The following is a 57,671-nucleotide window of genomic DNA, read 5'->3' as shown; positions in this document are numbered from 1 at the left end:
CCATTGCAGGGTGATCCGGCGCACACCGGCCGGTCACAGGAGGACAGTGATGTTGAAACGTGAGACCATGCCCGCCGATGGCGGCGCCCGCGCCATGGCGGCACCCACCGAACAGCGGCCGGAGCGTCGCATTCCCACGCGCTATCTGGTGCTCGGGCTGTTGTTCATCATCACCGCCGTCAATTACGCCGATCGCAGCAGCCTGTCGATCACTGGCAGCGCGGTCCGGTCGGATCTCGGATTTTCCACCGTCCAGCTCGGCTACATCTTCTCGGCATTCAGCTGGGCCTATGTCGTCGCGCAATTACCCGGCGGGATGCTGCTGGACAAGTTCGGTGCACGGCGCGTCTACGCGGCGAGCCTGGCATTGTGGACACTGGTCACCGCGGCCACCAGCCTCGTCGGTCTGATCACCACCCCGGTGCTGGTCGCATTGTCGATCGTATTCGGGTTGCGATTGCTGCTCGGCGTATTCGAATCCCCGGCATTTCCGGGCAATGCGCGGGTGTCGACCATGTGGTTCCCGACCGCTGAACGTGGCCGGGCGACAGCGGTTTTCAATTCGGCGCAGTATTTCGCGACTGTGATGTTCGCCCCGGTGATGGCCTGGGTCACCAATCAATTCGGCTGGCGCTGGGTATTCGTACTGCTCGGCGTGCTCGGCTTCGGTTTGGCGGTGTTCTGGTGGCGCTGGCTGTATACGCCGCGCGCACACCGCCGCGTCACCCCGGCCGAACTCGATGCGATCGTCGCCGGTGGCGCGCTGGTCGACCTCGATACGACCAAGGGCGAGAACGCGACTCAGCGCAAGCGACTCGATCGGCGCATGCTCGTGCGCGTCTTCTCCACCCGGCCGCTGTGGGGCGTCTATGTCTTCCAGTATGCGGTCAACGCGCTGACCTATTTCTTCATCACCTGGTTCCCGATCTATCTGAACAAGGGCCGCGGCCTGTCGCTGGTGCACGTTGGATTCGTCGCCGCACTGCCGGCATTGGCGGCCTTCATCGGCGGCCTGGTGGGCGGGATTCTGTCCGATGCCCTGTTGCGTCGCGGACGATCGCTGACGGCGGCGCGCAAAATCCCGGCGGCCGCGGGCATGTTGCTCGCCACACTTATCGCGCTGTCCAACTTCAGCGACAGCACCACCGTGATCGTGGCGATCTTGACTGTGGCATTCTTCGGCAAGGGCATCGGTTCCCTCGGCTGGGCGATAACCACCGATATCGCGCCGACGCAGGCGGTCAGCTTCGTGAGTTCCACCATGAATGCCTTCGGCAATATCGCGGGCATTGTCACCCCGATCGTCATCGGCTATCTGGTTTCTTCGACCGGTTCGTTCAATACCGCGCTGTGGTTCGTATCGGCACACGGGTTGCTCGCCGTCGTCGCCCTGATCGGTATGGGCACCATCCGACGTATCGAATTCGACGCCTGATCCGAAATCGGAAGTGTCCCATGACCATCAGATATGGCAGCGCATTCGGTAGCGCCGGAATCCTGCTCGCGGCGGCGCTTGCCGGATGCACCGCGGACCGTCCCGCCGCTCCCACGACGATCGTGTACGTATCGAATGCCGACAGTGCCGAGATTTCCGTGCTCCGGCTCGACAATGTCACCGGTGCGATTACTCCAGTGGATACGGTTTCGGTGTCGGGTAAGGTAATGCCGCTGACAACAAGCCGCGACCACCGCATTCTGTACGCATCGCTGCGATCGGCCCCGTATTCGGTTGCCACATTCGGAATCGACTCCGCGACAGGGAAATTGCGACCAACACCGACGGTTGCTCTCCCGGACAATATGGCCTATCTCTCGACGGACCGAACCGGACGCTACTTGCTCGCTGCCTCCTATACCGGGGACAAGATCTCCGTGAACGCGATAGATCCATCGGGTCGGATTTCGGCGGAGCCGCTGCAGGTGATCGCGACACCGCCGCATGCCCATTCGATCGTCGCCGATCCGTCCAATCGGTATGTGCTCGCGGCCGCACTCGGCGGTGATGTCATTCTGCAGTACCGCTTCGACGAGAGCACCGGACGATTGACGCCGAACGAACCGGCTTCCGTCGCAACCGAACCGGGCGCGGGTCCACGGCACTTGCTCTTCCATCCGAACGGCCGCTATGTCTACGCCACCAACGAACTGGACGGGACGGTCAACACCTACCGTTTCGACCCCGACTACGGCACACTGACCCTGCAGCACTCCGATTCGGTGCTGCCAGCCGATTTCGCGGGCGGCGCACCCGCCACCTCGGATCTGCACATCACGCCCGACGGGCGCTATCTCTATGTCGCCGAGCGAACCTCCAGCACAATCAAGGGATTCCGGGTGGCCGACACCACCGGCGCATTGACGCCGATCGGGTCCACGCCGACCGAGACCCAACCCCGTGGGTTCGCCATCGATCCCCGAGGCCGCTATCTGATAGTGGCGGGCGAGAAGTCCAATGCGATAACCCGCTACACGATCGACGCGAGTACCGGCGTGCTGGCCGCTGGCGACCACCTCGGCATCGGTCGTGATCCCAACTGGGTCGAGATCATCGATATGCCCTGAGCAGCAGCACCTTCCCGCGACACCGTCGTCCGCGACACGCGGAATGTATTGGGACACCATCCATCCGGGTCTCGGCACCGAATAACAGTTGATCGACGCCGCTGCTGGTCGCCCTCGGTGAGCAGCAGCGGCGCAGATCTGGTCGGTGTGTTTCGGGAGGTGCGTCGCCATATGCTGTTGATATTCATCGTGCCCGTCCTTGCGGCGATCATCGCGGTGGCCATCTTCGTGATCGGAGATCGACTGCGGCCGGATTCGTGGGTGTCGACCGAGGAGGAAGCCTCCGGGTCCCTCGTACTGGAATTGATCAACACGCTGTTTCTGGCGGTGGTCGCCTTCGTGGTGGTGATCTGCTGGCAGGAGTACGACAACGCGCACAATCACACCGTTGCCGAGGCCAAGGCCCTGGTGGACACATATTGGACCGCACATTCGATGCCGGATCGGGAACATCGCCAGATCCAGGGCCTGGTGCGGGATTACACCGATCAGGTCCTCACCCGGGAGTGGCCGGTTATGCAGGCGGACCGGCGGCTGAGTCAGCCAACGCAGGACACCTTCGACAGTCTGCGAGATGCCGTGGAGTCGATCAATAGCACCGATCCGGACGTCATGGATCTGCGCACGAGCGCGATGGCCAGCCTCGACGCGGCTGCCGAGGCGCGCCAGGACCGGGCCATGGACGCGAGTTACCAGATGCCCGTATTCCTTTACGCGGCTTTGTGGTTCGGCACTGTACTGCTGTTGTGTTCCGCAGTGCTGTCGGGGGTGGAGGTCACCAGGCGCAGTCTGCTGATGACCGCGCTGCTCGGCATCGTCGTCGGCACGACGGTGCTGGCGATCTACAACCTCGACCGACCGTTCTCCGGTGGAAACAGTGTCTCGAAGGACGCATTCGAATACGCCATGTCCCGCTACGAGCACATCACCTGACGGGTCGGCTCGAGACCTGCGGAGCTGCGACGGATGGGATATCGGCGACATGGCGTTTGTTGTGCAAAGACGAAGGGCCGCGGTGGCGGTGGCGGCAGCGGTGCCGTTATTCGTGGGAGGGCCCGCGACCGCCGATCCGACTGGGCCCGAGTGGTCGGTCATCGGTGATATCGCCACCGGGAGTGCTGCCCTCGACGCGACCGGGACCGGAAGTGCCGCAGCGGATTCCGGGAGTAGCGTCTACGGCGGCGTCTTGGCTCTGGAACCCAGGGGTGTCGCCACCGGCAGTGCGGCTCCGGGGACAGCGATGTCGAGCAATGTGAAGCAGGGCAGCACGACGACCGGCACAGCGGCCGTCGATATCGGAGCCGATGCCCTACCCGCTGGCGGGCGCGCGTATGCGACGGCCGGAGCGGGTGAGACGCTCGGCCTCGACCCCGGCAGCGTCCAATCCGCCTGCACGGGCAGTGCCGTAATCGGCAGCGCGACAATACTGCTCGGTCTGATGTCGGGCAGCGGCATAACCGGCTCCGGTTTGATCGGCACCGGTTCGCTCGGTTCGAGCGGATCCGGGCTCGGTAGTGTCGTGGTCGGCAGCGCGACGACCGGCAGTGCACTGCTGACCTGTCTGCTCCTACTTCCGGCCCCCGAACCAGCCGTACCCGGCATCCCCCTCCAGCTCGGCCCGCCGCCCGCGCCACCGGTACCCGCTTCGCCCGCACCAGCGCCCCCACCGGAATTCACCGCCGCCGCACCGGCACTCGCGACCGCTCCGGAAACGCCGATCCGCACCACCCCGCATCGACCACTGCCCGCGGCGGCCGAATCCGCTCCGGAGAATCCGATTGCCTGGAACCTGCTGGAGCTGGTGACGATCATGGTGGTCACCGTCCTGACCGTGGTCCGCAAGGTTGCTGTACGTCGCAACCGGCGAGCCGAATGACGCGCGCGGGCGTGGCCCCGATCTGCTGAGCCCGGGCGAATGATTGCTCGAACCGACGTTGGGGCTGCGCGTCTCATGGGCGGTGGCTATCATGACGGCGGACACTCAAGAACTGGTCTGGGGCAACGGATTTGGATCATGGGCACCGGCAGGTAACCATGACCCGCACCACACGGGCTGCCCAACGTGGGGCAGATCGGCACGACTGAAGCCGTGCGAGCAGTTTGTTCGTCATTCCGTTGTCATCAACCTGCCGAAGCTCGCTGCTCTGACATAACTGAGGCCAGTGCTGGGTCTGCTCGATTGTCAAGGTTCTTTAGTTTTCAAAAGTTCGGAGTTCATCTGTGGCAACGCACACGCATAACCCACCGGAATCACGCTCCTCGGTCGGTGGCTCACCGGGATTCGGTGCCGGGCCGCGCATCGTGATCTACACCCCTGAATTCGCCGCCGACCCGCACCGGGCCTACGGACAGATGCGCAAGAAGTTCGGTTCGCTCGTGCCCGTGGATCTCGCCCCGGGCGTACCGGCCACGCTGGTGATCGGCTACTACACCGCGGTCCGCATTCTGACCGATCCCGACCACTTCCCGGCGGATCCGCGGACTTGGGAGCGAAACATCCCGGCCGACTGCCCGGTACTGGGCATGATGAAGCGGCGGGAGAACGCCCTGCGCACCGACGGGCAGGAACACAAGCGCTATCGCGAGTCCACCAGCGCGGCGATCAATGACGTCGATCTGCTCGGCATGCACGCTGTGATCGAGCAGATCGCGATCCCGCTGATCAACAAATTCTGTGCCGACGGACACGCTGATGTGTTGCAACGCTATGTTCTTCCGCTGGTATTCACCGCGGTGAACACCATGCTGGGAGTCGACTCCGATATCGGCGCGCGGATCGCGGCGGCAATGGATGCCATGTTCGATGCCGGGGTCGAGGTCGGTGCGGGGGAGCGCATGCTGCACGAGGCGCTGCGGCTGCACGTCGATCGCAAGCGGGAGGAGCCCGGTGACGACATCACGACCCGGTTGATGCGTCACCCGAGCGGTTTGACCGATGAAGAGGTAGTCCAGCAGTTGGTGACGCATTACGCGATCGGGGTCGAACCGCTGGTCCATCTCATCGGCAATGCGTTGCGACTGATGTTGACCGACGATCGATTCGCCGCGGGCATGCACAGCGGTAGTCTGTCGACCCGCGATGCGCTGGACGAAGTGCTGTTCACCGACCCGCCGTTGGCGAACTACTGCATTTCCTATCCCCGTCAACCGATTCTGCTCAATGGCGTGTGGTTGCCCGCTCACCAGCCGGTCGTCATCAGCATGGCCGCCTGCAACAGCGATCCCACCATCAATGCGGTCGACGGGGTCGAACGTGACGGCAATCGCTCACATCTGGCCTTCAGTGCCGGACCACACATGTGCCCGGCACAGGATGCCGCCTATCTGATCGCCCAGGATGCGATCGACCAACTGCTCGATGCCCTGCCCGAAATCGAGTTGGCCGGCCCGGCCGCCGAACTCGGCTGGCGCACCGGGCCGTTCCACCGCGCGTTGACCGCGCTGCCGGTCGTCTTCCCGAAGTCCGCTCCGTTCCCGGAGTTTCCGCCTGCCTGAGATCCCGGGCCAGGGGCCGAGATCGCCGACCATCGACGATCTCGGCCCGCTGTCGGCCGACATCTACATGAGTTTCATCGGCGCGGACGGTGTGAAAACGACGGGGAATGCCGCCATCGCGCGATGGAAGGGGCCGGGCCGCCAGATCAGCTGATCCGCGGGCACCCCGAGCTGGATATCGGGCAGTGCGTCGAAGAGCTGATCGATGGCGTACTGAACCGTCAGGTACGCAACGCCTTTGGCCGGACAGGCGTGGGGGCCGGCGCTCCACGCCAGGTGTGAGCGGTTGCCGAGGCGTCGTCCGTCGGCGTCGTCGTCGCCGCGGATCGCCGGGTCGTTATTGCAGCCGGTGAGGCTGATGACGACCGGTTGGTCCGCGGGCAACCAGATATCGTCGACCATGATCGGCTGGCGCGGATAGGTCGTGCAGAAGTTCGCCATGGGCGGGTCGTTGAACAGAACCTCGTCGATCGCGGTGATCGTGGACAGGTTCCGTCCGAGGACATCCGCGCACTTGAACCGGTCGTCGGTGATCATCAGCAGCAGCGCGTTGGTGATCAGATTGCGCTGCGCTTCGAATCCCGCGCCGTAGAAGCTCATCAGCTGCGCGAAGATTTCCATGTCATCCAGGGCGACGGGGTGGTGTGTCAGCCGTGAGGTGACGTCGTCGCCGGGGTGTTCGCGTTTGAGCTGGATCAGCTCCAGTAGTGCCTCTTTGAGCATGACCATGCCCTGAGCGCTGCGGACCGTGTCGAAGCGCGCTGCCATGCCGTTCGCGACACGCTGCCCGATATCGGGTGGGCAGCCGACTATTTGGTTCAGGACACCGAGAACGAGCGGAAACGCGTACTGGGTCACCAAATTGGCGTTTCCAGCCTTGCAGAAGGTATTGATCAGCGGGATCGCGATCTGCTCGATGATCGCGGGCAGTCCGTGCACATCGATTCCGTCGATGCTCGCGATGGAGGGTTCCCGATAGCGGATGTGGGTAGGCCCGTCGTTGTTCCGTGCGGCCGGGAGCCAGGCCATCATCGGCCGTACCGGGCAGTCCTCGGGGACGGTCTTCTGCCAGATGCGCGGGTCGGCGGGGAAGTGGGTGGGGTCGTTGAGGATTCGCACCGCGGTCGCGTAGCCGATCACGAGGGTGGCCGGCACTCCGGGGGCCAACTCGATCGGAACCAGCGTGCCGTACTTGCGCCGCATCTCCTCGTAGGCGTGGTGCGGATCGGCGACGAACTCCGGGGTGTACAGCGGAATCCGCTCGCCGGTTATGGTCGATGATCCGTGCTGAACTGGGCAAACTCCGGTCGTGCCGGTGTGCGGATCGGACGTGGGGGTGTGCGGTGTGGTCAAAGACGTTACTCCAAACGGTGGAACAGAATTCGACAAAGACTGAATCAATGAGCGCGGGCAGGTTCCTCGAGTAAGGGTCAGCGGTGCGTCGTCGAGCGTTCGAAACGACACACCCTTCCTAGGACCTTTCCGGAACCTGGCGACTCGCCCACGCTAGCAACATAGCAACGCGCAGTCCGCGACGCCCGGGGAACCTGCTTGCGACCCGGTTGGCTCGAGCGTGTCGTCGACGACTATTCAACCGCACCGCCCACGGGCAACCGGTTGACCGACGCGGCTGAATCGCCCCGTGACGTTTCGTGGACACCGATCAGCCGCAGTAGTGGCGCCGTCATCGCCGTTGTCACCAACGCCATTACGACCAGTATCGAATACAATTGTGGGCCAATGAGTCCGGTGCTGAGGCCGACATTGAGTATGACGAGTTCGGTCAAGCCACGAGTGTTGAGCAACGCTGCCAATGCCGCTGCCGATCGCGATGTCAGACCGGTCAGTCGCCCGGCCAAATAAACACTGCCGAGCTTCCCCGCGACGGCCACCACCATGATCACGACCAACTCGCCGATGGCGGCCCGATCGATCGCCCCGAGGTCGACCGCGAGTCCGGCCACGACGAAGAATCCGGGCAGCAGCACCAAGCTCAGAATCCGGGCACCGGATTCGACTGCTTCGCGTCGAGCGCGCGGGAACACCACGCCGAAGGCGAACGCGCCGAATATCAAATGCAGTCCGATCCATTCGGTTATCGCGCCGAGCAACAGCGCGCCGCCGACACCGATCACGATCATTGTCTGCTCAGTGCCCGCGGCGGCGATTCGCGCCAATGTCGGGCGCACGATCCACCACGTCACCACCACAACCGGCACCAGCAGCGCCAGTCGCCACTGACTGCCCATGCCAGGGTGCGCGACGGCCAGCACGACGGCCAGTGCCGTCCAGGCGAAGATATCGACCAGCGCCGCACAGGCGAGGCTGAGCTGACCGATTCCGGTGCGTGTCAGCCCACGGTCCTGCAGGATCCGGGCGAGTACCGGGAAGGCGGTCACCGCGAGCGCACAGCCGATGAACAGCGTGAAGCTGGGTAGGTCGCCGCTGCGGTGGCGCGCGAGCGCGGTCGCGGCGATGCCGCAGCCCAAGATGAATGGCACGGCGTAGGCGGCCACCGATACCGCCGGGATAGACCGTCGGCTGCCCGCGAATACGCCGCGGTCGAGTTCGAGCCCGGCGACGAACATGAATACGGCGACGCCGACATTGGCGAGCAGGGTCAGATACGAGCGGACCTCGTGCGGGAACAACATGTCCGACAAATGCGGCCCCAGCACCGTCGGGCCCGCGAGTATTCCGGCGGTGATCTCCCCGATGACCGCGGGCTGGCCGACGCGTTCGGCCAGCCATCCCAAGATCCGAGCCGCCGCCATGATGAGGGCGAGATCCATGAGGACCACGACGATTTGACTACTTGGCACTTACTTCTCCCTGGCGGTTCGACGGGCTGCCTGCGATCAACTTGCCCACATCGCGCTCAGTGTGGTGATGACACAGTGCAATGCCCGTCCGGCATCGAGCCCGGTGTCGAGGTGACTTCGGGGTTCAGTGTCGACGTGCAGCCCAGCCGGTGCGGTGCCGGTGGTCCGGCAGGCGTTGACGTAGGCGTGGATCGCAGCGGCCGGATCGTCGGCATGCATCGGATCGCACATCCAGCCCACCGGGGTAGCGCACCGGGTAGCCGCCTCGAACAACGCGGGAAGCGCGGCGGCGGTCCGGGTGCCGGATAGCGCCGGGATAAGCGTGAGCCGACCGGGCCGACGCGTGGGATTCAGGTACCGGCACAGGAATTCGACATCGTCCGGCGTCGCGGTCGGTGCGAGGGTTACCGCCAGCGGGTTGCGTACCTGAGCGGCGAAAGACAAGTGTTGGGAGGTGAATTCGTGGCTTCGGTCGCCGATCCACAGCAGCTGGGTCGAACGGTCCCACTCTTGCCGGGGCTGCTGAGGCCGAGTCGCATCCGCCTCGCATGACCGGACCGTGCGCGAGATATGCAGGGGTGCAATAGAACTGTACAGTTCGCGGGAGCCTGAGGGTGCGCTTGCCGCGATCGGGAGCATCGAGGCGACCTCGACCAGCAGATCGCGTACCACCGACGGCGGGTAGCGGTCCGCGGCGCCGCGCAGCATCTGCGCGCAGAGTGCGATAGGCGGGTTCGCGAGGCGCCAATATTCGAGCTGTGCCGCGGCCCAACGGTATTTCCGGTCAGCGGCCATGGTGTCGAAATCGGTGGGTATTCGGCATGTTTCGCTGTCATATCGCAATTGGCCGATGGTCACGATCGGCAAATCGAGGCCGTGGTTCAGCACGGCGGCAGCACTGATCGCCAGCGCACGGCGGGCGGGCAATGCCGCGATATCGAGGGCACCGTGGGCTCGGGCGCCGAGATGTACAGCGAAGGCGCGTCCGCGCGCCGCAGCGGCCAAATCAGCAGTGAGCGAGTCACATTCGCGTGGATGGATCAGTTCCGGCAGCGCTCGCGAACACGGCCCGTCGGTGTGCGGCGATTCGGTATCGCAGCCACTCGGGCCTGCCGTCGAGGGCTCGGTCGCTCGTGATCGGGGGTATTCCGGCTCATCGGCCCAACTCAGATCCTCATCCGAGATGGGAGCATGTTCCGGTGGCACGACGCTGGGATTGAATACCTCGCGGATATAGCACAGCGGTCTCTGATCTCCGAGCATGATGACATACGCCTTCGCCGCGCAGAGGCGACCATCGGGCCATCGCGTGAGGCCCGCCCGGAGCACATGCCGTCGCTGGGACACACCCCGCGAGATCAAGCCGCGCCCGATCGGCACGTGCACATCGTCGGCGCCGGCCGCGGCCGCGGGGCCGCTCACCGCGACGACATAGTTGACCGATGCGGTCACCATATCGGCATTGATCAGACATGAGCGCCGGACGATGACACGGTCGGGGCCGGCCAACCGCAGTGCCTCGGCGACGGCAGGGGGCAACTGCTCGGCAGCGAGTTCATCCTGACGCAGCACCCGTATCTGGAGATCCGTGCCGAGTATGGCCTCGAGTCTTGGCTGGGTGAAGCCGTCGCTGGCCAGCAGCATCCGGGTGACTGGATGACCGAATTGCGCGATCTGCTGTGTGGCTGTCCGGGAACCCGAACCGCCGACCGGGAAATCGCCCGGCGGCTCGGGGTCGGAGCGCGTGATAGTCATAGTGTCCGACTTCGCGCTGTGGTTTTCACGAAGGCCGGAACTAGAGCACGGGGACGTCCGCCACATTCGGTGGCAGCACCGGACGTGCGATGGCCGCGACCTCCGCAGCGTCGCGGGGCCGCGTGGTCAGGCCGAGTACCGGTTCGGTGGTAATTCGCACATCGTCGAGCACCGTATCCGCCAGCGGGTCACGCCAGTGGTCCCAGACGACCGACATATCCAAGTGACCCATGTACTCGAGGTTGGCCGATTCCGCGTGCAGTTTTTCGGTCTCGCTGAGTTCGGAGGCGATTGTGTCGGTTGGCGTGCGCCCTTGCTGTCCCGAGGATTCGTCCACATCGGTGAGCCCGGCCATGATCCGGGTGAACGACACCTCCGGAGTGTCACCGTCGTGCGTCTCGGTGAGTTTGTCCGCGTGCGAGAAGTATTCGTCGGAACCGATGTACTGCTCGTACATGCGCGAGACCAGTACGAGGAACCGTGAGTAGGCCCGTCGGGCAGTGTGCTCGTAGAAGGCCATCGCGTCGGCCTCGCTCATTTCGCCACGCAGGGTGGTCGCGATCGCGGCCGCGGCGACGAGCCCGCCGTAGGTCGCCAGATGCACGCCGGTGGACAGCAGCGGATCGAGGAAGGCCGCGGAGTCACCGACAAGGGCGTAGCCCGGACCGGAGAACCGGTCCGACACATAGGAATAGTCCTGCTCGGCTTTGACTTCGGCGACCTGCTTCGCGCCTTCGAGCAATGCGCTCATGGCCTTGCTGTCACGAATCGTATTGAGGTAGTAGTCATCTCGACCCTGCTCGCGTAGTCGCTCGCCCGCCTTTCGGGCCGAAACGACGTAGCCGACGCTGAACCGGTCATTGGACAGCGGGATGTGCCAGAACCAGCCGCCCTCGGGTGTGGACACGACGTTGATCGCGCCTTCCGGGCTGTCCGGGTGCAGGTGCGCGCCTTCCCAATACGACCAGACCGCGACATTGCGGAAGGCGGGATGCTGCCGACGCATGTTGAAGCGTCGCTTGGCCAGCAGGCCGTATCGTCCCGATGCGTCGACGAGAAAATCGAACTCGGTGGTCTGGGTGCCGTTGGCGCCGGGGCCGGTCCATTCCACGGCTACCGGGCGGTCACCATCGAAAATCACGTTCTCGACATTGGCGTTCTCGATCACCAACGCGCCTTGGTCGGCGGCATTGCGCAACAGGATATCGTCGAATGCGTCGCGCTCGACCTGGTAGGACCAGGCTTCGGCATCGACGAGCTGGGACCAGTCCAACAGCCAGTTATCATTCTGCCACTGGAAATAGCCGCCCCGTTTGATCTGGAAGCCATGCGCCGCGACCTTGTCGAACGCGCCGGAAAGGCGCAGGGTCGACAGGCACGATGCGAGCATCGACTCGCCAATGTGATACCGCGGGAACGTATCTCGTTCCAGAAGCGTCACGCGGATTCCTGCTCGAGCCAGCAGAGCTGCGGTTGTCGACCCCGCTGGGCCGCCACCGACAACGAGGACATGCGGATCGTTCGCCATTGCACACTCCTTGGAACAGCGGACACCGACACGGACTGTGCGTCCACATCGGCAACCGAACCAACTCCGGTCCCACGGTGGTGGATCAACCCGGACCGAGGCGTCGCCGTCCGTTAGCCATCCGTGGCGACGCCCTCGTCAGATTGTAGCGGCAACAGTCGAATCATCAACCGCCGGAGTCGATTTGGAGTTCCCAGACAATCGGTGGTAACCGGTGTCTGAAGGGTAGCCGATACCCCGAATCGGACCTTTGTGCCGGCCCGCCCTCACAGAGCACGCCTGGGCGGGTATCGGATGCGGCCGCGCGGTGTCCGCGAATGCATATCAGCGCAGCGCTTTTCGTCGAGACCGTGCGCCGCGATCGGAGGGAATCGCCTGGGCGTGACAGGCGAGGCTGTTCGCTGTCGCTTGGCATCACCCCGCTCTGTCGGCAAATTCAGAGTAAAGCCCAAATCAGGTCCGCGCGAGGCGTTCGCAAAGTTGACTTCTGCGGTTGGCGAGCTCCGAGCGGCGAGCAATATCCGGATTGCGCTGGGGTGGAAGCCATTTGCCGACGGCAGGTGCCAGCAACGCGGGTGCGAACTGTCAAGTGGGCACCCGCGTCAGCTGATCGACGTGCCTCAGTCGGGTGTCTGCTCGTCGTCGCGTGCCACCGCGACCGTGGCCTCGGCGGCGATTCGGGCGACCTCGGGGGTGCATCGTCCGAGACCGCATGCGGTGGCCACGCCGAAGGCATGACGACCCAACGCCTGCTCGAAAAGCGCACGCGCTCGGTCGCTGTTCTCGACAGAATCCGCCGAAACCACGCCTGCGATCACTGGCCAGTCGGTCGCCAGTGATCGCAAGGGAGCGTAGAAGCGCGGCTCGAGTGGTGCGGGCTCGGCGCCGTACGCACACGGAATATGGACCGGGGGCAGTGGCGTGCCCTGCCTATCCAGTAGTCGCGCAGTGCGATTGAGCAAACCGACCGCGGGAGCCAGACTGCGTGGGGCCAGCAGGCTCTTGTGCTGATAGTCGCCGTAGCACAGGTGCACGGTGGTTTCCGCACCGATCTCGTGCAGCCGTCCGAGGACGCTGGCGAGCTGACGCGCCACCAGCGGGGCCAGCGCCCACCGCGAACCCAGTTGTGTCGCTTTGACCATGCTCAACAGTGCGAGCGGGGACTCCAGCTGCCAGCTGATCCGGTCGCCGTGACGAGCGACTACCTCCGATACCTCCTGCACCATCGCTTCGGCGAACACGGGCAGCTGCCGCAACGCGGCAACCGTGAGATCGGAGTGCCGCAATGCCTTTCCGACCGGCAGTCCACCGGATACGGCTGCGCCCGCGAATGTAAACATTGCGAGATCGAGTGGATTCGGCAGGCTTATCTGAACTCTTGTCTCGGCCAATTCCGGTCGTTCGCGCTGCAATGACTCGAAGGCCGCCACTACCGCATCGATGCGCTCGACCCGGTCCATCGAAACATGCTGTGTTTCCAGCTTGCGGCCTGACCGGAGGCCGTAGCTGGGGAAGTCGCTGTAGTCGGCGAACCCGCCTTCCTCGACGATCTCGAAGACATCGGAATGCTGCTTGCGTGTCCGCAGGTAGTCGATGATCCAGTCGGGGTCGAGATCGCATGGCAAAGCGGTAACCGGCGAGCCTGCCGTGCGATCGGCAAACCATTGCAGGACAGCTTGATCGCCTGTCATCAGGTCCGCTGGAAGACTGCCGACATAGTGTGCGTACCTGGTCATGGATGGTTCCTTAAGGTTCGAAATACATGCGAGCGGTCAGCCAATAGTGGCGCAGGTGCGCGGAGCCGACAACTTCGACGTTTTCCGTTGTCGCACTTGGCGAATTCGGAAATCGGGACGGGCTGTCAGGATGCTGAGCAGAGCTCAGGGTGAACCCTGATCTTCACCCGGATATTGGTGCTGAGCTGGTGATTTATCAGCGCCCGGCTGTCAGCATCGAGGTGTCGGATCGTCGGATGACGGTTCGCCCGAGATCTTCTGGAGGCTGGCATGTTGTGGAAAATCATCGGTGTCGTAGCGGTCGTGTGGATCGCGCTCGCCATCATCGGTGCGTTGATCAAGGGGCTGTTTCCGATTCTGGTGATCAGCGCGGTCGTCTTCGGGTTGTACCTGCTGTACAAGGCGGTCGCGGGGTCGGACAACTCCTCCGTGAGCAAGCTGTAGCGGCCAACTGCGGGGCCCGCCGGGACTCGGGCGTCGCGGTTTCGCCAGAGGTGGGCCGTGCGGAGCGCACGGCCCACCCGCGTTCGAACATCTGCTTGAATGACCTGTGTGGAGCAGGTTCCCGAGGATTGGCAGCGCGGTCTCGTCATCGTGGCGCATCCGGACGATATCGAATACGGTGCGGCCGCCGCGGTGGCGCGCTGGACGGGACAGGGCAAGGACATTCGCTACGTCCTGGTGACCTCCGGCGAGGCCGGGATCGCGGGCATGGCCCCCACCGAGGCAGGACCGCTGCGCGAGTCCGAGGAGATCGCCGCCGCCAAAGTGGTCGGGGTACACGAGGTGGAATTCCTCGGTTATCCGGACGGCCGCGTCGAGCAAACCTTGGCGCTGCGCCGAGACCTGGCCGCCGCGATTCGCCGTCATCGTCCGGAATTCGTGGTGCTGTTCAATTTCGGCGACAGCTGGGCTCCGGGCTACGTCAACAGCGCCGACCATCGCGCGGTCGGCCGCGCCGCCCTCGATGCCATATCCGATGCGGGCAACGAGTGGATCTTTCCGGAGCTCACCGAAACTCCGTGGTCGCCCCGGCTGGCCGCGGTGGTCGGGCCGAGCGCCACGCACGCCGTCGACGTCACCGACACCATCGAACAAGCCGCCGCGTCATTGGCCGAGCACCGCCGCTACCTCGAGGTGCTCAGCTCCGAGCCGGTCGCGGACCAGGTGCGCGCGGTCGTCGACATGGCGACCGCCCCGAAGCCCGGATTTCCGGCCGCGCGCGCGGTCGGCTTCGAGCTCTACCACTTCGGCTGACCGCTGTGATCGAAGTCACCTCTACTGTCGTAGCCGAGTCCGCTTTCGCGAAAATGTCGCGCAGATCACGCCCACTGGTTCTGGCTGGATCGATCGCAGGTGGTCGGGGCTATTGCTGTGATAGCGAGCGACTACTGATTCGGGGGTTGCGATCTGGTGCGGAAACGTGGTGGCCGACCGTCACCTAGGCTGTTGGAGGCCGTGTTGTGAAGTCGATCGCGCTTCTCGGGCGAATGTCGTAACAGATTCCCGCGCATGGGGATATGGGACGAGTTCGCTCTTGTAAACTCGAACGCTTGACTCGCGGCAGCAGAGCGGTCCGTTAGTGAAGTACGTGCGTTCCATTATGCGGGTGTGGTCTTTAGGCGCGCAATAGGTGAGAGGTGTAATACCGGAAATGGCAAGGGATCGTCGTTCCGCACGCGGTAGTCGTCGCCGAGTCGGTCTGCTGTTCGGGAATTTGCTCGCAGCCGCTGTGGAGTCCGCCGCCGACGCCGTCGCCATCCGGTTCAACCCTTCGGGCGATCCGTCCGACGGCAAGCAACTGACCTATCGCGAACTCGACGAGTTGTCCTCGCGCTTGGCGCGCGAACTCATCGAACACGGGGTCGGCGCGGGCGATGTGGTGGCCATCGGTATCACGCGCAGCATCGAATCCGTGCTGGCCGTGTGGGCGATCGCGAAAACCGGCGCCGCGTACGTGCCAGTGGACCCCGGCTATCCGGCTGACCGGATCGCGCACATCCTCTCCGATTCCGGTGCCGTCCTCGGGCTTACCACTGCGGCACACCGGCCGGTGCTCGGCACGACTGTGGACTGGATCGACCTCGACGATCCGGTACACGCTGGGCGCATCGCCGAACGCCCGGCTCATCCGATCTCCTACACCGACCGGGTCCGTCGACTCGACGAACGCCACCCCGCCTATGTCATCTACACCTCGGGATCGACCGGACGGCCCAAGGGCGTCGTTGTCACGCACGGCGGCTTGGCCGGACTGGTCGCCGCGCAGCGCGAACAGTATGCGGTTACCGGGGAGTCGCGGGTCCTGCATGTCTGCTCGCCCAACTTCGACGTTTCGGTGCTCGAACTCCTGCTGACCTTTTCCTCCGGTGCGACATTGGTGATCGCGCCGCCGTCGGTATTCGGTGGCGCCGAACTCTCGGATCTGCTGCGCCGCGAGCGCGTCACCCACATGCTCATCACCCCGGCCGCCTTGGAATCGGTGGACCCGGACGGCCTGGACGAGCTGCGAGTTGTCGTGGTGGCCGGTGACAAGTTCGGACCGGAGCTGGTCGGCCGCTGGGCTGGCGAGCGTGCGTTCCACAACGGCTACGGGCCCACCGAAGCGACGATTCTCGCCACCAGCACACCGCCGCTGGCACCGGGTGAGCCGATCACAATCGGTACGGCCATCGCGGGTATCGGTGCCTTCATCCTGGATGCCCGGTTGCGCCCGGTGCCCGCCGGGGTGATCGGCGAACTGTATCTGTCGGGTCCCGCCTTGGCGCAGGGCTATCTCGGTCGGCCGGGCCTGTCCGCCGAGCGCTTCGTGGCCAGCCCATTCGGCGCCGATATCGGCACGCCGGGCGCGCGGCTGTATCGCACCGGCGATCTGGTGCGGCGCACCGAAGAGAGCGGCGTCATCGAGTACCTGGGTCGCTCCGACTTCCAGGTGAAGATTCGCGGCTTCCGCATTGAACTCGGCGAGATCGACAACGCGCTCACCGGTCACCCGGATATCGACTTCGCGGCGACCCTCGGCAAGACGCTGCCCTCGGGTGCGACCGCGCTGGTGGCCTATGTGCTGCCGAAGGCGGGGGCCGCGGTGGACACCGAGGCGCTCGGCGAATTCCTCGGCGAGTCACTGCCCGCATACATGATTCCGGCCGCCTTCGTGGTGCTGGACGAGATCCCGTTGACCCCGGTCGGCAAGCTGGACCGGGCGGCACTGCCCGAGCCGGTCTTCGCTCCCCGCGAGTTCCGTGCGGCGGAGACGCCGGTCGAGGAGATCATCGCCGAGGTATTCGCCGAACTGCTCGGGGTCGAGCGCATCGGTCGCGACGACTCGTTCTTCGCATTGGGCGGCGATTCGATCCTGTCGATCCAATTGGTCTCGCGCGCCAAGGCACGCGGTGTGGTCTTCACCGCCGCGGAGGTTTTCGAACATCGCACGGTCGCGGCCTTGGCCGAGATCGCCACCTCGGCCGACGCGGTGGAGCAGCAGCTGCTGGCGGAACTGCCCGGTGGCGGGGTCGGCGAACTGCCGTTGCTGCCGATCATGGCGGCGATGCTCCCCAGCGACTCGTCGTATCAGCGGTTCTCGCAGACGATGGCGCTGCGGCTGCCCGACGATATCGACCGGGAGACCCTGGCCGCGACCCTCGGCGCCGTCTTCGACCACCACGACATGCTGCGCGCTCGGTTGCGCGAAGCGACCTCGGACAACCCTCGGACCTTCGAAGTCTTGGAGCCGGGCGCGATCGACGTCGACGCGCTGGTGCATCGGGTAGAGGTGCCCGACGATATCGACGATGCGGAGTTGTCGCGGCGGGCGAGTGTCGAGTACGACGCGGCGCTGGGCCGACTCGATCCGGCGAATGCGGTGATGGCGCAGTTCGTCTGGTTCGCCTTCCCACAGGGCGGCCGCCGTCGTGATGTCTTGCTGGTCGTCGCGCACCACATCGTGGTCGACGGAGTGTCCTGGCGGATTCTGATTCCGGATCTCGCGATGGCCTGGTCGCAGCTGGTGGCGGGGCAGCCGGTGGCGCTGCCCGCCAACGGAACCTCGATGCGGCGCTGGGCGCACGCCTTGCGCGATGCGGCGCAGGATCCGGTCCGAGTCGCGGAACTGCCGTTCTGGCAACAGGTTTCCGATACCGAGGATCCGCTGTTCGGTGCCCGCGCGTTCGATCCCGCGGTGGACACCTTCGGCACCGTCGATCGCGTCGAGGTGACGGTGCCCGCCGAGGTGACCGATGCGCTGCTGACCGCGATCCCGGGCCGGTATCACGGTGGTGTCAACGACGGCCTGCTCTCGGCGCTGGCGCTGGCGGTGAGCAAGTGGCGTGGCGAGAGTGCGGGCGGTACCGCGCTGGTCAAGCTGGAAGGCCACGGCCGCGAAGAGGGGCTGGTCCCCGGTGCGGATCTGTCGCGGACGGTCGGCTGGTTCACCAGCGCCTTCCCGGTCCGGCTCGATCTCGCCGGCGCCGATATCGCCGAGGCCTTCGCGGGTGGAAAAGCCTTGGGCACCATCGTGAAATCGGTGAAGGAGCAGCTGCTCGCGGTCCCCGACAAGGGCCTGGGCTACGGCCTGCTGCGCTACCTGAACCCGGAGACCGCCGCCGAACTGAGCGGTGCCCCCCAGGTCAGCTTCAACTACTTGGGTCGGGTGTCGACGGGGAAGATTCCGGAGGGACTCGGTGCCTTGGGGTGGGTACCGGTCGGGGATCTGGGTCAGCTGGATGCCGAGATGGATCCGGATATGCCCGCCAACGGCGTGATCGACATCAACGCGATCGTCACCGACGGCGCGGACGGACCACAACTCGGTGCGTCGTTCGCCTTCCCGCGCGGAATGTTGTCGCGGGAAAGGGCACAGGAGTTCGCCGATCTGTGGGTCGCGGCGCTGCACGCACTGGCCGAGCATGCGCGGCATCCGGATGCCGGTGGGATGACGCCATCCGATCTGCCGCTGGTCACGGTCAGCCAGTCGGATATCGAAGTGTGGGAACGGAATTACCCGGCACTGTCGGATGTATGGCCGCTCTCGCCGCTGCAGTCCGGTCTGCTGTTCCACGCACAACTCGCCGAGTCCAGTATCGACGTCTACACCTCCCAGGCGACGGTCGATTTGGGCGGCATCGTGGATGCCGATCGACTGCGGGCGGCGGCCCAGGCCATCTTGGACCGCTATCCGAATCTGCGCACCGCATTCGTCACCGGCGCCGACGGACACGCCGTACAGGTGGTCCTGGATCGGGTCGAAGCACCATGGCGGACAGTGGATCTGACGCATCTGCCCGAATCGGAGCGGCTGGCGGAACTGCGGCGGCAGGTGGCTGTTGAGCGCGAGACCGGCTTCGATATGTCGGCCCCGCCGCTGATGCGATTCACCCTGTATCGCACCGATCAGTGGCATCTGGTGATCACCACCCATCACATCTTGCTCGACGGCTGGTCGATGCCGCTGCTGATGCGCGATGTGCTGGTGCTCTACGCGACCCGGGGCGATCGGTCCGCGCTACCGCGGGTGCCGTCCTACCGCACCTTCCTGAGCTGGCTGGCCGGTCGGGATCGGGAGGCGTCGCTGCGGGTGTGGGAACAGGCGCTGTCCGGTGTGACGGAGCCGACGCTGCTCGCCCCGCAAACGCGGACGGTCGGCGGCCATGGCAACGGCAAGGTGGTCACCGAGATCGACACCGAGCGCACCCGCCGGATTTCGGAGCTGGCGGCCGAACTCGGCGTCACGGTGAACACCGTGCTGCAGGCGGCGTTGGGCATTCTGCTCGGGCGGTTCACCGGTCGCGACGACGTGGTGTTCGGCACCACGGTGTCCGGACGTCCGGCCGAGTTGTCCGGCGTGGAGTCGATGGTCGGTTTGTTCATCAATACGCTTCCGGTGCGTGTGCGGGTCGACGGCCGGTTGGCGGTCGCCGAGTTCCTGCGGACGCTGCAGCGCGAGCAGGCCGGTCTGCTCGACCACCACTATGTGGGGCTAACCGATATCCAGCGGATCGCCGGTGCCGGAGCGCAATTCGACACCTTGCTGGTCTTCGAGTCCTACCCGATCGACCGGGATGCGATCGCCGCCGCCGATTCCATCGACGGCATGTCGGTGACCGCCGTCGGTATGGAGGACGGTGCGCACTACCCGCTGACACTGGTAGCGGTCGCGACGTCGACGATCGAGCTGACGTGGCGGTATGCCGGTGGCGGGTTCACCGCTGACGCGGTGGACACCCTTGCCGCGCGGCTGGCCCGGGTACTCGACGCGCTGGTCGGCGATCCCGCGGCCCAGGTCGGCGATATCGATATCATGCTGTCCGACGCCGAGCGGGATCGAATTCTGCTGGGCTGGAACGATACCGGTCATACGGTCGAACCCGAGCTGCTGCTGGACGGCTACCGCCGCGCGGTGCTGGCGCATCCGGATCGGGTCGCGGTGGCCTACGAGGGCGCGGAGCTCACCTACGGGGAACTCGACGACCGGGTGAATCGCCTTGCCCGCCTGCTGATCTCGCAGGGAGTGGGCGCGGAATCGCTGGTCGGTCTCGCGGTCCGGCGCTCGCTGGATCTGGTCGTCGGCATGTACGCGGTGCTCACCGCGGGTGGTGCATACGTACCCGTGGACCCGGATCATCCGGCCGAGCGCGTCGAGCACGTGCTGACCGCGGCGCGGCCGGTGTGCGTGCTCACCACGACCGCGGACGCCGTTCCGGTGCCGGACGGAATTCCATTGCTGCACATCGATACCGCGGATCTGGACGGAGTCGCCGGTACCCCGCTGGAGGCCGGGGAGCTGCTGCGACCGGTGCGCCCGGAGAGCCTGGCGTATGTGCTGTTCACCTCCGGCTCCACCGGACGGCCCAAGGGCGTCGCGGTTTCGCACCGGGCCATCGGTAACCATCTGGCCTGGATGCAGTCCCGGTATCCGCTGCATGCCGATGATGTGTACCTGCAGAAGGCCGCCTTCACCTTCGACGCCTCGATGTGGGGCTACTTCATTCCGCTGCGACTTGGCGCCAAACTGCTGATGGCCACCCCCGACGGCCATCGCGATGCCACCTATATCGCCGAAACCATTGCGGCGCAGCAGGTTACCGTCACCGACTTCGTGCCGTCGATGCTCGCGGTGTTCGCCGCCCACACGCCCGCCGGTGCCATTCCGACACTGCGGCACATCATCGTCGGTGGCGAGCTGCTGCCCGCGGAGACCGTGGCCGCGGTCCGCGCGGTGTGTGACGCGTCGGTGCTCAATGTGTACGGGCCGACCGAGACCGCGGTCGCCGTCACGACCTGGCTCGCGACCGCCGACGATCAGGGCGGTCTGCCGATCGGCTCGCCGGTATGGAACAGCCGCCTGTACGTGCTGGATTCCCGCCTGCGGCCGGTGCCCGCCGGGGTTACCGGTGAGCTCTACCTCGCCGGTGATCAGCTAGCCCGCAGCTATCTCGGGCGCGCGGATCTGACCGCCGAACGGTTCGTGGCCAACCCCTTCGGAACCGGCGAGCGGATGTACCGGACCGGCGACCTGGTGGCCTGGAGCGCACCCAGTGTCCTGAAATACCTGGGCCGCACCGACTTCCAGGTGAAGCTGCGCGGACAGCGCATCGAACTCGGCGATATCGAGGCGGCACTGCTGGCGCAGCCGTCGGTGAACCAGGCGGCAGTCCTGGTGGTTCCCACCGAACTCGGTGACCAGCTGGTGGCCTACGCGGTCCCGGTGCCCGGCGCGCACCTCGAGGTGGAGCCGCTGCGCGCCGCGCTGGCGGGCACACTGCCTCCGTACATGGTTCCGGTCACGATCGTGGAGCTGGGCGAGTTCCCGCTCAGTACCGCGGGCAAGCTGGACCGCAAGGCGCTGCCGCGGCCGACCCTGGCGGGCCGGGAATTCCGCGCGCCGTCCACTCCGCTCGAAGAAATCGTCGCTGGCGTGTTCGCGGAGGTGCTCGGTGTGGACCGGGTCGGCGCCGACGACGACTTCTTCACCCTGGGCGGCAACTCACTGGTCGCCACCCAGGTCGTGGCCCGGCTGAGTGCGGCGTTGGGCGCGCGGGTGCCGGTGCGCATGCTGTTCGACGCACCGGTGGTCGCCCACCTGGCTGGGCGTATCGTGCCGGATTCCGAGCATGCGGATCGGCCGCCGTTGACGCGGGCAGTGCGCCCGCAGCGCATCCCGCTGTCATTGGCGCAGCATCGGATGTGGGTACTCAACCAGGTCGATACCGAATCCCCGTCCTACAACCTGCCCTTCGCCATCCGGCTCACGGGCACTCTGGACGTGCCAGCACTGCGCGCGGCCGTCGCCGATGTATTGGAGCGGCACGAGGCGCTGCGCACGCGCTTCCCGGTCGACGGTCCGGACGCGACGCCGCGCCAGGACATCATGTCCGTGGCCGAAACGCTGCCGAACGGGCTGGAGGTCGAAGCGACCGCGGACCCGGATCGGGTCGCGGCGCTGTTGTCCGCCGGATTCGATGTCACCGAGCACCCGCCCGTGCGCATCCGGTTGTTCTCCGACCCAGCCAGCGACGAGCATCTGCTCGTCCTCGTCACGCACCACATTTCCGCGGATGGTGTCTCGCTGGCACCGCTGGCTCGGGATCTGGCGACCGCCTATCTCGCGCGCACGGCGGGGATCGCCCCGGGTTGGGCTCCGCTGCCAGTGCAGTACGCCGATTTCGCGCTCTGGCAGCACGCGGTCATCGGTACCGAGGACGACGAGAACTCCATAGCCGCACAGCAATTGGCGTACTGGCGGCGGCAGCTGGCCGGTGTGAGCGAAACCGCGCGGCTGCCGCTGGACCGTCCGCGTCCGGCGCAGGCGTCGATGCGCGGTGCGGCGACCGAAATCGCCGTACCCGCGCAGGTGCACGCCGGTCTGGCCAGCCTTGCGCGCCAGCACAATTCGTCGTTGTTCATGGTCGTACACGCCGCACTGGCCGCACTGCTTGCGCGGCTGTCCGGCGGCTCGGATATCGCGATCGGCACGCCGATCGCGGGTCGTGGTTCGGCCGAACTGGACGATCTGGTCGGCATGTTCGTCAATACGCTGACCCTGCGCACCGATGTCGATCGCGACGCTTCGTTCGCGGCATTCGTCGAGCAGGTTCGCGAGACCGACCTGTCCGCCTTCGCCAATGCGGAGATCCCATTCGAGCGGGTGGTCGAGGAGGTACTGCCCGCCCGGGCCGTCTCGGCTAATCCGCTGTTCCAGGTGATGCTGTCGTTCCAGAACATCGAGCAGCCGACACTGGAATTGCCCGGGCTGACGGTCTCGGCCGTCGATACCGGTGAGATCGTCGCGAAATTCGACCTGCAGGTGATCGTCGAGGCGCGCCAGCACGACGATGGCAAGCCGGGCGAACTGGTCATCGGCTTCGCCTATGCGACAGACCTTTTCGAGGAAGCGACCATTGCGGGCCTCGGCCGCCGACTCGAGCGGATCCTCGCCGCTGTCGCCGCCGATGCGCAGGTGATCGTGGGTGCCATCGACATCCTCGATGAGGCGGAAAGGGACCGGGCGCTGGCCGCGCCCGTACGGACCGCCGAACCAGCACCGGCCGAACAGACCACGCTGCTGCCGCAGCTGTTGGCCGATGCCGTTGACACCAATCCGGATGGTGTCGCGGTGATCTTCGCCGATGCCACCGAGCAGCTGGCAGAATGGGAGTACGTCGACCTCGACGAGCGCTCGAGCAGGTTGGCTCGACTGCTGATCGACCGTGGCATCGGTCCGGAGGACCTGGTCGCGATCGGTATTCCGCGTTCGCCGGAGTCCGTGCTCGCGGTGTGGGCGATCGCCAAGGCCGGCGCCGGATTCGTCCCGGTGGATCCGAACTATCCCGTCGAACGGGTCCGGCACATGATCGCCGATTCGCATGCGGCGCTGGGACTTACGGTCACCGAGGTCGGTCCCGACCTGCCCGACGAGGTGCAGTGGCTGACCATCGATGCCGACGATATCGATCGGCGACTCGACGACTACAGCGCTGATCCGGTGACGGATGCGGATCGGTCGCGGCCGTTGCGCGCGGGGCATCCGGCCTATGTCATCTACACCTCCGGATCGACCGGTAAGCCCAAGGGCGTGGTCGTCACGCAGGCCGGTTTGTCGAGTTTCTGCGCCGAACAGCGCGAGCGCTACCGGGTGACGAGCAGTTCGCGCACACTGCATTTCGCATCGCCGTCGTTCGACGCATCGGTGCTCGAGTTGCTGTTGGCCGTGGGTGGCGCCGCGACCATGGTGGTGGCCGCGCCGACGGTCTACGGCGGCGACGAGCTGGCCGCGCTGCTGCGCCGGGAGCGGGTGACGCATGCGTTCATCACGCCCGCGGCGCTGGCGTCCGTCGACCCGGCGGGCCTGGACAAGCTCCGCGTCGTCATCGCCGGAGGCGAGGCCTGCCCGCCGGAGCTGGTGCGGCGTTGGACGATTCCGATCGCCGGGCGGCGTACCCGTGAGTTCTACAACGGGTACGGGCCGACCGAGACCACGATCATGACCAATATCAGCGCGCCGCTGGTGCCAGGGGAGACCGTCACCATCGGCGGGCCGATCCGCGCCATTACCGAGTATGTACTCGACGAGCGGCTCTCGCCGGTGCCGGACCGTGCCGTCGGCGAGCTCTACATCACGGGTGCGCAGGTGGCCCGCGGATACCATGAGCGCCCCGCGCTGACCGCCGCCCGGTTCGTGGCCAATCCATTCGATCGGGACGGTGCCAGGCTGTACCGGACCGGCGATCTGGTCCGCCGGACGGTCGACGGTGCGCTGGAATATCTGGGTCGCAACGACTTCCAGGTCAAGGTCCGCGGCTTCCGCATCGAACTCGGCGAAATCGACGCCGTGCTCGCGGCGCACGAAACCGTTGACTTCGCGGTCACCATCGGTCACGAAATCGCCAGCGGTGCAACAATTCTCGTTTCCTATGTGCATGCCGCCGCCGGTGCGACGGCCGATGCCGACGAGCTCACCGCATTCGCTGCGAACAGCCTGCCCGCGCACATGGTGCCGACCACCGTCATGGTGCTCGACGAGATTCCGCTGACTCCGGTCGGCAAACTCGACCGTGCCGCCCTGCCCGCGCCGGTGCTGCACACCAGGGCCTACCGTGCGCCGTCCGGGCGTTGGGAAGAGCTGGTGGCGAGCGTATTCACCGAATTGCTCGCGCCGTCGACACCGGTCGGTGCCGACGACGACTTCTTCGAATTGGGTGGCAACTCGCTGATCGCCACCCGGCTGGCGGCGCGGCTGGGTGCCGCATCCGATACCCGGGTGCCGGTGCGCCTGCTGTTCGAGGCGTCGACGGTGTCCGCGCTCGCGGCCAGGTTGAGTGAGAACGAGGCCGGAAGCGACCGTCCCGAGTTGGTCGCGGGTCCGCGGCCGGAGCGGATTCCGCTCTCGGCGGCGCAGCAGGCCATGTGGTTCCTCAACCGCCTGGATACGTCCTCGTTGGCTTACAACGTGCCGATGGCGGTGCGCCTGACCGGTGCCGTCGATACGCAGGCGCTGCGGGCGGCGATCGGGGATGTGGTGACCCGTCACGAGATTCTGCGCACGGTATATCCGCCCATCGATGCGGGCCCGGTACAGGTGATCCTGCCTGCGGCGCAGGCGATCCCGCCGATGCTGGTGCAGCGCATCGACCCGGCCGAAATCGTGGACGCGGTGGCCGTGTTGGCCAGGACCGCCTTCGATCTGACCGTCGAGGTGCCGGTCCGGGTCAGCCTGTTCGACCTCGGCGAGGGCGCGAACGGTCGCGAATACGTGCTGGCGATGGTGGTGCACCACATCGCGGGTGACGGTTCGTCGATCGGCCCGCTGGCCCGTGATCTGATGACCGCGTATGTGGCACGCAGCGCCGGACAGTCGCCGAATTGGGCTCCGCTGCCGGTGCAGTACGCCGACTACAGCATCTGGCAGCGCGAACTGCTCGGTGCCGAGGACGATCCGGAATCGTTGGCGGCCAAGCAGATCGGGTATTGGCAGCAGGAATTGGCCGGATTGCCCGAGCAGCTCGACCTGCCCTCGGATCGGCCACGGCCGCTGGTGCGTTCCTACGCCGGTGGCCAGGTGTCGGTGCGGATCGATGCCGAAACCCACAGCGCGCTGGCCGAATTGGCGCGTGCGCAGGGTGTCACGGTGTTCATGGTGGTGCACACCGCGCTCGCTGTGCTGCTGGCGCGGCTGTCCGGGACCAACGATATCGCCATCGGTACGCCGATGGCCGGACGCGGTGACGCCGTGCTCGACGACCTCATCGGTATGTTCATCAATACCCTGGTATTCCGAACCCGATACGACGGCGGCGCGCCTTTCGCGGACCTGCTCGCCCGGCAGCGCGAGACCGATCTGCAGGCGTTCGCGAACTCGGATGTGCCGTTCGAGCGCTTGGTCACTGTGCTGAACCCGGTGCGCTCGCCCTCGCGGCATCCGCTCTACCAGGTGGGGCTGTCGTTCCAGAACCTGGACCGGGTCGCACTGGAACTGCCGGGGCTGACCGTCGCGAGTTTGGATATCGGTGTCGAGGTATCGCAGTTCGATCTGCACTGGTACATCGGCGACTCCTACGATGAGGCGGGCACGCCGCTGGGTATCGGCGGCATGGTCACCTACGCCGCCGATATGTTCGACCCCGCCACCGTGCAGGGTTTCGTGGACCGGTTCGCGCGCCTGCTCACCGCCATCGCGGGTGATCCGGGTGTGGTGGTGGGCGAAATCGATCTGACCGAGGCGACCGAACGGGCCGCGCTGCTCTCGGATGCGGCCGAAACGGCGCACCCGGTATCGGCGGATTACCTGCTCACCGGCTACCGCCGTGCCGCAGCGACGACACCGGATGCGGTGGCCGTCGTGCACGACGAGACCGCCTGGACCTATCGGGAATTCGACGAGCGCGTCAACCGCATCGCCAGGTACCTGATCGCCCAGGGCGTCGGCCCCGAATCCGTTGTGGCGCTGGCGATACCGCGTTCACCGCAGCTGGTCGCCGCGATGTATGCGGTGCTGACCGCGGGCGGTGCGTACCTGCCGCTGGACCTCGACCACCCGGCCGACCGGATCGGGTACATGGTGGCGACGGCCGAGCCGGTCTGTGTACTGACGACCGATGGCAATTCGGTACCCGTCACCGGAGTTCCTGTCATCGATATCGACGCGCTGGATCTGTCGGAATACTCCGGCGAGCCGATCACCTTCGGTGAGTTGCGTGCGCCGCTGCACGCCGATCATCCCGCGTACGTGCTGTTCACCTCCGGCTCGACCGGTCGCCCCAAGGGCGTCATGGTCTCGCACGGCGCGATCACCAACCAGATCGAATGGATGGTGGACCAGTACGGGTTCGGTCCCGAGGATGTGTATCTACAGAAGACGGCGACGACCTTCGACGTATCGCTGTGGGGCTATTTCGCTCCGCTGTGGGTCGGCGCGCAACTGGTGCTCGCCGCACCGCACGGACAGCGCGATCCGGGCTATATCGCCGAGCTGATCGCCACCCACCGGGTGACGGTCACCGATTTCGTTCCGTCGGTACTGCAGGTCTTCCTGGCCGCTGCCCGGGTGGAGCAATTGGCCTCGCTGCGTGCGGTGTTCGTCATCGGTGAGGCCTTGCCGCCCAACACCGTCGCCGATTTCGCCGCGCTGTCGGATGCCGGACTGCACAACCTGTACGGTCCCACCGAGGCGGCGGTATCGGTGACGTATCGCCCCGCCTCCATCGATGACCGATTGACGGTGCCGATCGGTGTATCGCTGTGGAATACCCGTACCTATGTGCTGGATTCCCGGCTGCATCTCGTACCCGCCGGTGTCGTCGGCGAATTGTATTTGGCGGGAAGCCAATTGGCGCGCGGCTACCTCGGCCGTGCCGACCTGACCTCGGATCGGTTCGTCGCCGACCCGTACGGCCCGGCCGGTGCCCGGATGTACCGGACCGGTGACCTCGTGCGCCGCCGTGCCGACGGCGTACTGGAATATCTGGGACGTACGGACTTCCAGGCGAAGATTCGTGGCCACCGGGTCGAGCTGGGGGAGATCGAGGCCGCGCTGCTGGCGGATCCGTCCGTCGCCCAGGCCGTGGTGGTGGTGGCGAAGTCGGAGACCGGGGATCAGTTGGTCGCCTACGTGGTGCCCGTAACCGAGCTCGATGCCGATGTCCTGCGCGAATCGCTGGCACACGTGCTTCCGGGCTATATGGTGCCTTCGGCCATCATGGTGCTCGAATCCTTCCCGGTGAACAGCAGTGGCAAACTGGATCGGGCCGCGCTGCCGCGGCCGGTACTGCGCGCCCGCGAATTCGTGGCACCGGCCACCGACACCGAGCGCGCCGTAGCCGAGGTTTTCGCCGAAGTACTCGGCATTGCTCGGGCCGGAGCCGAGGACGATTTCTTCGATCTCGGCGGTACTTCGCTACTCGCCTTCACCTTGCAGCGGGCGCTGACCACCCGCCTCGGCATCGACGTGCCGATGGCGGCGCTGTTCACCACGCCCACCGTGCGCGGTCTGGCCACCCGCCTCGACAATCCGGAGGAGCCCGCGGCCGTGGTCCCGGGCACCGACATCGCGACGATCACCACTGACGCAGTGCTCGAACCGGAGATCGATGGGGTGGGTCTCGCACCGGCAAGTGCCGAGGCACAGCGCGACGTACTGCTCACCGGCGCGACCGGATTCGTCGGTGTGCACCTGCTCCGGGAACTGTTGTCCGGCACCGATGCTACGGTCTGGTGCTTGGTGCGCGGCGACGATAACGAGCGGGCCTACAAGCGGATTCGCGACGCCATGCAGCTGTACCGGATCTGGGACGATGCCTATCAGGGGCGAATCGTCGCTGTCGCTGGCGATCTGGCCGCGCCCGGACTCGGACTCGATCAGTCCGACTGGGCTCGGCTCGCGCAGCAGATCGACACGATCTACCACAATGGAGCCCGCGTCAATCACATCGAGCCGTACACGCGGTTGCGCGCCGCCAATGTGTCGGGCACCCGTGAGGTGCTGCGGCTGGCGACCACCGGGCGGATCAAACCGGTGCACTTCGTCTCCACGGTCAACGCGGTGATTCCGAATGCGCCCGCACCGGATTTCGTCGCCCGTGAGGATGCTCGAGTGCCGGTCGGCGAGGTATCCGGAAACGGTTATGTGGCAAGTAAATGGGTCGCCGAACAACTGATCCGCCAGGCCGGTGAGCGCGGTGTGCCGGTCAGCATCTACCGTCCCGGCACCGTGTCCGGTGATCCGCGACTCGGCGTGAACAGTGTCGACGACTCGTTCTGGAACATGATCCGGGCGGCCGCCATTCTCGGCCTCGCCCCGGATATCGGCGATGCCACCATGTCGCTGGTGCCGGTGAACTATGTGGTGGGCGCCATCGTCGCGCTGGCGGATCAGCCGCCGGTCGGCGCGGCCTATCACCTGGTGAACAACCGGCCGGTGGCGATCGGCGATATCTTCGAATCCCTGCGCAGGAACGGGATTCCAATCGAGATCGCATCCATCGAGGAGATCGCGACCAAACTGGCCGAGGAAGCGGCGGCGCGCGATGCGACCGGCGACGATTCGCTGGTGCGTGCCGCCTTGGTCAGCGGCAACTACGGCGGGGCCGCGGCCGCGGTCGAGGACACCAATACCCGACTCGAGTTGGCGCAGTACGGTATCCACTGTCCACCCATCGATGCCGAGGCCTTGGACGCCTATGTCAGGGCCTTCATCGATGCGGGTTTCTTCCCCGCCCCGAGCGACGTCCAGCTGTAGAGAGGAACTCATGTCCGCCGAAACCCAGTCTCGTCCCGCCGCCGCCTCGGGCACCTTCGCCCTCGGTGGTGACCTACCGGTCACGCGCCTGGGCTACGGTGCGATGCAGCTGACCGGTGACGGTGTATGGGGCGACCCGAAGGACCCGGACGAGGCCGTGCGGGTGCTGCGTCGTGCCGTCGAGCTCGGTATCACCCTCATCGATACCGCGGACTCCTACGGTCCGTTCGTCAGCGAAACGCTCATCCGCCAGGCCCTGCACCCGTATCCGGACGACCTGGTCATCGCGACCAAAGCCGGGCTGGCCCGGCCCCGTCCCGGTGAATGGGTGCCGATCGGTCGCCCCGAGTACCTGCGCCAGCAGCTGGAATTGAGCCTGCGTCATCTCGGCGTCGACCGCATCGATGTGTTCCAGCTGCACCGGATCGACCCACAGGTGCCGCTCGCCGACCAGCTCGGTGAGCTGGCGTCGCTGCAACAAGAGGGCAAGATCCGGCATATCGGCCTGTCCGAGGTCACCGTCGCTCAGCTGGACAAGGCGCGCAAGATCGCCGATATCGTCTCGGTGCAGAACCAGTACAACCTCGCCAACCGCAGTGCGGAGGACGTACTCGAATATGCCGAGGCGAACAACATCGCCTTCATCCCGTGGTTCCCCATGGCCACCGGCGATCTCGCCCGCCCGGGTGGTCCGCTGGATTCGCTCACGCGTGAGGATGCCAGCCCGTCCCAACTCGCGCTCGCCTGGCTGCTTCGCCGCTCGCCGGTCATCCTGCCCATTCCCGGCACGTCCAGCGTGGCGCATCTCGAGGAGAACACGGCCGCCGCCACCATCACACTCACCGACGATGAATTCGCCGCACTGTCCGCGGTGAGCACCCCGGCATCCGGGGGCGGTGGACGCGGTTGGCGCTCCCTGCTGCCGAAAGCGTCGCGTAGCTGAGAAGCGCCGGGTCCGCTGCTGAATGCGGACGGGTTCGGGGCGGTGGACGGGAGTCGGGCAGGCGGCTATAGAGCCCCGAAGACATGGCCGGGGACGTGGCCGGGGCTCGGGGAGGCGGCCGGGACTCTGGACGTGCCGGGGCTCCGGAGAGGCGGCCAGAGACTCGGGGAGGCGGCCGAGACTCGGGGACGCGGCCAGGACTCCCGGGGACGCGGCTGGGACTTGGGGAGGCGGCCGGAACCCCAGGGACGCGGCCAGGAACCCGGGGAATTGGCCGGGGCCCGGGGAGGGCGGCCAGGGACCCCGGGGAGGGCGACGAGGGACCCGGGGAATGGCCGGGTACACGGGGAATCGGCCGGAGACCCGGGACTTGGATCGGGAGCGCCGACACCCGATTTCGATTCCGGCAGACGTGATGGCCACTGACCGATGGCATAGTGCAGCAATCGGATCGACGAGAGCAGCATGATGTACGAAGCACAACTGGTGGCCAATGACGCCGCCTATTACTACTTGGCCCGCTCCGGCCGGGTCACCGACTGGCCGATGTGGTGGGTATTCGACAATGGTGACGCGCCGCTGACCGCTGCCGATATCGCCGACCACATCGGCGAACGAGCCGAACTGCTCGAACCGCTGCGCCGTCGGATCCAGGAGGTGCCCGGAGGGCTCGGGCACCCGTTCTGGGTGGTCGACGACAGTCCGATCGACAGCCACATCGTCGCTCATGCTGCGGCACAATTGAATTGGGCACAGTGCCAGGACGAGATCGGGCGCATTCTCGAGCAGCCGCTGGACGCTCGGGTCATGGCCTGGCAGCTCCACGTATTTCCGAACGTCACCGGTATCCCGACGCTGAGTGGCGTGGGCACCGTTGTGCTGATGCATGTCAGTCATGCGCTGATGGCGGGTCCGGCCATGACATCGCTGTCGGAGGCGTTGTTCGCCACGGTGCCGTTGCGGATCGAGGGGCAAGGCCCGACCACGCAGCGCCCGCGCCCCGCGCTCGCCGCCGTGGCGGGTGCGCTGCGCTGGCCGTTGCAGGCGCTGCGTTTCAATGTCCGCGTCCGACGTGAGATGCGCCGGATCGCCCGCGAAAACGACGACAGCGGGCCGAATGTTCCACCGGTTTCCTCCACCCGGCTCAACCGCCGGATCGGGCCGGGACGCGCCATGCGGACGATTCCGTTGGAGCTGAGCCTCGTCCGTGCGCAGGGGGTTACGGTGACGTCGGTCGGGCTGACGGCGATATCGCACGCATTGCAGCGCTATCTCGAAAAGCGCGACGGTAGCTGTCCCGACGATCTCGCGGTATTGGTGACCGTCGCGGTTCCCGACGCGCCGGTAATGGGTGTCAATCGTGTCGGTGCCGATGCTGTCGCCCTGGCAGCGGCGGAACCCGACCTCGCGGCTCGTGCGCGGGCGATCGACGCCACGCTCCGGGCGCGCCGCCATTCGGCGTCGAGCCGCACGGAACTCAACCGTCTCGCACTCATCGACCTACTGTCGAGCCGCACCTACCGGGCGCGATTCGGTACGTTCGGGCCCGCCGATCCGGACGCTCCTGCGCACGCGCACACGATCCTGACCAGTATCAGGTGCGAGCCGACCGCCGAATGGTCATTGTCGGGCAAGCCATTTCGCTTCGCGGGCATGCTGCCGCCGGTGTATCCGGAAATCGGTGTGGCACATTCGTTCGTCGGCGCTGGCGACAGCTTCACCGTATCGGTGGCATGCGATCCGGCGATCGTCCCCGACCTGGATGATTACTGCGACCTCCTGCGAGAGTCGTACCGCGAAGTCGCCGCCGCCCTCGGACAGTCGCAGTAACGACTCACTGTCCGGTCAGCTGTCGTGTGCAGGACCCATTCGACTCGGCTCGACGGACGCTCTACCACTTCGGCGCAAGATCGAACATGCCTACCATGCCACCGGCAGGGCCTTCGGACCGCGAACCAGCAGGCCGGACTTCCACGGCACCTCGTCGGCCGGTACGGCGAGGTGCAGGGTGGGGAACCGTTGCAGCAGTGAGCTGAGCGCTACTTGCAGCTCTACCCTGGCCAATTGCGCACCGAGGCAGTGGTGCGCGCCGTGTCCGAAGGCCATGTGCGGGTTGCGTTCTCGGGTCAGGTCCAGTTCTTCGGGGTCTGCGAAGACGGTTTCGTCCCGGTTGGCCGCCTGGGTATTGACGAACACCGACTCACCGGAGCGGATTTCGACACCACCCAGTTCGACGTCCTCGGTGGCAATTCTGGGAAAGGAACCACCCGAACCCAATTGGACGTAGCGCAGTAGTTCCTCCACCGCGCTCGGGACGAGTTCCGGCCTGCTACAAAGCAATTCCCAGTGTTCTCGCTCGGTGAGTAGCACATAGGTGAAGTTCGCGATCTGGTTGGCCGTGGTCTCGTGGCCTGCGATGAGCAAGCCGATACCCAGGTTGACCAACTCCTGCTCGCTGAGCCGGTCCTCGTCATCGCGTGCGGCGACCAATGCGCCGAGCAGATCGTCGGTCGGCTGCTCGCGACGCTGCGCCACCAATTCGGTGAGCTCGTCCTTATTGCCGAAGTACCGGAACAGGAGGGCCTGATTTACCCCGGCCCGTGCGGCTATCTCTCGCACGGTGGCGCGCTCGTAGCCGCGTTCGGCGAACAGTTCTTGTGCTGCCGCCAATATGGCGAGTCGCGTTGCGGCCGCATCCCTTTTGCGGCCGACCGGCTCGTACTGATCAGACATTCGCCCTCCGGTTGATCTCAGACAGTGCAGCGTAAGTCGCGTTCCCAAAATTGGGAACGGGGATTGTGCAAGCGACCACTTTGTGGCTGTACTGTTGCGCACCTGGCATCGCTGAGAATTGGACCTCGATGTGGTGCTGGAGGCGTCACGATGCGGAAAGGCGTTGGTCGCGCGGTCCTTCGGGTTCCATTGCTCACCTCTTGTTCCCCCTTGCCGGGAGGTGCCGGGGATAACCGCCGCGACCTGCGATGGGTGCCGTTCGTGACCCCACTCCCGGTTGCGGAATCCAGAATTCCGCAACGGGAGTGGGATACCATCTTGCGCCATCGTAAGGACAATTGATGGATGCCCGCGATCGGCTGTTTCTTGTTTCCGCCGACGCGGATCCGCTCTTATCATTCGGTCAGCTCGAGGCGTGGGCCGAGATCGTCGCACGGTGTTTGCAGAAGAATGACGTCGGCGCGGGTGACGTGGTAGTCGCCGAGCTACCGAATTCGCCTGCATTCGTGGCCGTAATGTCGGCCGTCTGGAATATCGGCGGGTATTCGCGGCCGTGGATCTGCGACTGAACGCACGGGAGAAACAGCAGATTTTTACACTGGCCAGGCCTCGGGTGGTGGTCGCGCCGATCCTCGCTTCGACCGAGTCGCCGACGCTATTGTGGCGCAACCCCCACTGCCACGCGCACTTGGCCGACCATCAGATCCCGGGCCAGCTCCGCATCGTGGGTCGATTACCCCAGTTGCCGAATGGAAAGCCCAGCCGCCGCATGGCGGCGCAATTGTTCGGAGTGGGCTGAGAACGCAGGTATCCCAACCACCAACGCTGGTTCGCCGACTCAACGCGCAAGACCGACACCAGCGCTCGGTCCAGCGCTTCCCAGGCCGCGTCGTCGTCCTCCGGCACGACAATCGTGGGTGCCTGTCGAAGATCGGCGGGATCGCGGAGCTGATGGTCAGGCCGGCCGATGTGCCATCCATGATCCATGAGGCTTCCGCCACCGTTCCGATTCGCCAGGAACCGCCATCCGAGGTGGTGACGTTCACCCACCAATCATCGCCGGCTCCAACCAGAAAGCGCCAACGACTTCGAGTAGGTCGGTCAGGCGGATGCGCATCCTCAACCAGACTCGACGCCTCAGCGCCGCTGGTCGGCGTTTTCCGGTGCGTAGATAGTGGGACTCACCGCACTTGGTGGTAGTGGACCCGGCGTGGCATCGGTAGCACGGATGTCGTTCGTGGTTTCCGGATCCGATTCGAGTGGCCGGTCGCCGCGACGGCGGGTGGGGGCTGTGTCATTCGGCGCGAAAGCCCTGGCTGGGCGGTCTGGGGTTCGTCTCGTCTTCGACCAAGGCGTTACTAGTGGACTCCGCTCGACCGAGCGAGCCGTCGGTGACCGAGAAGTGCTGGACAGCAGCGATTTCGAAGGAGTTGCGCTTTGTGTGGGTGCCGGTCCGGAACGCGCCCATGGGGTAGTTGATGGCGAAGGGCCGTGCGGTGCGGCGGGCTGCTGCGCAGATGGTCCGGGTCGCCCATCGGATGTGATCAGTTCGGCAGCGAGCTCGTGTTCGCGACGATCGACACTCGCGCCGAGGTGAGAACGGCCTTCGGCACCGAGGGGCGCGGAGACAGTGATTCGGTCGGCCGGACCGTCGGGGCGGGCAGTCGCGTGTTCGGCCGGGATTTCGGTGGTTCCGTGCGGCGCTGTGCCACCGAGGCGGGTGGGCGTGTGCTCGGCCTGGACCGGAGGCGAGTTCGCTGCGGCACCGTCTGCGGTGGAGGCCCCTTTGTCAGCGGCCACCAGGCTCGGTGAGTCCGGATGACTGTCGTAGGAGATCCGCGAATCTTTTACCGTCGCAGACGCTTCCCGCTGCGGGGCGTTGGGATATCGGCGCTCGGGCATGTCGGCGCCGCTGTGGCTGTCGCGGTCGGGGGTAGGAAGATGGGCGGGCGAATGTCTGCCGCCGAGCTCCGAGGGCTCTGTCGACCGGCGGTCGGCGATCCCGCGCGGCACCTCCATCGGAGCCTTCGGAGCGGGCGACATACCAGGATCGGCACCTATCCGCGGCAGGGCGGTCGGCGCCGTCGGAGTACTGGGACCGTCGATGCCGCCGGGTACGCCGGTGGTGAAATCCAGCATCGCCACCTTGTCATCGAAGTCGGCGACGTGCCGCATGATCTCATCGGCGTGGTCGTCGAGCACTTTGGCGTACTGTCTGACCTCGTCGGGCTCGATATGTAGCGGTGGGAGAGATGAATTACTAGGCGGCGGCGCCCCCAGGAGATGGCTGGCCGCGTCATAGGCGATGCCGTTGATCATTCTGTCGACGGTGTGTTCGAGCGGTTCGATGGCCTTGCCCATCACCTCGGCGACGAGGTAACCCAAGAGATTCTGTTCCATTTGATCGCATATCCGCCGTGCCGCCGCCGCGAGGGCGGGTCCGGCGGTAGGTCCGGCGGGCGTGGCGATGATCGCGGCGTAGCTCATCGCCAGAGCGGCAAGTTCGGCCAGCACTGCGACTTTGACCACGGCGATCGCGTCTGCCGCGATATCCAATGTCGTCGCCACGACCTTGCACGCCGCGTCGAGGCCAGCCATATGCGTCGCACTCATCCGCCCCCAGGTCGCGAGTAGTTGTTCGTATGAATGTCCGGAATAGACCGATCCCATGTCCTTGATGACCCCGGTTGCGGATTCATGAGTGTTCCGGACGTTGGCGGCCAAGTTCTGCACTTGGTGTCCGAGCATACGTACGTCGTCTTCATTGATATCCGGATACTGAACGCCGCAGAAATTGAGAAAGAGCGCGACTTCGTGCGGTATTTCTATAGCCACATCCGCATCTCCATCGCTCGGTCCCGCACTGCATAGGGGATTCCGTGAGTGATGCGGATCAGGAGGGGATGCACCCACCCTGTGGCTGATTGTTCGGAGGGGGCCGGTGTGTGCCACCACTGTCTCTTCCGCGTCGCTCGCACGCGAGCGAATGCGATGACATGGTCGGGTTCCGCACGTCTTACCAACGACGGTAGTTCCGCGTCCCGGCGGTCCGTCGCGGCTTCGGCGCGCGCCTGCCGGACCCGTCGCCCACTCTCGATATCGGCCGTATCCTCCCCTCGGCCTATACCTTTCAACGTCCGGCCGGCACCGCGAGGAGTCTTCTCGGCGGCCCGTGCCGCTTCCTCTCCATCTTCCTCGGCCACTCGCCGGGTGATCCTGCGAAGGAGCTCGCTGAGCCTGTTCCTCGGCATGACTGCAATTCTATTTGCAGAGGCAAGTATTTGCACAATTATGATTGCATGATGGGTAATTACGTTTTTCGCACGGTTGGGGCGTCGGTTAGCTGTGCGCCACTGCGAAGGCATCCGACGGCTGCCTTCGGTCGCGGTCTCACCTGCGCCTGCGCGAACCGGATGACCGTCCGGTTCGCCAGGTCGCGATGACGTCACCGATCGCGAAGCTGATGGCGCGACTCGTCGACGACATCAGCAGCGCGTTGGAGCGCGGCAGCGCTTCGATGGCCGGAAGAATCCGCCGCATAGCGAAACACGCATGGGACCCCGCCGAGGCCCTCCGCTCATCCGACGCACAGGGCGCGGCGATGCGCGCATTGAATCAGGATTTCGAGTGGGAACCGAGCATCGAGCACGCGGGCTCGCCCACTATGGGCGCTGGCCCGCAGCCAGCGCGCATCGTGTACCACTACACATCGGCCGAAGGTATGGCAGGGATCCTGCGCACTGGCAAGCTCCGTTCGTCCTGGGCCCCGACGGCCGCCGCCCCCAGTTTCTGACCACCATCCTCCTGGCAGGATGACCGACGTCGAACTGGCTGACCACAGTGGCATGGCGCCACATCTGTGTCGGGTGAGAGGCTGTCCGGGAAAACGGTGGCGTCGGTGCCGAATGGGATTGTTAGCGGTCATGACCTCGTTAACGATTACCATCCAGTTGCAACCGCATTGCGGTTGCGTTCGAGCGTTGACGTGGGCTAGAAGGTTGGAATGGCCTTGGACGGTGTGAGGGTACTGCTGCCCGTCCAGTATTCGGGCAGTGCCATCTTCTGCAGGATTCCCGATGCCGCCGCGAAGTTTTCGGCTTCGGCGGCCGCTAGGTACTCCCGGCTCAGGTGCACATTGATGAATCTGTTCATCAATGCCGCGCGCTCCCTGGTTACGGTGCCGGTCAGGCTTGGCAACGAATTCCCGGTGCCCGACACGACATCCCGAATGGCATGGATGACCGGCTCCGTGGGGTTGTTGAAGTAATCGCGCAGGAACTGTTGCTCGGGCGCGGTGAAGCTGCTGAACTGCAGATCCGGATCGGCGAAGCGACGTTCCGCGAGCCGATGCGCGGTCCGCTTGAACAGCGCGACATTGGCCGGTGTCTCGCCCAACTTGAGCACACCGAGCGAGGCAATCGCTTGCCCGACATGCTTGTCCCCGTCCCACATATTCGGCCCCCAACTGGTGCGGTAGTTGTAGGCCTTGATGGCGTTGGTGCGCATTTCCTTGTCTGTGAATCCTGCGCTGAACAAAGCCGCTTCGGCGTCACCGAGGCTGGCGCCGCGGTCGACCACTCGATCAATCGCGACGGCGGCACCCATCGGTGTGTGCCCATACGTCGCCGCGGCGGACCTGGCGGAGTCGATGATCTGCTCGCGGGTTCGGTAGTAGTTGCGGATCCAGCCGAAACGATCCGCTTCGACCGCCATCCGCATATTCGCCAGCTCGGCTCGTTGCCGCATCCCGGCGCGTGAACTCAACGGTGCTCGTCTGCGGCCCATGAGGTATTCGGTCACCGGCGAGGCGTTCGTTGTGTTGAGCGCCGCGAGTCCGGTGACCAGGCGCTGGGTTCCGGACATACTGCCGCCCGCTCCCATCATGGCGCCTCCTCCGCCACTGCCACCACCGGCTTGGGCCGCATGTCCGGTCGCGAGCACACCACTGATCCGACCAGCTATCCGGGAGGGAGCGGCGGCAAGGCCGCGGCTGATTCGGCGTAGCAGGACAATTCCGATGATCATGAACGATCCACCGATGAAGATCACCGCGATGCCGTGGCCCTGCGTCTGTTTGAAGACATCGCCGAGGACCAGTGCGTAGATGCCGAGATATACGGTGAACGCGATCATCTTGCCCGCCGATACGAAGGCATCCACCAGATTACGCAGCAAGAAGGTCTGGCTCGGTCCATAGACGTATCCGCCTGCGGCGAAGCCGAAAATGGCCATGAACGCGTGATAGATCGCCTCCGCCGCGGCCACCACGATCTTTCCGGACAAATACACGCCGAACATCAGCAGGACGGCGGCGAAAACCAGCAACAGCAGGCCGGTGCAGATCTGGCCCGCATTGGGATTCTGGCTCTTGGTGTACGCCGCGACATCGCCGCAACGTTTCAGACCGGCGGTGACCTTGTCGTCACTACCGGCCAACACCCCGTCCGACCATGCCGCTCGGCACGCCGGTGAGTCGTCCACGACATGGCCGAAGTTCCACACCTGCAACGGATAACGCACGAAGTTGTCGGCGAGCGTGCCCTCGATCGAATCGACGACCACGTTCGGGCTCGGGTTCGATTGACCGTTGAGGCCCGCGGCTACCGCCACCCCGACGTCACGTCCCTGTGCGAGCAATCCGTCCGAGGACAGCACATCGGCCATCGGATGTGCCAGGTAGGGCACGCTGAACAAGGCGACACCGATCATCGTCACGACCTGAAGCGTGGCCTTGGAGAAGTATCCGCGAACGATGAACCAGCCCACAGGTACTGCGCCGATGGTCACCGCGAGCAGAAGGATGACGGGCGTGCCGACTTGTCCGGCGAGCGTGTCGGCGACCCGGGTCAGCGGGTCTGCGATCAGGTCGAGCCAGCGAAAGCTCACCACGTACTCGATCACCCAGATTCCGGTGACCTCGGTGGCCATGAACCCCGCGAATTCCAGATCGAGCGCGGAGGACAACGCGGCATTTCCGGGATGGAGAATACTGCCGTGATCCGTGGCGAAGACATAATTCGCCAGCGGAACTCCATGCGAATCCCGGACATTCATCCAGCCGACGCCATCAATCGTCGACGAGCCGGCAGTCACGGTTCCCGTCTGTGCCGTCGCCACCGCGCCGATTGTCATGGGAACAATGAAAAGCAGGAATACGCCGAGCAGCAGCCGGGCCGTTATTCTGCGCAGCCGAGACGCGCCGACCCAATACCCGCATCGACGCAGCACCGCGCGCGGCCGCCACCGCGCGGTGTCCCAGAACTCCAAGTCCGACAACGCATTCAGGCGGTCGAAATTGCCCGATATGAGTCGTGTACCAACGAGGTTATCCGATCGCCCGATCACGCATACAAACGTAATCGTTGGTAGAACACCGAAAACCCATTGGGCTCAGGGTGATTCGTATTGAATTCGTATGGATCCGGGCGATTGTTACCGACAGCACATCGAATTGTTTTGGGCGTGATTCGATATCAGGCCGGCGGCAGTTCGGAATGTCTGGCGAAGGCCTGATCGATCAACTCCGACGTCGCGCGCGTGGCGATCAGCCGGGCGATGGCCAACTCCGATTCGAGTTTTGCGCGGTCCTTCGGTGTGCGCCCGGACTGTTCGTAGACCTGGCCCGCCAGGAAGTAGAACAGTTGGGTCGCATATTGATCGGCGATCTGATTGCAGTCCGCTCTGAGTCGCTCGATCAGTTCGAAGGCGTCGCGTGCGGGAATACCCGCATCGACGAGTCGGGTGGTCAGGTCACCGCAGCGCGGATTGGTCACCCGGTAGGCCTCGTGCGGATCGCCACTGGCGGCGAGTGCCTGCTGCACGTATTCCGGAAGTTCCGGGGGTGCTTGCTTGCGCTGCGCACGAGGGGAGCCAGGCGCGGCGACCGTCGTCGGCTCGGAGATCGGCTGATCGTTGACGCCGAGCACCTCCGCCAATCCGTCGCCACGATCCCAGGCCTCGAGCAGTTCCCGAATCCCGTTCAACTTCATGCCCCGACTGAGCAGACGACTAATCGTCTGCAGTCTGTTGAGGTGATCCGACCCGTAATAGCCGATGCGCCCCCGGACATCGGGGGAGGGGAGGAGTCCTCGTTCGTGGTACACGCGGACGCTTCGCACGGTGGTGTCAGCCGCCCGCGCTAGCTCGTCGATCGTGTACTCGGACTCAACAGCCATATCCATAGGAAACCACAATTCGCCCCTTAGCGGATGGCCCGCGAACAAATGTACCGTTAACTAACGATACGCCAGGATCACATGTTGGTCAACGTGCCGTTAAGTAGCGGCAGAACCGATTGCCGAGTTGGCCGATCGTGGGTTAACGTGCGTAGACCAGTACATGCTGGCCCTCCCGGGGACTGTTGAGCAGCCCTGATGATCGCCCGACCAATGGGCCCGCACAACGGAGTTGGCGCGCCCTCGGCACCCCGGAGACGGCTATGAGCATCACGCAATCTTCCCTCGTCGTGGAAACCGTTGTGACAGCAAAGGTTTCGACGCTTCCCAGCGGGTCGGCCCATCGCCCGCCCTGCGCGGACGGGCCCGACGACTGGGACCTGGACGTCGGCACTCCGGACTCCTGGCGTGCAGCGATGCGAATCTGTGAGAGCTGCCCGGTCTTCGCGAAATGTGAACAGTTGGCGCAGACGCTCATCGAGCGCGGCACCGGCCCCCGCGCGATGATCTGGGCCGGGGTGCCCTATGACAGCGCGGGGAAGGTCGTTTCGGACCTGGACCGTCATCGCATCACCCCGATCGACCACAAGCGGCCGCTTCGGATCATTCGAACCGGCTCGCGCCCGGCGCCCGCCGAACCCGCTCCTGCGGCCCCGCGCCGTCACATTGTGCTCGGTCGCAGACTGGAACCGACCGGAACCGGCGCGCACTGACTTATGCTTCGTCCTGTTCACGACGGACTTCATTCTGGCGGTGTGTAACTCATGACGATGTTGGCTCTGGAGATCGGGCCGGGCGGTTTCGCGGTGAGTCGGGTGGCCGACAATGTCGGCGAGGACGAGATCCGGCGGGTCTCGATCCCGGCCCGCGCGGCCTGGGACAGCTGCCGTGACCTGCTACTCGAGGCCGCGGGTGGCGAGGATGTGACCCGGGTCGGAATCGGTTCCGTCGGCCCGCTCGATATGGCCGCTGGTGTGGTCGCACCGCCCGGTATCGCCGAGTGGGGGACGGGTTTCGGGATTGTGGCGGCAGTGCAAAGACTGTTTCCGAACGCCATCGTCCAGTTGGCGCTCGACGGCGTGTGCCTTGGCCTGGCCGAGCGCAACTTCGGTGCGATGAACGACGTGCTCGACGCGCTTGCGGTTATGGTCTCGGACCGGATCGGCGCCGGGGTCATGGTTGGTGGTTTCGTGGTGGTCGGTCGGACCGGAAACGCGGGCAACCTCGGCCATGTGCTGGTGCCAGGCTTCGATGAGCTCTGCGAATGCGGGGGACGTGGCTGTCTGGAGGCGGTCGCCGGCGGAGTCTCCGCGGTGAAATGGGCACGCGCGCAAGGTTGGCAGGGCACCTCGGTCGACGACCTGGTCGGTCAGGCGAGTGCGGGTGACGAACTCGCCGATGCCGCGCTCACCCGCGCCGGGACGGCGCTCGGCCGCGCGATCGCCTCGGTAGCCGCATTGCTCGACCTGGACTTGGTCGTCCTCGGTGGCACGCTGGCGGCACCAGGCACTTCCCTGTGGAAAGCGCTCGGCGCTGCGGTCGCCACGCACGCCCGGCTCGGCTATCTGACCGGATTGCGGGTCGTGCCATCGGAACTCGGCGCGGTGGGGGTACTGGCTGGTGCGGGCGTGTTGGCGTTGACGGCCGGAGAGGGCTAGCCCCGTCGCGGTTGCGGGCATGGGAATTGCGCCTGAGACCAGTGCGTTCGTCGCTGGTCTCAGGCCTTGTGCTGTGATTCGCCACATCTCGGCGAACTGCCCTGAGCTGCGGGAACTCTGACGCGTGCACATGCGTTCTTAAGCGGACGTTAAGAAACGGCCGCTCGGGGAACGTCAGCCGGTCACGTCATGCAGACTGCAACTGATGTCGACATCCGCAAACCTGTTGAACGAGCCGTTAGATAGCGGTACATTATCCGTGTCACACACAGGTGGCGGTTTCCGACGAACGGTTGGTACGGGCAGTGCGATGACAAGTGGCGCAGTAAATCCTTGGATAACGATCGAGACGTTGACGCCCGAGGGGATGTCGGTGGCATCTGTCGGAGACGCACCGCGTGGATTCGCCGACTGGCAGCGAGTGCTCCAGCGGGTAATGGCGCGGACTCCGGCGCTCTACGACAGCCTCAAGACCCGGAGCCTGATCGATGCGATCCGGGCGGCGCGCGACGAAGCCGAGGACGTGGATCTGACGCTCGCAACCGGTTCGGGTCCGCACGCGCTGCGGATACGTCCGGTGTTCGGGCCGGGTGGCGATGTGCACGCGGTCCGTTTGTGGATGGGCTCCGCCGCGGCGACCTGTCCGGAATTACAGGCCGCGGTGGGTGCGATCTGGGACCTCAATACCCAGACGATTCAGCAACCCATCGGTGCGACCCGGCTGACGGGCAATTCGCCCGAGCAGCATGTGCCGGTGATGTCGATCGCGGAGTTGTTCCATCGGATCTCGGCCTTCAATCGACACGCTGAGGTCCTGGATCTGCTCTACAGCCCGAAGGCCGGTGACAAGCTTCAGTTCGAGGTCACGGTGACCGACGGTCCGGAGCGGCCGGGCCGGTGGCGGATCAGTATCCGGGCCCGCGACGACGCTCGCACACAGGGCGCGTGGCTGTTGATCGAAGATGTCACCTCGGACAATGAGCCGTCGGAGTGGCCGACGCTGGAACGGGTCGGATTGCGTGAAGCCCACCGACGGGCCGGAACTCACCTCGCGATCGTCCAGACCGAACGCGCCAGCATCTCGCATTGGCTCACCGATCCGGCTCCCTGGATTCGATGGGACTATCTGTTCCGGCCGGTGGACGTCTTCCATCCGGACGACCGCGTGCGTTTGATGGCGCTGAGTGACCGGTTGCAGTCCGGTGATACCGCGGGTGTCACGGTGCGAGCCCTCAACTACGGTGGCGGCTACACTCCGACATCGCTGCTGCTGTACCCATATCCGGGTTATCCGAGTCGGCAACTCGCGATCGCCCAGCTCGTGCGCGTCGCCGATGACATGCCGATGCTGGAATCCGGGCGCAACGCGCTGGAAACCCCACAGGGGCAGGCGCCGATCGGGTACGACGATCAGCTGCAGTATCGGCTCGCACATCGCTTGAAACGTAGTCCTGTGTACTGACCCGCTGTCCCCACTGCTGGGAACCATGAGGGGGCTGGAAATGATGGTGCTCTCTACCATTTCGGGAGTGCGGACAATGGTTGGCAGATCGACGGATTCGGGCGATGAATTACTTCGCCGAATGGTCGCACGCCGCCGTCGCGACAATGTGATCGTCGCCGTGCTAGCAGTGCTGGCCGTACTCGGTGGCGGGCATGCGATCCTCGATTTCTTCGCCTCGGATCCGCCGCCGCCGTCCGACAGTGCGACGCCCGCGACCATCGGCCGTGCGCAATTGGCGGGCTCTTTCGCCCAACAGTTCATTGTTACTTACCTGAGTTCGGTTGCCGGACAACAGGATCGGCTCGGCGAATATGTCGGAGCCAGTGCGCAGCAGATCACGCTGCCCTCGACGGCCAGGCAGGTGTCGGAGCCCGCTGTTGTGTACGTATCGCGCGTCGGGAGCTTCGACACGCTCGAGGTCTGGTCGGTGACCGTATCGGTGCGGGTGGGTAGTAAATCCGCCCCGACCGCCAGCAGCAGCACTACCGGTACCTCCGCCACCAACAGCAGCAACAGCACCGGCGCGGACACCCGCCAGTTCTATCGAGTCGGCGTATCGGTGCTCAACGGTCGACTGCGGGCGCTCGCGCTGCCCGCGCTGATCGAACCGCCCAGCCGTGGCGCTGATCTGGCGCAGGCGTACTCCTCGCCGTGCACGGCCGATACGCCGCTCGCTCAAGTGGCTTCGGGCTTTCTGAGCACGTATCTGACGGGTAGTGGCGATGTAGGCCGCTACGTCACCCTGGACGCGGGGATCGCCGCGCTGCGCCCGGCCCCGTTCACCGCCGTGGAGACCGTCGCGGTTACCTCGGACGACAACAGTTGTGGTACCGCGCGTTCGAGCGCGCAGGTGCTCGTCACCGTCAATCCCAAGGCCGACGGCGGGGCGGTCGCGACGCTCGCCTATCCGCTGACCATGGTCCGCGATGGTGGCCAATGGCAGGTGCAGTCGGTCGATGCCGTACCGGCGATGACCAACCCGCCTGCCGTTATCGCCGACCAGCAGAACTCGCGCGCAAGTGCGCCGCCAAGCTCGACGACGTCGCTGCCGTCGACGACGGTGCAGATTCCGCGGGCTACCCAGAACTGATACGAAAGAGGCACGGCCGTGGGTAATTTGAGCGCCATCCTGTACAACATCTTGATCTTCGTCCGCTGGGCGGGCCTGATCCTGATCACCATCCTGAGCATGGGTGTGCTGATATCCGAGGCGGCCAAATCCAAGCTCTCGCCCGCGAAGATCCTCGCCGTCGCCGGATCGGCGCTGCTGGCCGCGGTCCTGTTCTGGATACTCCCGACGCTGGTCAACTACGCGCGCACCGACTCCAACATCGTGGTCCCCGATCACCCCATCGGTGGCTATCGATGAGTCAACAGGTGATCAAGGTCTTCACGCCGATCAAGCGGGTTCCCACCATGATCGGCAAGGCCCAGAACGGGCAGAAGCTGCCCTTCGGGCCGTATACGCTGCCGCAGGTCGCGGGAGCGGTGGTGTTGATGGTGATCACCTCGGTATGCGCGATGATATTCCCGGTCAATCCGGCGGTCACCTTCCTGGTGGGGCTGGTGCTCACGATCGGGGTCGTCTTCGCCATCGGTCTGGTGCCGTATACCGGCGTGCGGATGACTTCTCGGGCGCTGTGGGTGGGGCGGCTGATCGTCTCCCGCAAGCCGGTGTCGGCATCGGGTATGCCGGTCAACGCCGATTCGGCGCGCCACACCATGTTCATCGAAGAGTCCGTCGTCCTAGTCCTGCCGGATCGTCCGACAGAGGCAGTGGACAGCGCGAAATCCGATATCCGGTTGCTCGATGTGATCGGTGTCGGCGGCAGTGGGACGGATCTGCGCAACTGGATCAACGGCAACGGTGGCCCAGCATCGGAAGGGAGCCGCTGAATGGCGTTCGGACGAGATCTACAGCCCACCGCCGCGATCCGCGGAAATCTGCAATTCACTCACTCGGGTCTGGTCACCGCGACTTACTTCATCAATCCGCTCGGCTACGGATTGCGCAAGGCGAGTGACAAATACGACGTGAAGATGGCGCACCATGCGCTGATCAACAGCTTGCCGAGTGGTTCACTGCTGCTCGGTATCCAGGCACGGCTGAATACGATCGATGTGTTGACCAAAATGGTGGAGGGCGTCGATCTCGACGAATGCGAGGAGTACGCAGACGAGGTGGTCGCCTCGTATGAGCGAGTTCGTGCGATCGCACCGCAGACCCGGATCTTCCTGCTGACAATCCCGGTTGGCACGGCGAACTCCGGTATTTCGGCGCTGTCGCGGATGTGGCGTGGCAGCACCACCACGATCGATGCGACCGCCATCTCACGCGCGGACCTGGATGCCTACGACGATAAGGCGAACGAGATCCTGTCGCGGATCGGCGGCGATTTCGATCCGGTTCCGGTGCCCGCCGCGCTTTTCCAGTGGTTGTGGGAGCACTACCTGTCGCGCGGCGCCGCGGGCGATCCGGTGGCACCGACCCGAGTGGGAGCGTTGGACGACGCGACGGCGGCGGTGTTCTCTTCCGCAGCGCTGGACGAGGGCGCCCAAGCCGACAGCAACCGGCGGATTCGGCCATCGTTCGTTCCCGTGATCAAGGTCGTTCAACCGGATTACGAGTATCGCCCGTCCTATCAAGCGATGCTCACTCCGCATTCCTTCCCGTACGCGGGCATGCGATTTCCCGGGGGCAGCGAATTCCTGAATGTGCTCGAGGGCCTCGGGGACGTCACGGTCGACTGGGGGATGCGGGTTTCGACCAAGCCCGCGGACCAGGTGCTCAAGAACAACGAGCTGAGTCTGCGCCGACTCGGTGAGCAGATGGATCAGCGCGACCAGGAGGTGTCGTTCGCGCAGAACACGCTGACCTCGAAGGCGCAGATGCTGGGTGAATACAACCAGCATTTCGAGGTCAACGGCGGTGAGTCGGAGGTGTCCTTCACGACCGTCATCGCCATCGGCGGTCCCTCGCGTGATGTCACGATGGATGCGGTCAATACCCTCAAACGCCGCTACAAACGATTCCAGGTCGATATGACGGCCCCGCTCGGCACCCAGGTCGATCTGTGGTCGATGCTTGTGCCCGGCAGTCCACCGCGGCGCGCATACGACGATTTCGCGCATATTGTGCCTTCGGATATGTGGGCAGGTTTCGTCCCGTTCATCACCAGCCAAATCGGGGACGACAGTGGTCCGGTGATCGGGATCAACCTTTTATCCGGTCAATACGAGCCGATTCACTTCGGCATCATGGAGGCCGCACTGCACGATCTGTCGGCTTCGTTCGCGGTCACCGGTGAACTCGGGTCGGGCAAATCCTATTTCCTGAAGCTCATGGCGGCGCTAGTGCACGATATGGGTGGGCAATTCCTGGCCATCGACCGCAGTCAGGTCGGGGAATGGGCGCATTTCGCTGCGGCGATCGATAATGCCGTCGTCATCGACTTGGCGAATCCGACGGTGTCGCTCGACCCGCTGCGCATGTTCGAACCCAGAATCGCCGGCGAGCGTGCGCTCGATTCGATCCTCCCGCTGCTGGATCTGTCGCCGACATCGGGCGCGGGTGCCGCCGCGAGCAATCTGCTGACCGCTCGCGGCATTGCCGAACACGGCATCCGCAGTCTGCTGGATTTGTTCCATGTCGTGCGGCGACTGCGTGATCAGCCGGGCAATCAGGAGGAATACGCCGACTTGGCCGCGCGCCTCGGCACGATTGTCGAGCGCGTGCCGGTGCTATTCGATCCGGCGCTGAAACCATTGCGGCTCAATGCCGCCGCCACGGTCATCCGCAGCCACCAGCTGGCGCTGCCGACAGCGGAAGAGCTCACCACCCCGCACCTGTACAACCGCTTGCCGTTGACGAAACGACTCGGAACCGCACTGTACGAACTTGTCGGTGTCGCTGCCCGAGAGGCATTCCTCACCGATAACGGCAGGTTCGGGCTGCTGGTGGGTGACGAGGCGCACCATTTCACACAGACCCAGGTCGGATCCGCGGTCACCTCGGACTTCAGCCGGGATGGCCGTAAGCATTTGGCTGCGATCGGCTTGGCTTCGCACGATCCGGCTACCGACTTCCAGGGCGCGGCGCACAATCTCATCCCGAATCGGTTCGTTTTCCGTCAGCGCGATGAGACCTTGGCGCGCAATAGTTTGGAATGGCTCGGCGTCGATCTGGAGGAGGCGCCGTTTCTGCTACAGGTCTTGCGTGAGGAGACCTCTCCGCCGGTCGGCACCGGCCGTCAGGTGCCCGAGGAACGCCGGGGTGAGATGTTCATGCGTGACGCGCTGAACCGAATCGGCCGTGGCAAGGTACTCGGACCGGCCCGGATCGATCGCGCCGCGGCGATTACCAGCACGCCGACTTCCAGCGGGGCCGCGCGCATCGCTGCTGCGGAGAGACAGGCAGTCCGGTGAGATTCGGTACCGGTCGGGTTGATCGACGAGGATTATCCGACTTCGGAATGGCGGAAGAATCGGAGTTATTCGATCCGGTTCGATGGCGACCGTCGGCGATATTCCGGCGATGTCGTAAGTGGATCGGCGCGACGCGCCGTCGGCGCTGGACCACCTGGACGATTATCGCTCTTATCGTGCTGTTTCTCTGTCCGGGCATCATGGCGGTGCTGGCCACGGCGGAAACCAGCACGGGGACAGTGTCCGCGCCTAATAGTGCGCTGAGCTGGATGCGCGTCAAAGATTCCTCGGGTGTGGAACTTTCGAGTTACCTGTTCGCCACCAATCGCGGCGGTGTGTTGAATCCGGGAAACCTCGTAATGTCGTTCCTGATCATCGTGCTGTTCGCCATCTGGCTTGTCATTACGGTCACCGCGATCTGGCTGCCCACCGATACCCTGGACTTCGGATGGCTGACTGTCGTCAGCAAGCCGCTGGAGGGTGTTGCGCACAGTCTGTCGGGGCAGATCGCGACACCGATCATGTTGGTGACTTTTGTGGCGATCGGCGGGATCCCGGTTGGCGTTTTCATTGTGCGCGGCTATTTCTCCAAGGCCTCGATGCAGGTTGTGATGATGGTGGGGGTGGCGATACTCGGGCCGCTCTTCTTGGCCGAGCCGCTTGCTGAGGTGCTGGCGCCGGACGGACTGCTGGCGCAGGGTCGGAATCTGGGGATTTCGGTGGCGGCCGGTTTGAACGGCAATAGCAATCCGAATCCGAACCAGTTGATCCAGACGATGCAGGCGGACATGGCGGACAATTTCGCCCGAAGTCCGTTGCAGGTGTGGAACTTCGGGCATGTAGTCGACGACCGGGCGTCCTGCCGGGCAGCGTGGTCGGCCGGTGTCATGGCCGGTGACGAGGACCGGGTCAAGAACGGGATGAAGTCCTGCGGGGACAGCGCCGCCTATTCGGCGGCCGATAACCCGAGCGTCGGTCAAATCGGCGCCGGAATCCTACTGCTGTTGTCCGGCACGGTGCTATTGCTTTTCGGCGCATACCTGGCCATCAAGGTCATCTGGGCCGCGCTCGATTCGATCTACTACGGATTCATGACGATATTCGGATTCGCCGCGGGCGGATTCGTATACGGGCCGACGCAAACGTTCACCATTCGGTGTGTCGTGCACGGATTCGTCTCTGCCGCGCGCATGGCCGTGTTCGTCATATTCCTCGGCGTCTATGAGCTTTTTCTCGGCGATCTATTCAAGCAGGCGCGCGGCCAGGTCATGTCCGTGTTCGTCATCGTGGCGATAGTGGAAATCGTCGCGATCTTACAGTTGAAGCGCCTCAATGCGGGTCTGGAGAAGGGCAACGACTGGATTGCCAACCGTTTTGCGCTGGCCATTCAGAACGGTGGCGCCAGAGCCGGCTCGGGTGGTGGTGGCGGTGGCGGGACGGCCTTGGGGATGGGGCAATTCGGCGCGAGCCACAAGATGTCGGGCATGGGGATGATGGCCCTGATGGGTGGTGCGAGCACGATTGCCAACTCGCCGCTGACCGAATGGATGATGATGGGGATTCCCGGATCGTTCCACCCGCAATCCAGGCTGAAGAGGGCAATGACGGAGGCGCAGGGAGGCGTGTGGGTCGGGGACGACCGGTTCGGTGGGCGGTACGGCTGGTATGCGCAGTCGTATATGAACCGGGAACTCTTTGCGTCCAACGCCGGACTTGAAGCTGCCGAATATGGTGGTCTGGACTCGGTCTTGGGCAATGCCGCAGCCGTGCAAGGCGTTATCGATGTCGGCGGCACTGCGGCCGATTCATTCGGGGCCATGATCGGCGCCGGTGCGAGAAATGAGGAAAGGGCGCGGCTTGCGTCGCGCTCGCGGGCAACTATCGCCCAGGCCGCTGGTAACGAACCGCTCCAGGACCGCGACCTGGCGTTCTTGGCTGCTGCTTTGCGGCATACCCAGAATTCAGCACGCCTGCTGATCAGAGGCGATGGCAGTGCCGACGAGGTCGCGGCCAATTTCGGGACTCTGCAGCAGGCGGCCCGGGAATTCCGCAGAGTCAGGGCGGGCGGCGTCGCCCTGGACGAAGACAACCCATTGGGTCATCCGCAGTTGGATTTCGTCCGAGAATATGCTGGTGACCACAGTCGAGGTACTTTTGGTGACATTCGTGATGATCCGGATGAAGCGGCAGCGAAGATGAGGGCGTTGAATAATGTGATAAACGGGACTGTGCCTACGGGTCCCTTGACCGGCAACGACCTCAGATTGCAGAGCGCTCATGTCGGTGTGCGGGAGGCGGAGCGTATGAAGCAATGGATTATGAACGAGCATGCCAGAAACGCGCAGAATGCCACAGAAGCGCTCGTTCGTAACGTCGCTGATCCGGAAGCAATCCGCAATCTCCGGGATACAGTCTACGACGCCGTCCGATCGGAACATTTGGGCTCGGGTCGAACCACGGATTTGTCCAATACAGTGACACCACGCGGAACAAATGACGCCCATCCGCGCTGGGCACAGACATTGGGAGCAGTCGACAGGCTGCTGGGAAATTAGGTCTGTGCTTTGGGAAGATAAAGTCGTTCGTCCTGTGCGGAGAGGTATTCGATGATCGGTCGGCTCATTTTCCTCGCCATGGTTCCCGCCTGGGCGTGGTTGTTGCTGGCGGCGGTGTCCGGCCTCGGCACGCTTCTCGTCATCATGGTGCTCGTGGTCGGCGGCACGACGTCGGCCATCTCGGCCGACCTGCACTATCAGTGCGACAGCGCGGTGGGCCCGGACCCGTCGCAGACCGAGACCTCCCCACCCCGCACGACCGCTGCGTCCAGTTCTGGGACGGGCGCCGCGCCCTCGACCGCACCTACCGCCAACCCGTACGCGGAATTGACTGTGGCACCGGATGATACGACAGCTTCGGACTGGCAGCGCGCCTGCGCAAGCGCGATCCACACCGCGCCGTATCAACTTCCGCCGCTGCAGACGACCATGAGCGGATTGCTCGGTGACTGTGCCCGGGAACTGGCCATCAATCATGCACTGAAAGCATCGTCGGGAAGTGCCGACGGTGCGCCGAGTGGCCCATCGAGCGCGGCAGGGTTGACGCGGGATGTGATCTATCAGGCCTCGGCCGCTGCGGTGACCGGGCGTTGCGATGCGACGACGCAACCACCGGACGACACCGAACCGGTGACACCGCCCGCGAGGGGTACGTCGGCGCAGCCGGGATCGGCGGCGGTCGGATGCGGGCAATCGTCGAGTATCGGAAAAGCGGTGATCGTGCTTCCGAAAACCATCGCGGCCCAGGCCGCATGCGGACAGCGGGTCGATCCCGCCGCGGTGTCGGAGGGTGATCTGGTTTTCTGGGACTACCGCAGCAACGCGCCTACTCGGACCGGAATCGCTCTCGGCGCAACACAAGTCATGACTTATGATCCGTACTCTGGACGGTTCGTCGAGCAGTCGATGCCGACCGGCCGCGACGTGCGCATCAAGCGAGTGCTAGGGGGTGGGTCGTGACCAGCGCCGAGGTCTGGCCTGCGGATTATCAGGTCGAAGTTGTCGATGAGCAGACCGAAGGTGCTGGCGACGAGGGGGATTCACCATCCGGTCCGGTAACGCCGTGGTCGGGAAAGCAAGAGCACAAGACCAAACCGCGGACCGGCACGGGTCCGGCGAATCCCGGAACCGGTACGTCGCCTGGGCAGAACGGTTCTTCACCGGCACCAGCGCAGAATGGCGCGCCCGCTGCACCGCAGGGGCAAGCGGGGCAGGGCGGGTCCGGTCCGGGTTCGGCGGCGGTGCCGCAGGGGAATATTGTCGCGCCACCTGATCAGTCGGCGGGTCAGCCGGGTCAGCCGCCCGCTGCGCAGCCGCAGGCTCAGGTTGCGCCTGCTGAGCCTGCGCCGCCTTTGGTGGATCCGGATGCGGTGGCGGCGTTGGCGCCGGCGGCGTTGTCGGCGGGGGCGATGGCGTTGGGTGTGTTGCCGATGCTGGCCTCGGCGTTGGCCGGATTGGGGTCCGGTGGCGGCAGCGGCAGTGGCGGTGGATCGGGTACGGGTACCGGTGCTGATGGTGGTGGGGCGGATGGGTCCGAGGGTGGGTTGTCGCCGGAGGCGCAGAAGGCGTTGCAGGCGTTGAAGTTACTCGCCGCTGTTTATGGTGACGGCAAAACCGATGACCCCGAAGTCAAACAACTGCGGCAGCAGTTGGGGATCAACGGGACCGGTTCGGGGGCGACCGCGATCAAGGCGCGGCAGTTGTTCCAGAAAAACGCCGCGACCGCGTTCAACAACCTCGACAACCAATTGGCTTCCTACATCACCGGTTTGGCCGGTAACCACAAGGTCGACAAGAAAGCGGTCACCGCGCTGATCCGTGAGGTCAACGTCGCGTTGGCCGAACTCGGCCCTCAGGCCTACACCAAGGCCGGACGCCAAAAGGTCCACCAGATCCTGACCAGCGCACTACAAAAAGCCAGCCAAATCGTCACCGGCAGCAACGCCAGCGCCACCGACACCGCCAACGCGATCAACGGGCTGACCAACCAATACCTCTACAACATCGCCGGAAAAAAATACACAGGCGCCGCAGCCACCGGCACGACCGCGGCTGCGCAGAAGGCGATTCAGGCCGCGATGGCTCAACTCGGCGATCCGTACGTCTTCGGCGCCAACGGTCCGAACTCCTGGGACTGCTCGTCACTCATGCAATATGCGGCCGCGCAGGCGGGCGTCAAGATCCCACGCGTTGCCGCCGACCAGTACAAGCAGCTGCAGAAGATAAACCCGGCCGATATCCGCCCCGGCGACCTGATCTTCCCCGGTGACCAGTTCAATAACGGAAATCCTGGCCACGTCATGATGTACATCGGGAACGGCCAATGTGTCCAAGCGCCGCACACCGGAGATGTCGTCAAAGTGAGCAAACTGCCGAGTAGCTATCACGCCACCCGGTGGTCGTAGCCGTCGGCTGTCGAGATCGGCGTATCCCGGCTCAGTAACCGACGTAGTGCCCGCCATTGCGCATCGCCTCGATACCGGGCACATTGCTGACCGAACCGTAGCGGGAGATGGCGTACCGCACACCGGCGATGATGTTGTCGACCGGATTCCAGATGTCGCGGTGCCCCGGCAGCGCATAGGCGTTGAATGTGGGATCGATGGTCTGCATCAGGCCCTTGGACGGAGTTCCCTTGGCGGCATTGCTGTCCCAGAGATTGATCGCATTCGGATCGCCCGCAGATTCGTGCTGGATGATCGCGGCGATATCGGCCGGATCGATGTGCCGGGTGTCGTAGCCGTTGGCCGCCAGGACGCGCAAGGCATCGTTGATCCACTGACCCTGACGACCGGACGGTCGCGTACGCGGCGGACGCGCACTGGATCCGCCGGTGCTCGGCTGGGATCGCCGTGGTGGTTGCCGGGTCGGGCGCGCGTTCTGCAGGAACCGGTCGGCTAGTGCGGCAACCTTATCCGCGGTGATCGCGGCTGTGGACTGTCCCTGTCCGAGCACAGCGCCTGCACGCTGTAGGGCATTGCTGAGTGTGGTGATCAGCATCTGACGGCCCGCAGTGGTGTCGGCGACACCGCCGAGTGCGGTCATTGCCGTATTCACTTCGGCGATAATGCCATCGATGGCCGCTCGGCCTTGGATCGTGCTCTCCGCGGCACCGCCGAGCAGACGGCCGAGTTCGGCGTTCAATGATTGTGTCGATTGTCCGCGTCGTGCGGTGTCGAGATTATTCGCCGCGTACCGGTCGCCCGATTCGCCGGGCCATGAGGTCGGTTGTCCGGACCCGAGCGCGGGCGGTGCATACGGCTGGCCGGTATCGGCGGTGGGGTTGGTATTGCCGTACTGTGCGGCCATGGATGCCAGCGCACCGAGTGCCGCCGCGGCGTATGGCGCGCTCGAACCGAATCCGGCGAGTGCGTCGGGGCGAGCGACGGCGGGCGATCCGGCTGAGGTGGTACCGGATTCGGCGATAGGCGTTCCGGTCGGCCCGCGTGTGGCCGCGGTTGCGGCGGGTGGCTGTGCGATCGCGGCGGGAGTTCCGGGCGGTGTCCGGGTCTGACTGCGCCGTGGCGGGTTCCGACGCGGCGCGGAGGTCGTTGTGCCGGGCCGGGCCTCGTGTGCGTTGTCGAGGCTCGGATCCGGTGTATCCCGCTGCGATGGTGGCATCAGTAGGGCTCGTACGGTCGACCGGCACGCACGGCCTTCACGCCCGGCACATTGCTGACCGAGCCGTATCGGCCTATCGCGTAACGGACCCCGGCGACGATATTGTCGACCGGATTATAGATGTTCGTGTGCCCGGGCACGGCGTAATGATTGAAGTTTGGGCCGATGATCTGCATGAGCCCGGTCGATGGTGTACCCCTACGGGCATTGATGTCGTCGTTGTTGACGGCATTGGGATTGCCGCTGGATTCTTCTTGGATAATGAGCGCGATGTCCTGCGGATCGATCGCGCTGATGTCCACGCCCGCCTGCTGCAGCACCTGCAGTGCCTGCTTGATCCAGTCACCGACTGTGCCGCCGGGCATCTGGCCACTGGTGCCGCCACCCGCGTATTTTTTCCCGGCGATGTTGTACAGGTATTGATTGGTCAGCCGATTGATCGCATTGGCAGTAGCGTTGGCGCTGGCGTTGCTGCCGGTGACGATTTGGCTGGCTTTTTGTAGTGCGCTGGTCAGGATCTGGTGGACCTTTTGGCGTCCGGCCTTGGTGTAGGCCTGAGGGCCGAGTTCGGCCAACGCGACGTTGACCTCACGGATCAGCGCGGTGACCGCTTTCTTGTCGACCTTGTGGTTACCGGCCAAACCGGTGATGTAGGAAGCCAATTGGTTGTCGAGGTTGTTGAACGCGGTCGCGGCGTTTTTCTGGAACAACTGCCGCGCCTTGATCGCGGTCGCCCCCGAACCGGTCCCGTTGATCCCCAACTGCTGCCGCAGTTGTTTGACTTCGGGGTCATCGGTTTTGCCGTCACCATAAACAGCGGCGAGTAACTTCAACGCCTGCAACGCCTTCTGCGCCTCCGGCGACAACCCACCCTCGGACCCATCCGCCCCACCACCATCAGCACCGGTACCCGTACCCGATCCACCGCCACTGCCGCTGCCGCCACCGGACCCCAATCCGGCCAACGCCGAGGCCAGCATCGGCAACACACCCAACGCCATCGCCCCCGCCGACAACGCCGCCGGCGCCAACGCCGCCACCGCATCCGGATCCACCAAAGGCGGCGCAGGCTCAGCGGGCGCAACCTGAGCCTGATTCGGCGCCGCCTCTCCGGCCGGAGCGGGCTGTGCCGTGCCAACCGGAGGGGGCTGAGTTGTGCTCGCTGGAGGCGTCACCGCGCCCGTGGAACCGGCCTGGCCAGCCCCCGAACCAGCACTCGGGGCACCGGAATTCGCGCCTTGGGTAGCCGTTCCCGGCGGCGCGGCACTGTTCCCCTGGTTCGCCGGTGCCGGGCCGTTCTGGCCCGGCGCCGGCGTTGAGCCGGGTGCGGTCGGATTCGTGCGTCGCCGCTGGTTGGACCAAGGGGTTACCGGAGCGGATGGCGCCGACTCAGCATTCTCACCATCGGCCGGATCCTCGACGGCGATTTCCGCTTCGGCGCTCGTCACCGCGCACCTCCGCATGCCCGCCGCACGCGGGCGCGGGTGACCGGCCGTGCCGGACGCCCGAGCGGCAGGTTGTGGAGGTGCATCCGGTACTTCCTCCTGTGTCGATATCCCGGCGCACCGGAACAACGTGGTGGCCATGGCAATTCGTGCACGTCAGTGCATGTCCTACCGCCATCATCCTGACTCGTGCGATGCGGACGGCAGGTTCCCACCCTTGGGAATCCTCAACAATGAGGGAGTCGATAGAAGTTCCATGCACGGTCGTCAACGGTCTATCGCGGGTAGGCGCGCACTCGACAGCGGATAGGTGATCACATGTTCGGTCTCGGATGGAAGGACGTCCTCTCCGGCGTGGCGACCGGCGTGGGCTTCGCGTTTGGTGGGCCGGTCGGTGGCGCGCTTGTTGGCGGAGTTGTCGGTGGTGCAATCGCGGGGTTCGAGGGTAAAGGGTGGGAGGACGTCATGGAGGCCGCCCTGGTCAATGGTGCCCTCGGCGCCATTCCTGGGGGAATGGTCGGCGGTGCCGCCAAGGGCGCCTTGCTAAAAGGCGGCGCGAAAGCGCTGGGCCAGAGCTTCAAAAATGTTGGAACTGTGTTTATCAATAGCAGCACCAGGGGGATGTACAGCGGGGTCCGCATGACCGCCTTGAAAGCGCCGATGAAAAATATGGGCTTGGGTACCCTGACCGCGGCAGCGGCCACGGCATACGGAGGAAAGGCTTGGCGAGAATACGATCAGCCAAGCGCGGGCACCGTGGGGGAACTCCCCGTCAAGATCATCAACTAACGCATCCGGCCCAGGAGTAGCTCCGTGGAACCGCACCCGATGCTGATGCCTGATCCCGCGCGCATCAAGGAAGTGGCACCAGAGTATGTGCCGCTTGATACCACAATACAGTGGTACACAACCTTGCCTGGGAAGTTCCGCGGCTACTTCAATAGCTGCGGCAAGGGCTCGACGGACGATCCACCGACGATGGAACCGCCCAAGCAGGTCACCGATTCAGGTCTGGCCAATTTCAAGAATTACGCGGTCACCGCGGCCAGCCTGCAGCAGGCTGCGGGCGAAATCAATGATTCGGCCAAGGTGATCGTGCCGCTGGCTCAGAAAACGGCGGCCATCTCCAAGGCTGCTCAGCAAGCTGTCAATGACGGAATCGACATGATCAACGCGGCTGCGCCGACCGTGCCCAAGCCTGGGGTCAAGGAAGATCAGCACATCTACGAGTACTGCAACGACGCGATCCAGGCTGTCGCAACCGCTTTCGACAAGGCGAGCAGCGCTAACGCGGACACTGCGGGCGACGCCGGTAAGGAGACCGCCAAGCTCAAGGAGCTGGAAGAGCAGATCAAGAAGCTCCAGCAGGAGAACGCGGATCTGAAGAAGAAGTTGCTCGATCCGGCTGACGTCCCGCAAGTGCCGACGACTCCGACGACGCCGGGTACCGACCCTCCCCCGGTCACACCCGTCGACGATGGTTCCGTGGTCCCCGGGCTGGACGACCTCAATCCGACCACGCCCGGCGTCGACACCGGAACCACGCCGACCGGTAACTCGCTCGACGACAAGGTGCAGCAGGCGCTCGACGACCTCAACAACAGCGCCGCCGCGAATCCCAGCACCGCTACACCGGCATCGGTGCCGGATGCGGCCGCCGCTTCACCGGCGAATTCTGGTATGGACATGATGAGTTCGATGCTGCCGATGATGATGGCGCAGATGATGAACCGCGGTCAAGCCGACACCGACCTCAACAGCCGGCGTGGCGAATACGACCCGTACGAGGACCAACTCCGCGCTGTCCCCGCAGCCGTCGCACCTGCCCAACCTGCCGTGCAGCAGCCCGTGACCAGCACGCCGGCACCCGCGACGAATACCGCGCCCCCGGCGAATTCGTCGTCCACGCAGCCGACGACAGGTATGCCGGGCCGCACACCGAACTCCGACGGAACTGTCGTGTACACCTTCCCGGACGGTCGGACTC

The 57,671-nt window shown here is 65.0% G+C and carries 36 protein-coding genes and 1 pseudogene (1 of these 37 only partly in view); 25 read left to right on the top strand and 12 right to left on the bottom strand.

What is annotated here, in order from left to right:
* Positions 1-49 precede the first annotated feature (49 nt).
* The 5 genes from ACQP2U_RS30545 (at position 50) to ACQP2U_RS30525 (ending at position 6,057) form a co-directional block, all read left to right on the top strand.
* Positions 50-1,435 (top strand): MFS transporter, encoded by a 1,386-nt coding sequence (locus ACQP2U_RS30545; protein WP_433710637.1) that lies wholly within the window; start codon positions 50-52, stop codon positions 1,433-1,435.
* Between the two features lie 20 nt (positions 1,436-1,455).
* Positions 1,456-2,562: a lactonase family protein gene (locus ACQP2U_RS30540; RefSeq protein WP_433710636.1), complete on the top strand. Its 1,107-nt coding sequence runs from the start codon at positions 1,456-1,458 to the stop codon at positions 2,560-2,562.
* 117 nt (positions 2,563-2,679) lie between these two features.
* Positions 2,680-3,495 carry a DUF4239 domain-containing protein gene (locus ACQP2U_RS30535; protein ID WP_433710635.1) on the top strand — a complete coding sequence of 272 codons (816 nt, stop codon included), beginning with the start codon at positions 2,680-2,682 and terminating at the stop codon, positions 3,493-3,495.
* A 61-nt stretch (positions 3,496-3,556) separates the two neighbouring features.
* Positions 3,557-4,438 carry a hypothetical protein gene (locus ACQP2U_RS30530; RefSeq protein WP_433710634.1) on the top strand — a complete coding sequence of 294 codons (882 nt, stop codon included), beginning with the start codon at positions 3,557-3,559 and terminating at the stop codon, positions 4,436-4,438.
* A 344-nt stretch (positions 4,439-4,782) separates the two neighbouring features.
* A complete protein-coding gene (locus ACQP2U_RS30525; protein WP_433710633.1) occupies positions 4,783-6,057 on the top strand; it encodes a cytochrome P450 in 1,275 nt (424 codons plus the stop codon).
* Between the two features lie 63 nt (positions 6,058-6,120).
* On the opposite strand, the gene ACQP2U_RS30520 is transcribed toward ACQP2U_RS30525, so the two are convergent.
* The 5 genes from ACQP2U_RS30520 to ACQP2U_RS30500 all read right to left on the bottom strand — a co-directional run bounded on the left by ACQP2U_RS30520 (position 6,121) and on the right by ACQP2U_RS30500 (position 13,898).
* Positions 6,121-7,410, bottom strand: a complete 1,290-nt coding sequence (locus ACQP2U_RS30520) for a cytochrome P450 (protein ID WP_433710632.1) — start codon at positions 7,408-7,410, stop codon at positions 6,121-6,123.
* Between the two features lie 233 nt (positions 7,411-7,643).
* The gene (locus tag ACQP2U_RS30515) at positions 7,644-8,879 is read right to left on the bottom strand and encodes a cation:proton antiporter (protein WP_433710631.1); all 1,236 of its coding nucleotides are present in this window, start codon (positions 8,877-8,879) and stop codon (positions 7,644-7,646) included.
* Between the two features lie 36 nt (positions 8,880-8,915).
* A complete protein-coding gene (locus tag ACQP2U_RS30510; RefSeq protein WP_433710630.1) occupies positions 8,916-10,634 on the bottom strand; it encodes a 3-deoxy-7-phosphoheptulonate synthase in 1,719 nt (572 codons plus the stop codon).
* A 40-nt stretch (positions 10,635-10,674) separates the two neighbouring features.
* The gene (locus ACQP2U_RS30505) at positions 10,675-12,162 is read right to left on the bottom strand and encodes an NAD(P)/FAD-dependent oxidoreductase (protein WP_433710629.1); all 1,488 of its coding nucleotides are present in this window, start codon (positions 12,160-12,162) and stop codon (positions 10,675-10,677) included.
* A 620-nt stretch (positions 12,163-12,782) separates the two neighbouring features.
* Entirely contained in the window at positions 12,783-13,898 is a 1,116-nt protein-coding gene (locus ACQP2U_RS30500) for a hypothetical protein (protein WP_433710628.1), read from the bottom strand.
* Between the two features lie 270 nt (positions 13,899-14,168).
* On the opposite strand from ACQP2U_RS30500, the gene ACQP2U_RS30495 reads away from it, so the two are divergent.
* The 5 genes from ACQP2U_RS30495 to ACQP2U_RS30475 all read left to right on the top strand — a co-directional run bounded on the left by ACQP2U_RS30495 (position 14,169) and on the right by ACQP2U_RS30475 (position 32,398).
* Positions 14,169-14,342: a hypothetical protein gene (locus ACQP2U_RS30495; RefSeq protein WP_397032053.1), complete on the top strand. Its 174-nt coding sequence runs from the start codon at positions 14,169-14,171 to the stop codon at positions 14,340-14,342.
* A 108-nt stretch (positions 14,343-14,450) separates the two neighbouring features.
* Entirely contained in the window at positions 14,451-15,155 is a 705-nt protein-coding gene (locus ACQP2U_RS30490) for a PIG-L deacetylase family protein (protein ID WP_433716623.1), read from the top strand.
* Between the two features lie 397 nt (positions 15,156-15,552).
* Complete coding sequence (locus ACQP2U_RS30485; protein WP_433710627.1) at positions 15,553-29,625, top strand: amino acid adenylation domain-containing protein; 14,073 nt, start codon at positions 15,553-15,555, stop codon at positions 29,623-29,625.
* Between the two features lie 10 nt (positions 29,626-29,635).
* Positions 29,636-30,568 (top strand): aldo/keto reductase, encoded by a 933-nt coding sequence (locus ACQP2U_RS30480; RefSeq protein WP_433710626.1) that lies wholly within the window; start codon positions 29,636-29,638, stop codon positions 30,566-30,568.
* 465 nt (positions 30,569-31,033) lie between these two features.
* Positions 31,034-32,398 carry a wax ester/triacylglycerol synthase domain-containing protein gene (locus ACQP2U_RS30475; RefSeq protein ID WP_433710625.1) on the top strand — a complete coding sequence of 455 codons (1,365 nt, stop codon included), beginning with the start codon at positions 31,034-31,036 and terminating at the stop codon, positions 32,396-32,398.
* Between the two features lie 90 nt (positions 32,399-32,488).
* On the opposite strand, the gene ACQP2U_RS30470 is transcribed toward ACQP2U_RS30475, so the two are convergent.
* Positions 32,489-33,301, bottom strand: coding sequence for a cytochrome P450 (locus ACQP2U_RS30470; RefSeq protein ID WP_433710624.1), 813 nt, complete (start codon positions 33,299-33,301; stop codon positions 32,489-32,491).
* 341 nt (positions 33,302-33,642) lie between these two features.
* Between ACQP2U_RS30470 and ACQP2U_RS30465 the strand changes: the two genes are divergently transcribed.
* Positions 33,643-33,870, top strand: coding sequence for an AMP-binding protein (locus tag ACQP2U_RS30465; protein WP_433710623.1), 228 nt, complete (start codon positions 33,643-33,645; stop codon positions 33,868-33,870).
* Between the two features lie 568 nt (positions 33,871-34,438).
* On the opposite strand, the gene ACQP2U_RS30460 is transcribed toward ACQP2U_RS30465, so the two are convergent.
* Positions 34,439-36,136, bottom strand: a complete 1,698-nt coding sequence (locus ACQP2U_RS30460) for a hypothetical protein (RefSeq protein ID WP_433710622.1) — start codon at positions 36,134-36,136, stop codon at positions 34,439-34,441.
* A 604-nt stretch (positions 36,137-36,740) separates the two neighbouring features.
* On the opposite strand from ACQP2U_RS30460, the gene ACQP2U_RS30455 reads away from it, so the two are divergent.
* A complete protein-coding gene (locus tag ACQP2U_RS30455; protein WP_433710621.1) occupies positions 36,741-37,094 on the top strand; it encodes a hypothetical protein in 354 nt (117 codons plus the stop codon).
* A gap of 197 nt (positions 37,095-37,291) precedes the next feature.
* Here ACQP2U_RS30455 and ACQP2U_RS30450 read toward each other — a convergent pair whose 3' ends face one another.
* The 3 genes and pseudogenes from ACQP2U_RS30450 to ACQP2U_RS30440 all read right to left on the bottom strand — a co-directional run.
* Positions 37,292-39,646, bottom strand: a complete 2,355-nt coding sequence (locus ACQP2U_RS30450; protein ID WP_433710620.1) for a hypothetical protein — start codon at positions 39,644-39,646, stop codon at positions 37,292-37,294.
* A 128-nt stretch (positions 39,647-39,774) separates the two neighbouring features.
* Entirely contained in the window at positions 39,775-40,290 is a 516-nt protein-coding gene (locus tag ACQP2U_RS30445) for a MerR family transcriptional regulator (RefSeq protein ID WP_433716810.1), read from the bottom strand.
* A gap of 24 nt (positions 40,291-40,314) precedes the next feature.
* Positions 40,315-40,476: pseudogene (locus ACQP2U_RS30440) on the bottom strand (MerR family transcriptional regulator); the annotation flags it as partial.
* A 263-nt stretch (positions 40,477-40,739) separates the two neighbouring features.
* On the opposite strand from ACQP2U_RS30440, the gene ACQP2U_RS30435 reads away from it, so the two are divergent.
* From ACQP2U_RS30435 to ACQP2U_RS30390, 10 genes are all read left to right on the top strand, one after another.
* A complete protein-coding gene (locus ACQP2U_RS30435) occupies positions 40,740-41,189 on the top strand; it encodes a hypothetical protein (RefSeq protein WP_433710619.1) in 450 nt (149 codons plus the stop codon).
* Between the two features lie 51 nt (positions 41,190-41,240).
* Positions 41,241-42,134, top strand: coding sequence for an ROK family protein (locus ACQP2U_RS30430; RefSeq protein ID WP_433710618.1), 894 nt, complete (start codon positions 41,241-41,243; stop codon positions 42,132-42,134).
* Between the two features lie 310 nt (positions 42,135-42,444).
* Positions 42,445-43,596, top strand: a complete 1,152-nt coding sequence (locus ACQP2U_RS30425) for a GAF domain-containing protein (RefSeq protein ID WP_433710617.1) — start codon at positions 42,445-42,447, stop codon at positions 43,594-43,596.
* Positions 43,597-43,672: 76 nt separating this feature from the next.
* Entirely contained in the window at positions 43,673-44,728 is a 1,056-nt protein-coding gene (locus tag ACQP2U_RS30420; RefSeq protein ID WP_433716622.1) for a conjugal transfer protein, read from the top strand.
* A gap of 18 nt (positions 44,729-44,746) precedes the next feature.
* On the top strand, positions 44,747-45,007 hold the full coding sequence (locus tag ACQP2U_RS30415; RefSeq protein WP_062991015.1) for a hypothetical protein: 261 nt from the start codon (positions 44,747-44,749) through the stop codon (positions 45,005-45,007).
* Positions 45,004-45,534: a hypothetical protein gene (locus ACQP2U_RS30410; RefSeq protein ID WP_433710616.1), complete on the top strand. Its 531-nt coding sequence runs from the start codon at positions 45,004-45,006 to the stop codon at positions 45,532-45,534. Before ACQP2U_RS30415 ends, ACQP2U_RS30410 begins: the two co-directional genes overlap by 4 nt.
* A complete protein-coding gene (locus ACQP2U_RS30405) occupies positions 45,535-48,063 on the top strand; it encodes an ATP-binding protein (RefSeq protein WP_433710615.1) in 2,529 nt (842 codons plus the stop codon).
* Positions 48,064-48,110: 47 nt separating this feature from the next.
* The gene (locus tag ACQP2U_RS30400) at positions 48,111-50,618 is read left to right on the top strand and encodes a hypothetical protein (protein ID WP_433710614.1); all 2,508 of its coding nucleotides are present in this window, start codon (positions 48,111-48,113) and stop codon (positions 50,616-50,618) included.
* A 51-nt stretch (positions 50,619-50,669) separates the two neighbouring features.
* Positions 50,670-51,578, top strand: a complete 909-nt coding sequence (locus ACQP2U_RS30395; RefSeq protein ID WP_433710613.1) for a hypothetical protein — start codon at positions 50,670-50,672, stop codon at positions 51,576-51,578.
* Positions 51,575-53,023 (top strand): C40 family peptidase, encoded by a 1,449-nt coding sequence (locus tag ACQP2U_RS30390; RefSeq protein WP_433710612.1) that lies wholly within the window; start codon positions 51,575-51,577, stop codon positions 53,021-53,023. Before ACQP2U_RS30395 ends, ACQP2U_RS30390 begins: the two co-directional genes overlap by 4 nt.
* A gap of 31 nt (positions 53,024-53,054) precedes the next feature.
* Here the strand turns inward: ACQP2U_RS30390 and ACQP2U_RS30385 are convergent, their stop codons facing one another.
* Both ACQP2U_RS30385 and ACQP2U_RS30380 read right to left on the bottom strand, forming a co-directional pair.
* Positions 53,055-54,239, bottom strand: coding sequence for a transglycosylase SLT domain-containing protein (locus ACQP2U_RS30385; protein WP_433710611.1), 1,185 nt, complete (start codon positions 54,237-54,239; stop codon positions 53,055-53,057).
* Complete coding sequence (locus ACQP2U_RS30380; protein WP_433716621.1) at positions 54,239-55,219, bottom strand: DUF4226 domain-containing protein; 981 nt, start codon at positions 55,217-55,219, stop codon at positions 54,239-54,241. The genes ACQP2U_RS30385 and ACQP2U_RS30380 overlap by 1 nt, the downstream gene beginning before the upstream one ends.
* Positions 55,220-55,394: 175 nt before the next feature.
* Here ACQP2U_RS30380 and ACQP2U_RS30375 point away from each other — a divergent pair, with 175 nt between their 5' ends.
* From ACQP2U_RS30375 to ACQP2U_RS30365, 3 genes are all read left to right on the top strand, one after another.
* Complete coding sequence (locus ACQP2U_RS30375) at positions 55,395-55,727, top strand: hypothetical protein (protein WP_433710610.1); 333 nt, start codon at positions 55,395-55,397, stop codon at positions 55,725-55,727.
* A 275-nt stretch (positions 55,728-56,002) separates the two neighbouring features.
* Positions 56,003-56,473: a hypothetical protein gene (locus ACQP2U_RS30370; protein ID WP_433710609.1), complete on the top strand. Its 471-nt coding sequence runs from the start codon at positions 56,003-56,005 to the stop codon at positions 56,471-56,473.
* A 24-nt stretch (positions 56,474-56,497) separates the two neighbouring features.
* Positions 56,498-57,671: the 5' portion of a bZIP transcription factor gene (locus ACQP2U_RS30365; RefSeq protein WP_433710608.1), read on the top strand. It continues 437 nt past the right edge of the window; the window shows 1,174 of its 1,611 coding nt (coding positions 1-1,174); the start codon lies at positions 56,498-56,500; its stop codon lies off the right edge, out of view.

The sequence above is a fragment of the Nocardia sp. CA-084685 genome, assembly GCF_050955785.1.
Classification (GTDB): domain Bacteria; phylum Actinomycetota; class Actinomycetes; order Mycobacteriales; family Mycobacteriaceae; genus Nocardia.
The sequence above is the reverse complement of the archived record's forward strand: the minus strand, read 5'-3'. Positions and strand labels throughout refer to the sequence as shown.

Coding starts and splice junctions, on each gene's coding strand:
- ACQP2U_RS30545 (WP_433710637.1), top strand. CDS start 50: ATGTTGAAACGTGAGACCATGCCCGCCGATGGCGGCGCCCGCGCCATG.
- ACQP2U_RS30540 (WP_433710636.1), top strand. CDS start 1,456: ATGACCATCAGATATGGCAGCGCATTCGGTAGCGCCGGAATCCTGCTC.
- ACQP2U_RS30510 (WP_433710630.1), bottom strand. CDS start 10,634: ATGACTATCACGCGCTCCGACCCCGAGCCGCCGGGCGATTTCCCGGTC.
- ACQP2U_RS30505 (WP_433710629.1), bottom strand. CDS start 12,162: ATGGCGAACGATCCGCATGTCCTCGTTGTCGGTGGCGGCCCAGCGGGG.
- ACQP2U_RS30500 (WP_433710628.1), bottom strand. CDS start 13,898: ATGACCAGGTACGCACACTATGTCGGCAGTCTTCCAGCGGACCTGATG.
- ACQP2U_RS30495 (WP_397032053.1), top strand. CDS start 14,169: ATGTTGTGGAAAATCATCGGTGTCGTAGCGGTCGTGTGGATCGCGCTC.
- ACQP2U_RS30485 (WP_433710627.1), top strand. CDS start 15,553: ATGGCAAGGGATCGTCGTTCCGCACGCGGTAGTCGTCGCCGAGTCGGT.
- ACQP2U_RS30480 (WP_433710626.1), top strand. CDS start 29,636: ATGTCCGCCGAAACCCAGTCTCGTCCCGCCGCCGCCTCGGGCACCTTC.
- ACQP2U_RS30475 (WP_433710625.1), top strand. CDS start 31,034: ATGATGTACGAAGCACAACTGGTGGCCAATGACGCCGCCTATTACTAC.
- ACQP2U_RS30470 (WP_433710624.1), bottom strand. CDS start 33,301: ATGTCTGATCAGTACGAGCCGGTCGGCCGCAAAAGGGATGCGGCCGCA.
- ACQP2U_RS30465 (WP_433710623.1), top strand. CDS start 33,643: ATGGATGCCCGCGATCGGCTGTTTCTTGTTTCCGCCGACGCGGATCCG.
- ACQP2U_RS30455 (WP_433710621.1), top strand. CDS start 36,741: ATGACGTCACCGATCGCGAAGCTGATGGCGCGACTCGTCGACGACATC.
- ACQP2U_RS30445 (WP_433716810.1), bottom strand. CDS start 40,290: ATGAAGTTGAACGGGATTCGGGAACTGCTCGAGGCCTGGGATCGTGGC.
- ACQP2U_RS30435 (WP_433710619.1), top strand. CDS start 40,740: ATGAGCATCACGCAATCTTCCCTCGTCGTGGAAACCGTTGTGACAGCA.
- ACQP2U_RS30430 (WP_433710618.1), top strand. CDS start 41,241: ATGACGATGTTGGCTCTGGAGATCGGGCCGGGCGGTTTCGCGGTGAGT.
- ACQP2U_RS30425 (WP_433710617.1), top strand. CDS start 42,445: ATGACAAGTGGCGCAGTAAATCCTTGGATAACGATCGAGACGTTGACG.
- ACQP2U_RS30420 (WP_433716622.1), top strand. CDS start 43,673: ATGGTTGGCAGATCGACGGATTCGGGCGATGAATTACTTCGCCGAATG.
- ACQP2U_RS30410 (WP_433710616.1), top strand. CDS start 45,004: ATGAGTCAACAGGTGATCAAGGTCTTCACGCCGATCAAGCGGGTTCCC.
- ACQP2U_RS30405 (WP_433710615.1), top strand. CDS start 45,535: ATGGCGTTCGGACGAGATCTACAGCCCACCGCCGCGATCCGCGGAAAT.
- ACQP2U_RS30400 (WP_433710614.1), top strand. CDS start 48,111: ATGGCGGAAGAATCGGAGTTATTCGATCCGGTTCGATGGCGACCGTCG.
- ACQP2U_RS30395 (WP_433710613.1), top strand. CDS start 50,670: ATGATCGGTCGGCTCATTTTCCTCGCCATGGTTCCCGCCTGGGCGTGG.
- ACQP2U_RS30385 (WP_433710611.1), bottom strand. CDS start 54,239: ATGCCACCATCGCAGCGGGATACACCGGATCCGAGCCTCGACAACGCA.
- ACQP2U_RS30380 (WP_433716621.1), bottom strand. CDS start 55,219: ATGCTGGCCTCGGCGTTGGCCGGATTGGGGTCCGGTGGCGGCAGCGGC.
- ACQP2U_RS30370 (WP_433710609.1), top strand. CDS start 56,003: ATGTTCGGTCTCGGATGGAAGGACGTCCTCTCCGGCGTGGCGACCGGC.